General features: G+C 71.1%; 53 protein-coding genes (1 of these 53 running past the window's edge). 27 read left to right on the top strand and 26 right to left on the bottom strand.

Translation table 11 applies throughout. From position 1 onward, the window contains the following. The 3 genes from lnt to IEY95_RS04765 form a co-directional block, all read right to left on the bottom strand. On the bottom strand, positions 1 to 1345 hold the 5' portion of the coding sequence (gene lnt / locus IEY95_RS04775) for an apolipoprotein N-acyltransferase (protein WP_189184523.1). It extends 230 nt beyond the left edge of the window; 1345 of the gene's 1575 nt are visible here — the first part of the coding sequence; its start codon is at positions 1343 to 1345; the stop codon falls past the left edge of the window. Between the two features lie 275 nt (positions 1346 to 1620). Then, on the bottom strand, positions 1621 to 2106 hold the full coding sequence (locus IEY95_RS04770) for a nuclear transport factor 2 family protein (RefSeq protein WP_189184522.1): 486 nt from the start codon (positions 2104 to 2106) through the stop codon (positions 1621 to 1623). Positions 2107 to 2319: 213 nt separating this feature from the next. After that, positions 2320 to 3216: a YhjD/YihY/BrkB family envelope integrity protein gene (locus IEY95_RS04765; RefSeq protein WP_505992874.1), complete on the bottom strand. Its 897-nt coding sequence runs from the start codon at positions 3214 to 3216 to the stop codon at positions 2320 to 2322. Between the two features lie 243 nt (positions 3217 to 3459). On the opposite strand from IEY95_RS04765, the gene IEY95_RS04760 reads away from it, so the two are divergent. Together IEY95_RS04760 and IEY95_RS04755 are read left to right on the top strand one after the other, a co-directional pair. Next, entirely contained in the window at positions 3460 to 4452 is a 993-nt protein-coding gene (locus tag IEY95_RS04760; RefSeq protein ID WP_189184520.1) for an LLM class flavin-dependent oxidoreductase, read from the top strand. A 193-nt stretch (positions 4453 to 4645) separates the two neighbouring features. Next, entirely contained in the window at positions 4646 to 5386 is a 741-nt protein-coding gene (locus IEY95_RS04755; protein ID WP_189184519.1) for an SDR family NAD(P)-dependent oxidoreductase, read from the top strand. Between the two features lie 274 nt (positions 5387 to 5660). On the opposite strand, the gene IEY95_RS48740 is transcribed toward IEY95_RS04755, so the two are convergent. Both IEY95_RS48740 and IEY95_RS04750 read right to left on the bottom strand, forming a co-directional pair. Beyond that, positions 5661 to 5840, bottom strand: a complete 180-nt coding sequence (locus IEY95_RS48740) for a hypothetical protein (protein ID WP_229702554.1) — start codon at positions 5838 to 5840, stop codon at positions 5661 to 5663. 269 nt (positions 5841 to 6109) lie between these two features. Beyond that, positions 6110 to 6985: an undecaprenyl-diphosphate phosphatase gene (locus tag IEY95_RS04750; RefSeq protein WP_189184518.1), complete on the bottom strand. Its 876-nt coding sequence runs from the start codon at positions 6983 to 6985 to the stop codon at positions 6110 to 6112. Positions 6986 to 7307: 322 nt separating this feature from the next. Between IEY95_RS04750 and IEY95_RS04745 the strand changes: the two genes are divergently transcribed. Genes IEY95_RS04745 through IEY95_RS04735 form a run of 3 tightly spaced genes read left to right on the top strand, consistent with a single transcriptional unit; the run spans position 7308 to position 10170 of the window. Next, positions 7308 to 8510, top strand: coding sequence for a Gfo/Idh/MocA family protein (locus tag IEY95_RS04745; RefSeq protein ID WP_189184517.1), 1203 nt, complete (start codon positions 7308 to 7310; stop codon positions 8508 to 8510). Further along, a complete protein-coding gene (locus tag IEY95_RS04740; RefSeq protein WP_189184516.1) occupies positions 8507 to 9448 on the top strand; it encodes a DUF6807 domain-containing protein in 942 nt (313 codons plus the stop codon). The genes IEY95_RS04745 and IEY95_RS04740 overlap by 4 nt, the downstream gene beginning before the upstream one ends. Further along, entirely contained in the window at positions 9442 to 10170 is a 729-nt protein-coding gene (locus tag IEY95_RS04735; RefSeq protein WP_373294432.1) for a cupin domain-containing protein, read from the top strand. Before IEY95_RS04740 ends, IEY95_RS04735 begins: the two co-directional genes overlap by 7 nt. 150 nt (positions 10171 to 10320) lie before the next feature. On the opposite strand, the gene IEY95_RS04730 is transcribed toward IEY95_RS04735, so the two are convergent. Then, the gene (locus tag IEY95_RS04730; RefSeq protein ID WP_189184515.1) at positions 10321 to 10782 is read right to left on the bottom strand and encodes a winged helix-turn-helix transcriptional regulator; all 462 of its coding nucleotides are present in this window, start codon (positions 10780 to 10782) and stop codon (positions 10321 to 10323) included. Positions 10783 to 10931: 149 nt separating this feature from the next. On the opposite strand from IEY95_RS04730, the gene IEY95_RS04725 reads away from it, so the two are divergent. Then, positions 10932 to 12101, top strand: coding sequence for a thiolase family protein (locus IEY95_RS04725; RefSeq protein ID WP_189184514.1), 1170 nt, complete (start codon positions 10932 to 10934; stop codon positions 12099 to 12101). 69 nt (positions 12102 to 12170) lie between these two features. Here the strand turns inward: IEY95_RS04725 and IEY95_RS04720 are convergent, their stop codons facing one another. Then, entirely contained in the window at positions 12171 to 12989 is an 819-nt protein-coding gene (locus tag IEY95_RS04720; protein WP_189184513.1) for a TVP38/TMEM64 family protein, read from the bottom strand. 49 nt (positions 12990 to 13038) lie between these two features. On the opposite strand from IEY95_RS04720, the gene IEY95_RS04715 reads away from it, so the two are divergent. From IEY95_RS04715 to IEY95_RS04700, 4 genes are all read left to right on the top strand, one after another. Then, positions 13039 to 13773, top strand: coding sequence for a DNA alkylation repair protein (locus tag IEY95_RS04715; protein WP_189184512.1), 735 nt, complete (start codon positions 13039 to 13041; stop codon positions 13771 to 13773). A gap of 382 nt (positions 13774 to 14155) precedes the next feature. Continuing rightward, positions 14156 to 15325 (top strand): elongation factor Tu, encoded by a 1170-nt coding sequence (gene tuf, locus IEY95_RS04710; RefSeq protein ID WP_189184511.1) that lies wholly within the window; start codon positions 14156 to 14158, stop codon positions 15323 to 15325. A gap of 125 nt (positions 15326 to 15450) precedes the next feature. Further along, the gene (locus tag IEY95_RS04705; RefSeq protein WP_189184510.1) at positions 15451 to 16293 is read left to right on the top strand and encodes a patatin-like phospholipase family protein; all 843 of its coding nucleotides are present in this window, start codon (positions 15451 to 15453) and stop codon (positions 16291 to 16293) included. An 88-nt stretch (positions 16294 to 16381) separates the two neighbouring features. After that, a complete protein-coding gene (locus tag IEY95_RS04700) occupies positions 16382 to 17227 on the top strand; it encodes a spermidine synthase (protein ID WP_189184509.1) in 846 nt (281 codons plus the stop codon). Here the strand turns inward: IEY95_RS04700 and IEY95_RS04695 are convergent. The 4 genes from IEY95_RS04695 to IEY95_RS04680 all read right to left on the bottom strand — a co-directional run bounded on the left by IEY95_RS04695 (position 17189) and on the right by IEY95_RS04680 (position 21831). Continuing rightward, entirely contained in the window at positions 17189 to 18547 is a 1359-nt protein-coding gene (locus tag IEY95_RS04695) for an MFS transporter (RefSeq protein WP_373294427.1), read from the bottom strand. The genes IEY95_RS04700 and IEY95_RS04695 overlap by 39 nt on opposite strands. Before the next feature lie 48 nt (positions 18548 to 18595). After that, positions 18596 to 19633 carry a DUF8017 domain-containing protein gene (locus IEY95_RS04690; RefSeq protein WP_189184507.1) on the bottom strand — a complete coding sequence of 346 codons (1038 nt, stop codon included), beginning with the start codon at positions 19631 to 19633 and terminating at the stop codon, positions 18596 to 18598. 90 nt (positions 19634 to 19723) lie between these two features. After that, entirely contained in the window at positions 19724 to 20755 is a 1032-nt protein-coding gene (locus IEY95_RS04685) for a DUF8017 domain-containing protein (RefSeq protein ID WP_189184506.1), read from the bottom strand. 65 nt (positions 20756 to 20820) lie between these two features. After that, on the bottom strand, positions 20821 to 21831 hold the full coding sequence (locus tag IEY95_RS04680; protein WP_189184505.1) for a DUF8017 domain-containing protein: 1011 nt from the start codon (positions 21829 to 21831) through the stop codon (positions 20821 to 20823). A gap of 85 nt (positions 21832 to 21916) precedes the next feature. Between IEY95_RS04680 and IEY95_RS04675 the strand changes: the two genes are divergently transcribed. The 5 genes from IEY95_RS04675 (at position 21917) to IEY95_RS04660 (ending at position 27235) form a co-directional block, all read left to right on the top strand. Then, entirely contained in the window at positions 21917 to 22354 is a 438-nt protein-coding gene (locus IEY95_RS04675) for a DUF4442 domain-containing protein (RefSeq protein ID WP_189184650.1), read from the top strand. Between the two features lie 684 nt (positions 22355 to 23038). After that, entirely contained in the window at positions 23039 to 25519 is a 2481-nt protein-coding gene (locus IEY95_RS04670; RefSeq protein ID WP_189184504.1) for a beta-glucosidase family protein, read from the top strand. Beyond that, the gene (locus IEY95_RS48735; protein WP_229702553.1) at positions 25516 to 26064 is read left to right on the top strand and encodes a carboxylesterase family protein; all 549 of its coding nucleotides are present in this window, start codon (positions 25516 to 25518) and stop codon (positions 26062 to 26064) included. The genes IEY95_RS04670 and IEY95_RS48735 overlap by 4 nt, the downstream gene beginning before the upstream one ends. After that, positions 26064 to 26465 (top strand): carboxylesterase family protein, encoded by a 402-nt coding sequence (locus IEY95_RS48730; RefSeq protein ID WP_229702552.1) that lies wholly within the window; start codon positions 26064 to 26066, stop codon positions 26463 to 26465. The genes IEY95_RS48735 and IEY95_RS48730 overlap by 1 nt, the downstream gene beginning before the upstream one ends. 119 nt (positions 26466 to 26584) lie before the next feature. Then, the gene (locus tag IEY95_RS04660) at positions 26585 to 27235 is read left to right on the top strand and encodes a DedA family protein (protein ID WP_189184503.1); all 651 of its coding nucleotides are present in this window, start codon (positions 26585 to 26587) and stop codon (positions 27233 to 27235) included. Positions 27236 to 27313: 78 nt separating this feature from the next. On the opposite strand, the gene IEY95_RS04655 is transcribed toward IEY95_RS04660, so the two are convergent. Beyond that, positions 27314 to 27847: a gamma carbonic anhydrase family protein gene (locus IEY95_RS04655; RefSeq protein WP_189184502.1), complete on the bottom strand. Its 534-nt coding sequence runs from the start codon at positions 27845 to 27847 to the stop codon at positions 27314 to 27316. A gap of 119 nt (positions 27848 to 27966) precedes the next feature. On the opposite strand from IEY95_RS04655, the gene IEY95_RS04650 reads away from it, so the two are divergent. Then, complete coding sequence (locus IEY95_RS04650; protein WP_189184501.1) at positions 27967 to 28764, top strand: acyltransferase; 798 nt, start codon at positions 27967 to 27969, stop codon at positions 28762 to 28764. A 13-nt stretch (positions 28765 to 28777) separates the two neighbouring features. On the opposite strand, the gene IEY95_RS04645 is transcribed toward IEY95_RS04650, so the two are convergent. Beyond that, positions 28778 to 29635: an EamA family transporter gene (locus IEY95_RS04645; protein WP_189184500.1), complete on the bottom strand. Its 858-nt coding sequence runs from the start codon at positions 29633 to 29635 to the stop codon at positions 28778 to 28780. Positions 29636 to 29728: 93 nt separating this feature from the next. On the opposite strand from IEY95_RS04645, the gene IEY95_RS04640 reads away from it, so the two are divergent. Together IEY95_RS04640 and IEY95_RS04635 are read left to right on the top strand one after the other, a co-directional pair. Further along, positions 29729 to 30301: a helix-turn-helix domain-containing protein gene (locus IEY95_RS04640; RefSeq protein ID WP_189184499.1), complete on the top strand. Its 573-nt coding sequence runs from the start codon at positions 29729 to 29731 to the stop codon at positions 30299 to 30301. Positions 30302 to 30344: 43 nt separating this feature from the next. After that, positions 30345 to 30914: a YbaK/EbsC family protein gene (locus IEY95_RS04635; RefSeq protein WP_189184498.1), complete on the top strand. Its 570-nt coding sequence runs from the start codon at positions 30345 to 30347 to the stop codon at positions 30912 to 30914. Positions 30915 to 31090: 176 nt separating this feature from the next. Here the strand turns inward: IEY95_RS04635 and IEY95_RS04630 are convergent, their stop codons facing one another. Further along, positions 31091 to 32362 carry a cation diffusion facilitator family transporter gene (locus IEY95_RS04630; RefSeq protein ID WP_189184497.1) on the bottom strand — a complete coding sequence of 424 codons (1272 nt, stop codon included), beginning with the start codon at positions 32360 to 32362 and terminating at the stop codon, positions 31091 to 31093. 62 nt (positions 32363 to 32424) lie between these two features. Here IEY95_RS04630 and IEY95_RS04625 point away from each other — a divergent pair, with 62 nt between their 5' ends. Further along, positions 32425 to 32784, top strand: a complete 360-nt coding sequence (locus IEY95_RS04625) for an ArsR/SmtB family transcription factor (RefSeq protein ID WP_189184496.1) — start codon at positions 32425 to 32427, stop codon at positions 32782 to 32784. Positions 32785 to 32826: 42 nt separating this feature from the next. Here IEY95_RS04625 and IEY95_RS04620 read toward each other — a convergent pair whose 3' ends face one another. Then, positions 32827 to 33033, bottom strand: a complete 207-nt coding sequence (locus IEY95_RS04620; protein WP_189184495.1) for a hypothetical protein — start codon at positions 33031 to 33033, stop codon at positions 32827 to 32829. Between the two features lie 145 nt (positions 33034 to 33178). Here IEY95_RS04620 and IEY95_RS04615 point away from each other — a divergent pair, with 145 nt between their 5' ends. Continuing rightward, the gene (locus tag IEY95_RS04615) at positions 33179 to 34027 is read left to right on the top strand and encodes an alpha/beta fold hydrolase (protein WP_189184494.1); all 849 of its coding nucleotides are present in this window, start codon (positions 33179 to 33181) and stop codon (positions 34025 to 34027) included. Positions 34028 to 34032: 5 nt separating this feature from the next. Here IEY95_RS04615 and IEY95_RS04610 read toward each other — a convergent pair whose 3' ends face one another. Both IEY95_RS04610 and IEY95_RS04605 read right to left on the bottom strand, forming a co-directional pair. Then, the gene (locus IEY95_RS04610) at positions 34033 to 34473 is read right to left on the bottom strand and encodes a GNAT family N-acetyltransferase (protein WP_189184649.1); all 441 of its coding nucleotides are present in this window, start codon (positions 34471 to 34473) and stop codon (positions 34033 to 34035) included. 65 nt (positions 34474 to 34538) lie between these two features. After that, on the bottom strand, positions 34539 to 34946 hold the full coding sequence (locus IEY95_RS04605; RefSeq protein WP_189184493.1) for a CoA-binding protein: 408 nt from the start codon (positions 34944 to 34946) through the stop codon (positions 34539 to 34541). A gap of 780 nt (positions 34947 to 35726) precedes the next feature. On the opposite strand from IEY95_RS04605, the gene IEY95_RS04600 reads away from it, so the two are divergent. Beyond that, positions 35727 to 35942, top strand: a complete 216-nt coding sequence (locus IEY95_RS04600; protein WP_189184492.1) for a hypothetical protein — start codon at positions 35727 to 35729, stop codon at positions 35940 to 35942. 1 nt (position 35943) lies between these two features. Here IEY95_RS04600 and IEY95_RS04595 read toward each other — a convergent pair whose 3' ends face one another. The 7 genes from IEY95_RS04595 to IEY95_RS04565 all read right to left on the bottom strand — a co-directional run bounded on the left by IEY95_RS04595 (position 35944) and on the right by IEY95_RS04565 (position 45773). Then, the gene (locus tag IEY95_RS04595) at positions 35944 to 37134 is read right to left on the bottom strand and encodes a thiolase family protein (protein WP_189184491.1); all 1191 of its coding nucleotides are present in this window, start codon (positions 37132 to 37134) and stop codon (positions 35944 to 35946) included. A 115-nt stretch (positions 37135 to 37249) separates the two neighbouring features. Next, complete coding sequence (locus IEY95_RS04590) at positions 37250 to 37894, bottom strand: CoA transferase subunit B (RefSeq protein ID WP_189184490.1); 645 nt, start codon at positions 37892 to 37894, stop codon at positions 37250 to 37252. Beyond that, positions 37894 to 38676 carry a CoA transferase subunit A gene (locus tag IEY95_RS04585; RefSeq protein ID WP_189184489.1) on the bottom strand — a complete coding sequence of 261 codons (783 nt, stop codon included), beginning with the start codon at positions 38674 to 38676 and terminating at the stop codon, positions 37894 to 37896. Before IEY95_RS04585 ends, IEY95_RS04590 begins: the two co-directional genes overlap by 1 nt. A 92-nt stretch (positions 38677 to 38768) precedes the next feature. Beyond that, complete coding sequence (locus IEY95_RS04580) at positions 38769 to 40532, bottom strand: FAD-dependent oxidoreductase (RefSeq protein WP_189184488.1); 1764 nt, start codon at positions 40530 to 40532, stop codon at positions 38769 to 38771. Positions 40533 to 40546: 14 nt separating this feature from the next. After that, positions 40547 to 42508, bottom strand: coding sequence for a maleylacetate reductase and hydroxyquinol 1,2-dioxygenase domain-containing protein (locus IEY95_RS04575; RefSeq protein WP_189184487.1), 1962 nt, complete (start codon positions 42506 to 42508; stop codon positions 40547 to 40549). A 275-nt stretch (positions 42509 to 42783) separates the two neighbouring features. Beyond that, the gene (locus IEY95_RS04570) at positions 42784 to 43689 is read right to left on the bottom strand and encodes an AraC family transcriptional regulator (protein ID WP_229702551.1); all 906 of its coding nucleotides are present in this window, start codon (positions 43687 to 43689) and stop codon (positions 42784 to 42786) included. A 251-nt stretch (positions 43690 to 43940) separates the two neighbouring features. After that, a complete protein-coding gene (locus IEY95_RS04565; protein WP_189184486.1) occupies positions 43941 to 45773 on the bottom strand; it encodes a TIGR03767 family metallophosphoesterase in 1833 nt (610 codons plus the stop codon). Positions 45774 to 46129: 356 nt separating this feature from the next. Here IEY95_RS04565 and IEY95_RS04560 point away from each other — a divergent pair, with 356 nt between their 5' ends. Both IEY95_RS04560 and IEY95_RS04555 read left to right on the top strand, forming a co-directional pair. Then, complete coding sequence (locus IEY95_RS04560; protein WP_189184485.1) at positions 46130 to 46870, top strand: hypothetical protein; 741 nt, start codon at positions 46130 to 46132, stop codon at positions 46868 to 46870. After that, a complete protein-coding gene (locus IEY95_RS04555; RefSeq protein ID WP_189184484.1) occupies positions 46867 to 47415 on the top strand; it encodes a SixA phosphatase family protein in 549 nt (182 codons plus the stop codon). The genes IEY95_RS04560 and IEY95_RS04555 overlap by 4 nt, the downstream gene beginning before the upstream one ends. A gap of 360 nt (positions 47416 to 47775) precedes the next feature. On the opposite strand, the gene IEY95_RS04550 is transcribed toward IEY95_RS04555, so the two are convergent. Then, positions 47776 to 49767, bottom strand: a complete 1992-nt coding sequence (locus IEY95_RS04550; protein WP_189184483.1) for an APC family permease — start codon at positions 49765 to 49767, stop codon at positions 47776 to 47778. Positions 49768 to 49937: 170 nt separating this feature from the next. Between IEY95_RS04550 and IEY95_RS04545 the strand changes: the two genes are divergently transcribed. The 3 genes from IEY95_RS04545 (at position 49938) to IEY95_RS04535 (ending at position 55002) form a co-directional block, all read left to right on the top strand. Next, positions 49938 to 50564, top strand: coding sequence for a YigZ family protein (locus tag IEY95_RS04545; RefSeq protein ID WP_189184482.1), 627 nt, complete (start codon positions 49938 to 49940; stop codon positions 50562 to 50564). 70 nt (positions 50565 to 50634) lie between these two features. Further along, a complete protein-coding gene (locus IEY95_RS04540) occupies positions 50635 to 51798 on the top strand; it encodes an exonuclease SbcCD subunit D (RefSeq protein ID WP_189184481.1) in 1164 nt (387 codons plus the stop codon). A gap of 201 nt (positions 51799 to 51999) precedes the next feature. After that, complete coding sequence (locus tag IEY95_RS04535; protein WP_189184480.1) at positions 52000 to 55002, top strand: AAA family ATPase; 3003 nt, start codon at positions 52000 to 52002, stop codon at positions 55000 to 55002. Between the two features lies 1 nt (position 55003). On the opposite strand, the gene IEY95_RS04530 is transcribed toward IEY95_RS04535, so the two are convergent. After that, positions 55004 to 55450, bottom strand: a complete 447-nt coding sequence (locus IEY95_RS04530) for an Lrp/AsnC family transcriptional regulator (protein ID WP_189184479.1) — start codon at positions 55448 to 55450, stop codon at positions 55004 to 55006. Positions 55451 to 55655: 205 nt separating this feature from the next. Here IEY95_RS04530 and IEY95_RS04525 point away from each other — a divergent pair, with 205 nt between their 5' ends. After that, the gene (locus tag IEY95_RS04525; RefSeq protein WP_189184478.1) at positions 55656 to 56174 is read left to right on the top strand and encodes a rhodanese-like domain-containing protein; all 519 of its coding nucleotides are present in this window, start codon (positions 55656 to 55658) and stop codon (positions 56172 to 56174) included. Positions 56175 to 56234: the final 60 nt, after the last annotated feature.

Raw genomic sequence — 56234 nt, 5'->3', positions numbered from 1 at the left:
ACGAGCCGATGCGCTCACCGCTCGGGCCGTAGACCGCGGAGACGCCGGTCAGCGTCGCGTGCACCATGGGGCGGCCGGTCTCGGCGGCCCGCAGCGCGGCGAGTGAGGCATGCTGCTCGGGTGCCCAGCTCTTCTGGAAGGTCGACGTCGACGACTGCGCGAGGAGCACCCCGGCGCCGTCCTGGGCGAGATGGCGGCTCATGTCGGGGAAGGCCGTCTCGAAGCAGACCATGGGGCCGATGCGCAGACCGTGCCCGACGTTCATCACCACCTGTTCGGTGCCGCGCCTGCGGTCCTCGCCCGCCGCCTTGCCCACCGAGGTCGCCCAGCCGAGCAGGGATCGCGCGGGTACGTACTCGCCGAAGGGCACGAGCCGCATCTTGTCGTAGCGGTCGCCGGTCGGGCCCTGCGGTCCCACCAGGACCGAGCTCTTGTAGATGCCGGGCCGGTCGGAGCGGCGCGCGTCGACGTTCACCAGGATGTCGGCGCCGGTGAGGCGGGAGAGCGCGGCGATCCGGTTCGCCAGGTCGGGGCGGTGGGCCAGGTCGAATCCGACGCTGCTCTCGCCCCAGACGACCAGGGCGACGTTCTGCCCGGCGAGCGTACGGGTGAGCGCCTCCTCGCGCGCGAACCGCTTGACGGGGCTGCCCATGCCATCGACGATCCCGGTCTGTACGACGGCGATCCGGGCCCGGCCGTCCACATCGGGGCGCGGCGACCACACCCACGCCGCGGAGGTCGCGGCGGCCGTCGCCAGCAGTCCTGCCACGGCAGGCCTACGGGACTCACGTACCGCGATCAGTACGGCGACGGCGACGTTGACCGCCACCACCAGGAAGCTGAGCAGCCACACCCCGCCGACGGAGGCCAGCCGCAGCGCGGGCGCCACTTCCCACTGGCTCGATCCGAGCAGGCCCCACGGGCCGCCCAAGCCCTGCCAGGACCGGGCCAGTTCGACCACCAGCCACCCCGACGGCAGTACGACGAGCGCGGCGCCGACCCGTCCAGCCGAGGGCACGCCGGCGAGGAACCGCCGGACGAGCCAGCCCCAGGGGGCCCACAGCGCACCGAGCAGGGCCGCGATGACCACCGTGAACACATGCAGGCTCGGGAGCAGCCAGTGGTGCATCGCGAGCATGAAGCCCAGCCCGCCGAGCCAGCCGTCGAACGCGGCCCTCCTGCCGGTCGGGGCCGAGCGGGCCAGCAGGATCCAGGGCACGAGCGCGATGTACGCGAACCACCACCAGGACGGGGCGGGAAAGGCGAGCACGGGCAGCGCGCCCGCCAGCGCGGCGATGATCCCGCGCCACCAAGGAGAGGCGAGCCATTGGTCGGGCCTCTTCATGCAGCGCCTCCCTCCCCAGGTGCGTGCCTCCAGTGTGCGCGTCGGGGACGATCTCCGACAGGGGGCATCGGCGGGGGCGCCTCTGGTGGTGAGTGCGGTCGGCAGGGGGCCGCTCCGGCGGCAGGTGCCGTGGCAGGAGCCGCCGGGGTGGCGGGTGTCATCGGTGGGGCGCCTGCTGGGGTGGCGGGTGTCATTGGTGGGGCGCCTGCTGGGGTGGCGGGTGTCATCGGTGGGCGCCCGGTTCGGTGGCGGGTGCCATGGGGGAGCGGGCGCGCTCAGGTGGCCGCCGGTTGCTGAAGCGTCCGCGGGGTGCGGCGCCACTTTTCCTGGACGATCACGTGGCGCAGCCGCCAGCCGTCGTCGGTGCGCACCAACCCGAAGGCGTAGCGGCCGCCGCACACGAAGTCGGGCGCGGTGGATCCTCCGTCGTGTCCCGCGAACCTCATCGGATTGATGTAATCCGCCTGGACCCGGGCCGTGTCGCCCGTGTCCTGCTCCAGGATCCCGAACCGGACGCGCCGGTTGACGATCAAATGCTGGCGCATCGGGAACAGCTCCATGCTCTCGGCGAGCCATCCCACCACCTGGTCGACGTCGCCCTCGATGCCGCCGGCCGAGCGGTAGTCCGCGCGCCCGTCCGGCGCGAACAGCCCCCGGTACGCCTCCCAGTCGCCGTCGTCCACCGCCACCGCGTAGTCGGTGACGAGTCCATCCACGGCGAACCGGTCCAACACGGTCGCGAGCTCCACACGCTGCGTCATCGGCTCAGTGTTGGCCACGGAGCGTGCCACGCCAAGGGCCGTGCGGTGATATTCGGCGGGTGATATTCCGTGGCTCCGGAAGGTTCACCCGGTGGACGCTTTTGCCGGTGGGTCATCAATCCCTTCCGCCCGCGTGGAAGCTGGACTGGATCACGTGGGTCCAAACGGTCGGCCTCCCACGTGTCGGCGCGGGCCGGCGGTGGTCGCCCAGGCCTATGAGTTGTCCGAGTCCTTTGAGCTGTCCGAGTCCTTTGACCGACGGTGGGGAACCTGCTCCCGAGCGGTGCGCCAACGCGATCGGCTCTGTTCGACCACGCTGTCCCACTGCCGGCGGATCTCGTTGTCGGAAGGGCGCTGGCCCGCACGGATCCGGGTGAGCTCATCGCGTACCTCGCGTCCCACTGCCGCCGACGCGACGACGACGAGCATGGCGCCGAAGAGTGCCGAGAGCATCGCGAAGACGGCGCCGACCGCTCCGTAGCGTGAGGCGGAGGAATTGAAGAGATGGGGAAGGTAGATGGCCGCGCCCACCGAGTAGAGCCCCGCCAGAACGGCCGCGATGATGCCGAAGGGGAGCAGGTCCGGCCCATCGATCCGCTTCGCCGACAGGAGCCGGCCGCTCCAGACGAGGAAGACGACGGTCACCGGTACCCCGCACACCGCGGCCGCCAGACCCAGCCGGCCCCCGTCGAGGACCGCATGGAGCCACGCGGTGGCCGTCGTATAGCCACCGAGAGCGAGGATCCACCACAGGCCGTTCCGGGTGTTGCGTACGCTGAGCGGCTTCAGTTGCCAGGTCTGTTCGAACAGCCGTTGCGCGGCTCGCGCGAAGCTCAGCAGGGAGATCAGCAGAAACACGACCCCGAAGAGGCCCACGCTCGTACTGGTCTTCCCGGCAGGGGAGAAGAGGGATCTGACCGCATCGGCGCCTCCGTCGGTGAGGCCGTAGCGCGTGATGACCCGCTCCGCGGCGTTGTAGTCCGTGAATGTGCCCAGGACGACGCCGCTGAGGATCGCGAGCGGGATCATCGCGGTGAGCGCGCTGGACGACAGAGCCATCGAGCGGTCGAAGCCCACGATTCTCTGGAACCGGTTGATGACCCGCAACACGAAGGCGGGACGGAGCCAGAACGTCAGCGTTCTGACGAGGCGCTCGCGATTGATCCCCGCCGTTCTGTCCTCCGTGAAGATCGGGACCTGTGTGGCGACGCGAGCCTAACGGATGGTCGTGGGGCCAACGAGGGACGACACGGGAGGCCGGACGGCGACCGCATGGCCTCGTGCCACAGGGCGGTCCAACCAGCCCTGTGCGCAGGGGACTTGGGCGCTGATGGCGCTTCCTATACTGACGGAATGATCTCCGTTCCGCTCAGCGCGCTCGAAGTGGCCATGGTCCAAACGGGTGCCCCAGCCGCAGACACGTTACGAGACACCACCGAGTTCGCCCGACGTCTTGAAGACCTCGGCTACCTGCGACTCTGGTACGCCGAGCATCATCATTCTCCGGCCATCGGAGCGTTCCCGCCTGTCGTCCTGACCGCACACGCGGCCGCGTTGACGTCGTCCATCCGACTCGGATCCGGGGGCGTTCTCGCTCCGAACCACGCCCCGATCATGCTGGCGGAGCAATTCGGCACGCTGGCCGCACTGCACGCGGGCCGGATCGACCTGGGCATCGGCCGTGGCCCGGGCACCTTCGACGATTCCACGGCGCGGGCGCTGCGCCGTGGGGCCGGTCCGACAACGGACGACGAGTACCGCGACGATGTGTCGTCGACTCTGCGTTTCTTGGTGGACGAGGTCGCGCTCGGCCCGCTCCCGGAGCCATGGCTGCTGTCCTCGAGCACGGCCGGTGCCGCGCTCGCCGCGGCACTCGGGCTACCGATCGCCCTCGCCCATCACATTCGCCCTGACAACACCCTGGCCGCGCTGAGCCACTACCGCGAGCATTTCTCCCCCTCCCGCTGGTGCCGGCGCCCGCGCGTGCTGATCTGCGTGGAAACGGTGTGCGCCGAGACGGAGCAGGAGGCGGCCCGGCTCGCCGGCCCGATGGATGTCGTCAAGGCCGGACTCCTCAAGGGACGAGGCGACATTCCCTTCCCCACGCCCGAAGAGGCATCGGCCCACTCGTTCACCGCAGAAGAAGTTCAGGCGCTGACGAGCTTCCGCGCCCAACAGGCACACGGCTCACCCGAGACGGTTGCGAAGCGCCTGATGGACCTGGTGGACGCGACCCGTGCGGACGAACTCATGCTGGTGACGCCCATCTACGCTCTGGCCGACCGCCTGAGGTCGTACGAACTTGTCATGCAGCACCTGATGATGCCGACGGCCTCACAGCAGTGATCACCACGTAGTCCGGGGTGTACGTACGGTGACCGCGAACGCCGACACCCTTGTACACGCGCGGGACCCAGACGGCGCGGCGGCGCTGTTGCCCGAGGAGCGGCCGTACCCGCTTAGCGAGGACGTGTCGGCACATGCGCAGTCGTAGGATGATCCGATCACGGGTGACTCATTGCGGCATGAGGAGGCGTGTATGTCACGTCCTGTCACCGTCGTCACGGGCGGCAGCCGGGGGATCGGCGCCGCGACATGCACGCGCCTCGCGGCGGACGGGCACGACGTGGTGGTGGGGTACGTCAGTGACGGAGCGGCCGCCGAGTGGACCGCGACCGCCGTCCGCGCCGCCGGAGCGCGCTGTGTCACCGTCCGCGTGGACACCTCGGACGAGGACGACGTCGAGCGGCTCTTCGACACGGCGGCGGACCGGCTGGGGCCCGTGACGGGGCTCGTGAACAACGCCGGGGTGACTGGCCCCCTCGGCAGGCTCGCGGACACCGACCCCGCCGATCTGCGACGTGTGCTGGAGGTCAACCTCCTGGGCACGCTGCTGTGTTCGCGCCGGGCAGCCCGGTCCATGGCGGCCTGGGGGAGCGGCGTCATCGTCAATGTGTCCTCGGCGGCCGCCACGCTCGGCAGTCCCGGCGAGTTCGTGCACTACGCGGCCACCAAGGCGGCTGTCGACGCGCTGACGACGGGTCTGGCCAAAGAACTCGGCCCCGATGGCATCCGCGTCAACGCGGTCGCACCCGGCATGATCGACACCGAGATGCACGCGACGATGGGCGACCCGGGCCGCGCCGAGCGCGCCGCCGCCTCGATTCCGCTCCGCCGCGTCGGTCAGGCCGAGGAAATCGCCGCCGCCATCGCGTGGTTGATGTCGCCCGAGTCGTCGTACACGACGGGGGCCGTGCTTCGGGTGTCCGGAGGGCGGTGACGGAGCGCCGCTCGGCGTCGGGCGCCGAAGCGCGGGTGCGCCGGCCTCAAGTGGCGGGCTGCCGTGGGGATGTACCGGCTTCGGCCGGTGGGCTGCCGACCGGATGTGGATGTGCCGACTTCGGCCGGTGGGCTGCCGCCCGGATGTGGAGGTGCCGGCTTCGGCCGGCCGGCTGTCCTGGAGGCGTGTCGGCATCCACGGGGCCGCTGCCGTGGAGATGCGTCGGCGTCGACCGGTGGGCAGTCAGGCCCGGTCGGCGCTCACTCCGCGGCTCTCATGCCGCCTCGACGACCTCTCCCCGTATTGCTTCCGCCCACTTCACGACCAGCAGTTCGTACTCCGCCCGCTCCTGGGCGGACAGGGAACCGCCCGCACGCGTCCACAGAGCGCGGATCTGCTCGTTTAACGCGGCAGCGGACCGCACGGAACCAGAGGGAGTGAAATCGGGGGACATGCGCACAAGCCTAGGGGCAAGGACTGACAGTGCGCTACCGGGCGGCTACTCATGCCCTATGTGCTTCGTCACGGCCGGCGGGGAATCCGACGCGCTGTCCGCTGCGCACCGCCTCGGACGGGCTCAGTCGATCCGGACGACGACGCACTGACCGCGCAGTTGCGCGCCGCGAAAGAAGGCACGCAGTGCGAGGAAGTACTCGACCAGGTAGTCCCTTACGTTGCCGCGGAACCCCTCGAAGCCGACGGCGGAGGCGGCGGCTTCCGGCGTCAGCCCGACGACTCCGCCGCGTGCGGGCTCAGACCGCCCGTCGCCACCAGGGCGATGATGACGATGCCGAGCGCGATCCGGTACCAGACGAACGGCATGAAGCTCTTGTGCGAGATGAACTTCATGAACCAGGCGATGACGGCGTAGCCGACCGCGAACGCGATCACGGTCGCGAAGATCGTCGGGCCCCAGGAGATGTGCCCCTCCTCGGCGGCGTCCTTGAGTTCGAAGGTGCCGGAGGCGAGGACGGCCGGCATGGCGAGGAGGAAGGAGTAACGGGCGGCCGCCTCGCGGGTGTAGCCCATGAACAGGCCGCCGCTGATGGTCGCGCCGGATCGGGAGACTCCGGGGACCAGTGCCATCGCCTGGCAGAGGCCGTAGAGCAGGCCGTCCTTGGCGTTCAGATCCTCAAGTGTCTTGCGCTGCTTGGCCGCCCGGTGCTTCCCACCCGTCTCGTCGCGTGCCGCGAGCCGGTCGGCGACGCCGATGACCACGCCCATCACGATCAGCATCGTGGCGGTGACCCGAAGATCGCGGAAGGGCCCCTCGATCTGGTCCTTGAGCGTCACCCCGAGCACACCGATCGGAATGGAGCCGACGATCACCAGCCAGCCCATCTGTGCGTCGTGGTCCCGCCGCATCGCCTTGTTCGTGAGCGAGCGGAACCACGCCGTGAGAATCCGTCCGACGTCCTTGCGGAAGTAGATCAGGACCGCGGCCTCCGTGCCGAGCTGGGTGATCGCGGTGAAGGCCGCGCCCGGGTCGTCCCAGCTCGCGAACGCCGCGGTCAGACGCAGATGGGCGCTGGAGGAGACGGGAAGGAACTCGGTCAGCCCCTGGACGAGTCCGAGGACGAGGGATTCAAACCAAGACATGAAGTTACGTGGTCCAAGTGCCGATGGTGGGAGGGGGTGACGGGCACGTCGTGCCGCCGTTCGGGTGATCACGGGTGTCGGGGGCAGCGTAGCGTCCGTCCGTGACAGGCCGGCCACAGGGGCTTCGCGGTCGTACGGGGCGGCCCCGCCCGGGGTGCGCGGCAACGTTGTCCATGGTGTGACCGGGGTGTTGACCGCCCGCTGGATCGCCGCATACGTTGCAGCAACCGAGAAAGCGCTTGCTGCCACCGGGGTTCCGCTCGGGGTCATCATGCGTTGGCCAACGTCTGACGTCACGTCCGATGGAGCGCTGATCACGTACATGAGTACATCCCGCACCGCCGGTATCCCGGAGACCTCCGCGAACCGCCCCGCGACCGCGTTCGACGGCCGCCGCATCCGGGCCGCCCTGGTCGGCGCCGGCGCCATCGCGCGCGGCAGCCACTACCCGGCGCTGGCGCGGCTCGCCGAGGAGGGCGAGACGGAGATCGTCGCCGCGGTCGACATCGCCGAGGGCGCGGTCCGGGAGTTCTGCGCCGAGGCGGGCATCCCGCACGCCTACACCGATCTGGACCGGATGCTCGAAGGGCAGCGGCCCGACCTGGTCGCCATCTGCACCCCGCCGACCCTGCACCGCGAGCAGACCGTCGCCGCGTTGCGCGCCGGCGCCTGGGTGTGGTGCGAGAAGCCGCCCGTCCCGACGCTGGCCGACTTCGACGCCGTCGAGGCGGAGGAAGGGACGGACGGGGGTCCGTACGCGTCGATCGTCTTCCAGCACCGCTTCGGCTCCGGCGCGCGGCACGTACGGCGTCTGATCGCCGAGGAGGCCATGGGCCGTCCCCTGGTCGCGCACTGTCAGACCACGTGGTACCGCAACGCCGACTACTACGCCGTGCCCTGGCGCGGACGCTGGGCGACCGAGGGCGGCGGGCCCGCGATGGGACACGGCATCCACCAGATGGACCTGCTGCTCGACCTGCTGGGGCCGTGGAGCGAGGTGCGGGCGATGGCCGGGCGCCTGGTGCACGACGTGGAGACGGAGGACGTCTCGACTGCCCTCGTCCGCTTCGCGAGCGGCGCGATGGCCACCATCGTCAACAGCGTTCTGAGCCCCGACGAGGTGAGCCGCATCCGCATCGACTGCGAACGCGGCACCGTCGAGCTCACGCACCTGTACGGGCACAGCAACGACAACTGGCGCATCACTCCGGCACCGGATGTGCCGGACGCCGATGTCGCGGCCTGGCGGGACTTCGGCGCGGACGTACCGAGTTCGCACCTCGCGCAGTTGCGGGAGCTGGTCGCGAGCATGCGTGCCGGCGAACGGCCGCGCAGCAGCGGCGCCGACGGACGGACCAGCCTGGAACTCATCACCGCGCTCTACAAGTCGGCGTTCACGGACGCGACCGTCCGTGCGGGGGAGATCGGCCCGGGGGATCCGTACTACGCGGCCCTGCACGGCGGCGCGCCCGGCTGGGCTCCTGTGGATCCCGAGGTGCCCCTGGACCAGGAGGTGCCGGCGTGACCACGTCCTCGCAGGGGGGCCTGCGCCTCGTCCACACACACGGGGAGCGCGTCACGGTCAGTGAAGTCACCAGCGGCGTGGACCTGTTGAACTATGTCTACCGGCCCGAGGCCGCCTGGGAGTCCCCGAAGCCGTATCTGCATCCGCTCAGGACGCTGGCGAACAACGTCGTCACGGACTACCGGCCCAACGACCACCGCTGGCACAAGGGCCTCCAGATGACGGCCTCGCACCTCTCCGGCCAGAACCTGTGGGGCGGCAACACATACGTCCACGGAAAGGGATATCTCGAACTCCCGGAGCGTGTGGGGTCGATGGCGCACGTCACGTTCGACGAGGTCGCCTCGGACGGTGGTCGCGCGGTCATCGCCGAGCGCCTCACCTGGCATCCGTACGACGGCGATCCGTGGGCCGACGAGCAGCGCCGCATCGAGGTGCATGACATCGATCCCGGGGCGGGCTCCTGGGCGCTGACCTGGACCACCGCGGTCACCAACCGCCGCGAGGAGCCACTGCGCTTCGGCAGTCCCACCACCGCGGGGCGGGAGATGGCAGGCTATACGGGCCTGTTCTGGCGTGGCCCGCGCGCCTTCCGGGGCGGCCGGGTCATCGGGCCCGACTCCGAAGGGCCCCAGCTGATGGGGCGGCAGGCGCCTTGGCTCGCGTACTCGGGGGAGCACGACGGCTCCGACGGCCATGCGACCCTCGTCTTCGCGCATGCCCCCGAGAACGACCACTCCGGATCCCGAGGTGCTCACCCGGCCCACTGGTTCGTCCGCAACGACCCCTTCGCCGCCGTAGCCCCCTCGCTCGCCTTCTTCGACGAACTGGAGCTCGCGCCCGGGGACACGCTCACCCGCCGCTACCGGGTGGTCGTCGCCGAGGGGGCCTGGGAGCGCGAGGAGGTAGCCAAGTACCTGGAGGAGCATCCCTGGTGAGCGCCGTGATTCCCGGCTTCACCGGACTCCCGGGAGCCGTCGCCGTCTCGCACCTCTGCGTCTACGACTGGCCCGCGGTCGACGGGGTGCGCGGCGGCACTCCCCATCTGCACCTGACCTGTTCAGAGGCGTATGTCGTCACCGGCGGGCGCGGATCGGTCCAGACGCTGACGACGTCGGGGTACGAGGTCACACCGCTCGTCCCGGGCACGGTCGCGTGGTTCACGCCCGGCACGATCCACCGGCTCGTCAACGAGGACGACCTGCGCATCACCGTCCTCATGCAGAACAACGGTCTCCCGGAGGCGGGCGACGCGGTCCTCACGCTGCCCCCGGAGTATCTGGCCGACCCCGAGACCTATGCGGTCGCGACCGTCATCCCGGCGGACGCGACCGAGGAGGAGCAGGCGCGGGTCGCCCGGGCCCGGCGCGATCTCGCCCTGGAGGGCTACCGGGCGCTGCGCGACGCGGACGGGCCCGAGCCGCTCACCGCGTTCCACCGGGCCGCTGCCGCGCTGGTGCGGCCCCGCCTCGCGGAGTGGCGCGAGCGGTGGCGCCGCGGAGCGGAGGCGGCCGCCGCGGCCACGGGGGACCAGCTCGACCGCCTGGAACGGGGCGACACGTCCCACCTCGCTGACGCCGTCGTGCGGGCCGAGCAGCCGTCCGCGTACGGCCGGTTCGGGATGTGCGGACGGCTCGACGTCTACAAGGGGACCGTCTAGGCCTGTCCTCAGGACTGTCCAGGCCTGTCCTCAGGACTGTCCAGGCCTGTCCTCAGGACTGTCCAGGCCTGTCCTCAGGACTGTCCAGGCCGGGAATGCGGGACCGTCCAGCCCTGTAAGGGGACCGTTCAGACCTGCCCGGACCGCGTGCTAAGCCGCCGCGGGGCCCGTGACCGTCCAGCCCGGAGCCTGTGGGTGCGCCGACAGATCGCCGTGCTGCACCTCATTGCCGCACTCGGCGCAGACGACCTGCGGGACGAGTTCGTGGCCGCAGATGTGCTCGATCACCATGGGGCGGTCGCCGTCGGCGTGGAGATGGCGGTCGCCCCACGCCATGAGCGTCCACAGGACCGGCACCAGCTCCAGGCCGGCCTCGGTGGGCCGGTACTCATAGCGCTTGGGGCGGTCGCTGTACTCGACCTTCTTCAGGACGCCGGCGTCGACGAGCCGCTTGAGTCGGGCCGTCAGCACATCGCGCGGGGCGCCGATGTTACGGACCAGCTGGTCGAACCGTGTGGCGCCCAAGGACACCTCACGCAGTACGAGCAGGGAGTACTTCTCGCCGACGAGAGCGAGGGTGTCGGCGATCGAGCAGGGGCGTGCGTCCTTCATGGCACCAGTCTAAGGGGTGGGTTGGTTTGTCCAACCCACTGAGCTACTCTTGAGTCACTTAGCAGGTTTGAAAAGCAAACTCAGTGAGTTCGAAGAACGAACTCGCTCAGTAGCCGGTTCCCTGACCTCGAAGACCTGAGAGGCATCCCATGCGTGACGCCGTGATCGTCGAAGCCGTACGCACCCCCATCGGCAAGGGCAAGCCGAACGGCTCCCTCGCCCATGTCCATCCCGTGGAGCTGCTCGCCCACACGCTGCGCACCCTCGTCGAGCGCACCGGGGTCGACCCGGCGCTGATCGACGACGTCATCGGGGGCACCGTCGACCAGGTCGGCGAGCAGGCCATGAACACCACCCGGTACGCCGTACTCTCCGCGGGATTCCCCGAGACGGTGCCCGCGACCACGGTGGACCGGCAGTGCGGCTCCTCGCAGCAGGCCGTGCACTTCGCCGCGCAGGGCGTCATGTCGGGCGCGTACGACATGGTCGTCGCCTGCGGTGTGGAGTCGATGAGCCGCGTCCCGATGTGGTCGAACGTGCCGGCGGGCAAGGACCCCTTCGGGCCCGGCGTCGCCGAGCGCTACCCGGAGGGCCTGGTGCCGCAGGGCATCAGCGCCGAACTCATCGCCGCCAAGTGGGGCATTTCGCGCGAGCAGATGGACACCTTCGCGGTGAGCTCGCACCAGAAGGCGGCCGCGGCGTGGAACAACGGCCTCTTCGACGCCGAAGTCGCGCCCCTGGAGGGAGTGACCCGCGACGAGTGCGTCCGGCCGGCCAGCACCACGGAGATACTCGCCGGACTCAAGCCCGCCTACTACGACCCCGCCTTCGGCGAGCGCTTCCCGCAGATCGACTGGTCCGTCACGGCGGGCAACGCGAGCCCCATCAACGACGGCGCGTCGGCCGTGCTCATCACGTCGAGCGAGACCGCGGCCCGCCTCGGGCTGCGCCCGATCGCCCGTCTGCACAGCTTCGCCGTCACCGGTTCAGACCCGCTGCTGATGCTCACGGGCGTCATCCCGGCCACCGAGAAGGTGCTGCGCAAGGCGGGGCTGGCCCTCGGAGACATCGACCTCTTCGAGGTCAACGAGGCCTTCGCGGCCGTCGTCCTCGCCTGGCAGCAGGAGACGGGCGCCGACCTTTCCAAGGTCAATGTGCACGGCGGAGCGATCGCGATCGGCCACCCGCTCGGCGCGAGCGGCACCCGTCTGACGACCACCCTCGTGCACGCCATGCGGAGCCGCGGAGCCCGCTACGCGCTGCAGACGATGTGCGAGGCGGGCGGACTCGCCAACGCGATGGTGCTGGAAGCCGTCTAGTGCCGGTGGCCGTGCAGCGCGGCCGCGGTGGTGCCCAGGCCGTCAGCGCCTCCGTGACCGCGCGGTGCTTCAGCGGCCGCGCAGGTGGTGGCGCTTGCGCCAGGCCACCACCGCTCCGACCAGGGCCGGCACGGCGATGAAGCCCATCGCGATGAGGAAGGCCGGCGACGTCGGCGCCGAGGCCCGGGCGCCGGCGACGGCGTACGCGGCGGTGTTCGGGATCGAGCCGAGCGTCGTCGCGAGGAGGAAGGGCAGCCACCCCATGCGGGAGACGGCCGCGCAGTAGTTGGCGGCCCAGAACGGCACTCCGGGGAACAGCCGGGCCACCATCATCGAGCGGAAGCCGTGCCGGCTGAGCTGTCCGTCCGCCGCCTTCAGCCAGCGGGCGCGCAGCAGTGGGCGCAGCGCGTCCTGCCCGAGGAGCCGGCCGAGCCCGAAGGCGATGCCGGCGCCGAGCACCGTGCCCACGAGCGCGGTGCCCAGGCCCAGTTGGGAGCCGAAGAGGGCGCCCGCCGCCAGATTGAGCAGTGGCCGGGGCACGAACGCGACCGTGCACAGCCCGTACGCCACAGCGAACGCGACGGCCGCCGCGGCACCGCCGAGCTGTGGCGGCCAGCCGTCGGCGAGCAGCCGCTGCGGTTCGAAGAGCAGCACGCTCGACGCGGCGGCCGCGAGCAGCACCACGAGCAGGGTGAGCCTCGACCAGGGCGAGAGCAGTGCTCTCGCGCAGCGGGCGGTCAGGCCGGTACGGGCGGCGGTCAGGACTGTGGGTGCGGCGACGGCGAGCTCCGCGGCGACGGCCAGGTCCGTGGCGACGGCGAGCTCCGTGGCGGCGGCCTGGGGAGTGGCCGTGGCGGTGCCCCCAGAGCGGGTGGTGGCATCGAGCATCCGGCGACACTAACCGACCAATGTGTGTGATCGCCGTATGGTACGTCTCATGGGCGTCACAGCTTCCGGAACGTCAGGTGCGCGGTTCGAGGTGCCGGACAGCGTCGTCGCGGGCACCGTGCTGCGACGGCTCACCGCCACCTACGCCGCGGCCGCCGACGCGGAACGGGCCGGGGCGATGCGCGCCTACATGAAGGATGTGGCGCCCTTCCTCGGGCTGACCACGCCCGAGCGCCGCGCCCTGTCGCGGACCGTCCTCCAGGACATCGCCCGCCCCGACGAGGCCGACTGCGCGGCGCTCGCGCTGCGCTGCTGGGAGCTGCCCGAGCGCGAGTACCACTACTTCGCCGTCGACTACCTGCGCCGTCATGTGAAGCGGCTGTCGTCGGGCTTCCTGCCGGTGGCACGTCACCTGGTCCGCACGGTCCCCTGGTGGGACACCGTCGACGCACTCGCCTCCCACGTGGTGGGAGGCCTGGTGGCCGCCGATCCGAAGCTGAAGACCGACATGGACGCGTGGATCGAGGACGACGACCTGTGGGTCGCGCGTACGGCCCTGCTCCACCAGCTCCGCTACAAGGACACCACCGACACCGAGCGCCTCTTCGGGTACTGCGTCCGCCAGTCCGGGCACCCCGATTTCTTCATCCGCAAGGCGATCGGCTGGTGTCTGCGCGAGTACGCGAAGACGGACCCGCAGGCGGTACGGGACTTCGTCGCCCGGGAGCGGGGGAGGCTCGCGCCGCTGTCCGTGCGTGAGGCGCTCAAGAACATCGGCACCTGAAGCACCTGAAGCACCTGAAGCACCTGAAGCACCTGAAGCACCTGAAGCACCTGAAGCACCTTCAGTACCCGGACGCACCGCCCGAAGCCCCCGACTCCCGGGCGCGGAAAACCATTCGACGTGGGCGGACGCGTCGGCGATGATCTCCTCATGTTCCGGTACGCCTTCCTCCTCGCAGCATCCGCAGTCGCGGATGCCCCGAAGGCTGCCGTCCCGATCATCGTGGCCGCCGTCGACGGCGCCCGAAGCTGACCCTTCCCGGATCGTCCGGCGGACCCCGCAGGGGGAGGGTCGGCAAGTCCTTGGGGTTCCCGTCCCGGCCCGTGTGCGCCGGGGCCATCACTCAGTTCCGCTGACACTGAAGAGGCTTCGAGGTACAGCCATGTCCAAGACCGCTTACGTGCGCACCAAACCGCACCTGAACATCGGCACGATGGGTCACGTCGACCACGGCAAGACCACCCTGACCGCCGCCATCACCAAGGTCCTCGCCGAGCGCGGCTCCGGCACCTTCGTTCCGTTCGACCGGATCGACCGTGCGCCGGAGGAGGCCGCGCGCGGCATCACCATCAACATCGCGCATGTCGAGTACGAGACCGACACCCGGCACTACGCGCACGTGGACATGCCGGGCCATGCCGACTACGTCAAGAACATGGTCACGGGCGCGGCCCAGCTCGACGGGGCGATCCTCGTCGTCTCGGCGCTCGACGGGATCATGCCGCAGACCGCCGAGCACGTGCTGCTCGCCCGCCAGGTGGGCGTCGACCACATCGTCGTCGCCCTCAACAAGGCCGACGCGGGCGACGAGGAGCTCACCGACCTCGTGGAGCTGGAGGTCAGGGAACTGCTCTCCGCGCACGGCTACGGGGGCGATGCCGTACCCGTCGTACGGGTGTCCGGCCTCAAGGCCCTTGAGGGCGACCCCCGTTGGACGGCGGCGATCGACGCGCTGCTCGACGCGGTCGACACCTATGTGCCGATGCCCGAGCGGTATCTCGACGCGCCGTTCCTGTTGCCGGTCGAGAACGTGCTCACGATCACGGGCCGCGGGACGGTCGTCACCGGTGCCGTGGAGCGCGGCACGATCCGGGTCGGCGACCGTGTCGAAGTGCTCGGCGCCGCCGTCGACACGGTGGTCACCGGTCTGGAGACCTTCGGCAAGCCCATGGAGGAGGCGCAGGCCGGGGACAACGTGGCGCTGCTGCTGCGCGGCGTACCGCGCGACGCGGTGCGACGCGGGCACATCGTGGCCGCGCCCGGCAGTGTCGTACCCAGTCGCCGTTTCGCGGCGCAGGTGTACGTCCTGTCGACGCGCGAGGGCGGACGCACGACACCCGTCTCCACCGGGTACCGCCCGCAGTTCTACATCCGCACCGCGGACGTGGTCGGCGATGTCGACCTCGGCGAGACGGCGGTCGCCCGGCCCGGCGACACCGTCACGATGACCGTGGAGCTCGGGCGCGAGGTCCCGCTGGAGCCCGGCCTGGGCTTCGCGATCCGCGAGGGCGGCCGGACGGTCGGCGCCGGGACGGTGACGTCGGTCGGCTGAGCGGCGGTCGAGGGACACGGGTGCCCGCCCCGAGAGGGGTGGGCACCCGCTCGTACCGATGTCAGTGCCGTGCGCGAGACTGGTCGCAGACGGGGGCGTCAGGGGCGCTGAAGGGTGGGAAAGCCATGGGGGACAAGGCACTTGTGCTCGGCGGCGGGGGCAGCGGGGGGATCGGCTGGCTCGCCGGAATGCTGTACGGGCTCCTGGAGTCGGGCGTCGACCTGAGCGACGCCGATGTGGTGATCGGTACGTCGGCGGGCTCGTCCGTGGGCGCTCAGCTCGCCTCGGGCCGGCTGACCCTCCTGGAGCTGTACCAGCGCCAACTCGGCCCGCAGAGCGGCGAGCTGAGCGGGCGCCTGGGCGTGGGCGCCTACGCTCGCTATGCCTGGGCGACGCTGACCTCACGCACCCCCGAGGACTACGGCCGGAAGATCGGCCGGATGGCACTGGCGGCGCGCACTCCGGACGAGGCGTCGCGTCGCTACGCGATCGAGAGCAGACTCGCCTCGCCCGAGTGGCCGGCGCGGTCGCTGCGCATGCCCGCCGTCGACACGGCCACCGGCGAGCTGCGCGTCTTCGACAAGGACAGCGCGGTGCCGCTCGTGGACGCCATGGCCGCGAGCTGCGCGGTGCCGGGAGCGTGGCCGCCGGTCACGATCGACGGCCGCCGCTGGATGGACGGCGGCACCCATTCACCGGCCAACGCCCACCTCGCCGCCGGGTACGCGCGCGTGGTCGTCCTGGCTCCCGTCGCGGCGGGCGGCGGCCCTTTGGCCTCGGCCGCCGAGCAGGGCCGCAGGCTCACTGAGCACGGCGCCAAGGTCACGGTCATCACACCGGATCGCACCGCAAAGCAGTCCTTCGGCCGCAACCCGCTGGACCTCTCGGTCAGGGCCGCCGCGGCACGCGCCGGACGGAAACAGGCCGCGATACACGCGGCGGAAGCCGCCGAGGTGTGGCAGGGGTGAGACGGGAGTCGCCACGGGGACGGGGACTGGGACGGGCACGGAGACGAGGGCCAGGCCGCCTCGGCAGGTATGACGGCACAATGGACCCGTGGACGAACCGATACCCGTGACACGGGCCGTGGATCACGGGACCGCCAAGCTGATGCCGGACGTCGACCGGAAGCGGGCATGGCTGCTGACGGTGGACGGGGCGCCCCAGTCGTATGTCGATCTGGACGCGCCGACGCATCTGGAGTTCGAGTACGCGCGACGGCTCGGGCATGTGCTGGACACGGTGGTGGAACCGGGGGCGGCCCTGGACGTGCTGCACCTCGGCGGAGGGGCGCTCACCCTGCCTCGCTATGTCGCCGCGACCCGGCCCGGTTCGCGGCAGGACGTGGTGGAGGCCGACCGCGGTCTGCTGTCCCTGGTCGAAGAGCATCTGCCGGTACCCGACGACTCGGGCATCACCGTGCACGCCGCGGACGCCCGTGCCTGGCTCGAAGCCGTCGCGCCCGACTCCGCCGACATCGTGATCGCGGATGTCTTCGGCGGCTCACGGGTGCCGGCGCACCTGACCTCCACCGCGTACGCGCGCGCCGCCGAGCGGGTGCTGCGCGCCGACGGCGTCTACCTCGCCAACCTCGCCGACGCCGCACCCTTCGTCTTCCTCCGCTCCCAACTCGCCACGTTCTCCACGGTGTTCGAGGAGCTGGCCGTCATCGCGGAACCGGGCGTCCTGCGTGGCCGCCGCTTCGGCAACGCGGTGCTCGTGGCGTCCCACCGCCCCCTCGACACGGCCACGCTCGCCCGCCGCACCGCCTCCGACGCCTTCCCCGCGCGCGTTGAACACGGCCCCGCACTGCGGGAGTTCATCGGCGCCGCCGAACCCGTACGCGACGAGAACGCGGTGCCTTCACCCGAGCCGCCCGACGGAGCCTTCAGCATCGGCTGACCCCTTCACGAGGTCCGGCACCGGCGTCCCCTGAGCCACCGGCCTGGTCCGCCGCGTCAGGTTCCGCACGTCCGGCATGCACAGCACCGCCGCCGTGACCACCACGACCAGCGTCGAGCAGCCCCACAGCGCGGTCGTACGACCGAGGGCCTGCTCCGCCGGGCCGGCGAGGGCCGTGGCCAGCGGCACCATCGCGATCGAGCCGAACCAGTCGTAGGCCGAGACACGCGAGAGCTTGTCCTCGGGGATTTCCTGGTGGAGCGCGGTCATCCACGAAACGCCGAACACCTCGATCGCCAGACCGCTGACGAACATCACGGCGCACAGCGGACCCACCGGTACCGGTACCGCGAGTGCTGCGGCCGGGGCGGCGAGCGGGAAGACGCAGAGGGTGCCCGCGAGCAGGAGGCGGCGCGGTTTCCAGCGGGTCATCAGGAGTGCTCCGCCGACGGTTCCGGCGCCGAACGCGCCGAGGGCCAGCCCCCACGGCCCCGGGCCGCCGAGGCTGTCCCGGGCGACCAGCGGGCCGTAGACGGCGTCGGCGGCACCGACGACGGCGACCACCACGGAGAACTGCGCGACGATCGTCCACAGCCAGGGCCGCCCGATGAACTCGCGCCAGCCGTCTCGGAGATCGGCGAGCAGGCCGCCACCGGGCTCGCGCGGCGGAATGTGGCCCACGTCGAGGAACGAACGCAGCGCCCCGGCGACCGCGAAGGCCAGGGCGTCCACGGCGAGCACCCAGCCCGGCCCCATCACGGCCACCAGCGCCCCGCCGAGGGCCGCGCCGCCCAGGCCCGCCCCTTGCATCGCCATCCGGAACATCGCGAAGGCGCGACTCGCCTGTTCGCCGCCGACCGAGGACATCAGCATGCCCTCGGCCGCCGGGTTGAAGAACGCCTGCCCCGTGCCGCCGAGCGCGGACAGCAGCATCATCTGCCACAGGTGCGCCTGGCCGGCGACGACCAGGGCCGCGAACACCGCCTGCGACACACAGTTGAGGGCGTTGGCCGCGACCATCACGCGGTGCCGCGGCAGCCGGTCCGCGACAGCGCCGCCGATCAGCAGGAAGAGCACCAACGGCAGCGTCCGCGCCGCCGCGACCAGGCCGACGTCGCCCCCGTCGCCGCCCGCGTCGAGCACCGCGAACGCCGCGGCGATCAGCGCGCCCTGGCTGCCCAGGTTGGTGACGACCGCGGCGGCGGTCAGCAGAGTGTAGTTCCGGCCCGCCCAGGAAGGGCGGCGCGGGCGTCGGGGAGAGTCGGCGGCAGAGGTCACCGGGCGACTATCGCCGCCCGAGCCTCGACTTGCCAAACCCATTGCATGTGTCCACACAGCCCAGGACGCGCCTGAGCGTCCGTCCGCGGCTCAGGACTCCGTCGGTTCACCGTGCAGGCGTACCGTGCTGAGAATCTTCTGCACGGTCGTGTCCGACACCTCGTCGGACACGCCCTTGGCACCGTAGAACGTCCAGGACACGAAGTCGCCCGCCGAGTTCTTGAAGGCGAACGTGGTCGCCTTGCCGTCGGAGTCGCACTTGCCCTTCTTCGGCACACCGGTCGAATACGTCGTCGCGACGCTGCCCTTGACGCCCGACTTCGTCGTGTACGGCTTGGGCTTGCCGATGGTGAGGAGCTTCTTGGAGGCGTCCTTCTGGTCGGTGTAGCCGCCGAACACCCACCACGCCGAGTCGTTGCGCGCCGGGTCGTCGGTGTTCTTGGCACCGCTCTGTCCCTTGGTGCCCGCGGCGGCCAGCGCCGTGTCGTTCTCGTACCCGTCCTTGTTGTCGTCGGACGTGCACCACTTTTCCTGGAGGAAGGCGGGCGCGGACATCCCGATCAGTGAGGAGCCGTCGCCCTTCTTCTCGTCCTCGAAGCCGATGAAGGTGCCGGGCGTCTTGACCTCCCAGTCCGCGGGCACGTCGAAGGCGGTGCCCCACTTCGGGTTCACCACGACCTTCCAGCCAGCGATCGTCGCCTTCTCCTCCTCGCCGCCGCGCGGGTTGTCGTTGCCACCGCTCTCACTCGGCGAAGAGGAGACGGACGGCTTGGGGGACTTCGACGGATCGCTGCCCGCCTTGTCGTCCTTGTCGCCGCCGCCCAGGACCAGGAAGCCGGTCACCCCGGCCGCGATCACGACGGCCGTGGCCGCGACGATCGCGGTGATCTTGGTCTTGTTCCCTCCACCGCCGTTGCCCCCCGGGGCTTGCGGCGCGCCGGGGGGCTCCGGCGGAGCCCCCCACTGCTGCTGCCCGTACGGGTTGGGCTGCTGGTATCCCGGCTGCCCGCCGGTCTGTTGGTATCCGGGCTGCTGGTAGGGATTCGGCTGCTGGTATCCCGGCTGCTGATACGGATTCTGGTCCTGCGGGTTCTGCTCGCCCCCGGGCGGCTGCTGTCCTGGCCACATGGGCGGTAACGATAGAGGGGCCCGGGACCCGAGTGCCACGGCGGTCCGCAAATGGGCCGGGCACCCGGCCGGTTGGCTCAGGACGCAGGCTCAGGACTCCGTCGGATCGCCGTGCAGCCGCACGGTGCTGAGGATCTTCAGGATGGTCGCGTCGGGGATCTCGTGGTCCACGCCGGTGGCCCCGTAGAGGTTCCACGCCACGTAGTCGCCCGCGGCGTTCTTGAACCCGAACGTGATGGCCTTGCCGTCGCTCGCGCACTTGCCCTTCTGGGGCGTGTTCTTGGACCTGGCCCAGGCGACGCTGCCCTCGACGCCCGACTTGGTCGTGTACGGCTTGGCCTTGTTGTCGAAGGTGATGCTCTTCTTGTCCGGCTGCGTGTATCCGCCGTAGACCCACCAGGGCACCTGGTTCACGGCGACCTCGTCGGTGTTCTTGGCTCCGCTCGCGCCCTTGGTGCCCGCGGCGCCGAGAGCGGTGTCCTCCGTACGGCCGTCCTTGTCGTCGTCGGACGAGCACCACTTGGACTTGAAGTACGCGGGTGCCGACATCATGATGATGGGCTTGTCGCCGGCCTTGGCGTTGTGCTTCTCGAAGCCGATCGACGTACCCGGCGACTCGACCTCCCAGTCCGCCGGAACGTCGAACGCGGTGCCCCACTTGGGATTGACGACGACCTTCCAGCCGGCGATGGTCGGCTTCTCCCCGTCGCCGCCCCGGGGGTTGTTGTCCGAGGCCGACGCGCTCGGGTCCTGCGAGGGGCTGACCGACGGCTTCGAGTCCTTGCCGCCGTCCGCCTTGTCGTCCTTGCCGCCGCCGAGGACGAGGAAGCCGGTCACACCGGCGGCCACGACCACGGCCGTGGCCGCCACGATGGCAATGACCTTCGTCCGGTTCCCGCCACCGCCGGGGGGTTCGGGCGCCCCCGCGGGAGAGGGGGCGCCCCACTGCGCCTGACCGGGCTGCTGCATGTACGGGTTGGGCTGCTGGTATCCCGGCTGCCCGCCGGTCTGTTGGTATCCCGGCTGCTGGTAGGGATTCGGCTGCTGGTACCCCGGCTGCTGATACGGATTCTGGTCCTGCGGGTTCTGCTCGCCCCCGGGCGGCTGCTGTCCTGGCCACATGGGCGGTAACCCTAGTGCCGCCTGTGACACGTTTCGGTCACCGCGATTCGTCAGGCATGTACCGGTCAGGAGTCTGACGGGACCTTGTAGAGGCGTACGGTGGCGACGATTTTCCGCACCGTCGCGTCCGATACCTCCTCGGAAACCCCCTTGGCGCCGAAGAACTCCCACGACACGATGTCGCCCGAGGGGTCCTTGAAGGAGAAGACTGTGGCCTTCCCGTCGGAGGCGCATTTTTTCGTTTTCTGCACACCCGACGACGAGGCGGTGGCCAGGCTGCCCTTGATCCCGGACTTCGTCGTGTACGACTCCATCGCGCCGGACGTGACGAGTTTCTTGTCGGGCTGGGTGTAGGCGCCGTAGACCCACGTCGCCGCGTCGTCACGGGCGGCCTCTTCGGGGCTCTTCGCACCGTTGTTGAGCTTGGTCCCTGCGCCGGCGAGGACCGTGTACTCCTCGGTGCCGTCCTTGTCCTCGTCGGAGCCGCACCACTTCTCCTTGAGGAGCGCGGGGGCTGCGACACCGATGAGCGGCTTGTCCTCGGGGTCGTCGTTCTCCGCGACGTAGGTGACCCAGCCGGTCGACTTGAGCCCCCAGTCCGCGGGCACGTCGAAGGCGATGCCGCGCTTGGGGTTCACCACGGTCTTCCAGCCGGCGACGGTCGGCTTGTCGGCGCCGTCGGTGCCTCGCGGGTCGCTCGCCGGACTCGACTGCTGGGACGGGGACTTGGTCGGCTCGGGGTCGGTCCTGTCGTCCTTGCCGCCGCCGAGCAGGACGAATCCGGTCACTCCGGCGGCGATCACGACAGCTGACGCCGCGACGATCGCGATGACCTTCGTCCTGTTGCCGTCGCCGCCGGTCGGTGGCGGTGCCCCAGGACCTGCCGTGACTGTCGGGGCGTTCCATGGTGCCGGTTGCTGCTGGTACGGATTGGGCTGCTGATATCCCGGTTGCTGGTACGGATTCGGCTGCCCTCCTCCCGCGTGCGGTTGCCCCCCTCCCGCGTGCGGTTGCCCGCCGCCGATGTTCCGCTGCGAATTCTGCGCGCCCCCTGGCGGCTGCTCTCCTGGCCACATGCGGCGTAACGATACGGCGATCACCAGCGGGTGCTGGTCAAGGATTGCTACTCACGGGTAACATGGCGCTATGAGCGCAGACCAGATGACGATCGGCGAGATGCTCGCCGCCACCGTGCCGATGGCCCGGACCCTGAACCTGGAGTTCGTGGAGACCAGTCCGGAGAAGGCGGTAGTGGCGCTGCCGGACCAGAGCGACTACCACAACCATGTCGGCGGGCCACACGCCGGAGCGATGTTCACGCTGGGGGAGTCGGCGAGCGGGGCGATCGTCCTCGCCGCGTTCGGGGAGCAGCTCTCGCGCGCCGTGCCGCTCGCGGTCAGCGCCGAAATCTCGTACAAGAAGCTTGCGATGGGACCCGTCACGGCCACCGCGACGCTCGGTCGGCCCGCCGCCGATGTCGTCGCCGAACTCGACGCAGGGCAGCGCCCTGAGTTCCCCGTCGCCATCGCCATCCAGCGCGGTGACGGTGCCGTGACCGGCGAGATGACGGTCGTCTGGACGCTCCGCCCGAACGGCTGAGCCGCGCGCCGTACGCAGGACCTCGACCGGGTCGCGCGACCCGGTCGAGGCCCTTGGTCGTTCATGCGGGGCTCGCCGACCCTGCTGCTCGCGACGCAGCTCCTCAGGCGGCCGTCGCGGGCAGGGCGACGCGGGTGAGGCGTTCCGCCTCGGTCCACAGCCGGGCGTTGACCGCCGGGTCCAGAGCCCTGCGGGTGATACGGGCCGTGGTCTCGTCGGGCCCACCAGACCGAAGCGGCAGCCCGGACCGTAGTAGCCGCCCGCCACGGCGTCGGGGCTGGTCGCCGCGTACAGGAGCGGTTCGGTGCCCTGCTCGACCTGCTGTTTGGGCAGGAAGCCGAGCGCGTTGAGCAGAGACCGCTTCGGCTTGTCGCGCCCGCGGCTCGCGCCCGCGGTCTGCGGGTTGGTGACGGTGTATCCGGGGTGGGTGCCGGTGCTCAGCAGGTTCCAGCCGCGCTCCGCGGCGAGGGCCCCTTCGGTTCTTGTCGGTGTGTCAGCTGTTTCTGTTCACTTCATTGACACGAGTCACCTCCGGTCATAGTTTTCGCGCCGTACCCGTGATGCCTGACGGCATGTCAAGCCGACCCTGAGGGACAGTGCGTTCAAAGGCCGAACGTGACGTCCGTTGGCACGTGTACACGCGGTCCACAACGATGTGCCCGCGCACCGAAGGAGTGACGGCTCATGTCCCACGCTGCTTCCGATGGGTTTTCCCGGCGATCGACCCTGCGACTGCTGGGCGGCGCCATCGCGGTCGCCACGGCGGCCGCCGGCACCGGTTCCGCCCCGTTCGCCTACGCCGAGTCCAGATCCGGCGCCGGCCCTCGCGTGGAGGGCCTGATCGGGAAGCTCACCCTCGACGAGAAGATCTCCCTGCTGCACGGTGCCACCGACCCCGACTCGCTCGGCCAAGCCGGATACGTGCCCGGAGTCCCGCGCCTCGGCATCCCTCCGCTCCGACTCGCCGACGGGCCCGCAGGCGTCCGCGTCACCCAGCACGCCACGGCCCTGCCCGCCCCCGTCCTGCTGGCCTCCGCCTTCGACCCGGGTCTCGCCCGCCGCTACGGCCAGGTCATCGGGCGCGAGGGCCGCGCCCTGGGCCAGGACGTGCTGCTCTCCCCGATGGTCAACCTCATCCGCACCCCGTACGCGGGCCGCAACTTCGAGACCTTCAGCGAGGACCCGCTGCTGGCCGGCGACCTGGTCGCGGCCGAGATCCGCGGCATCCAGGGCGAGGGCCTCATCGCCACCGTCAAGCACTTCGCGCTGAACAACCAGGAGAAGGACCGCATGTCGATCGACGTGCGGGTCGACGAGCAGACCATGCACGAGGTCGAACTGCGCGGCTTCGAGGCGGCGATCGCCGCCCGTTCCGGCGCTGTCATGGGCGCGTACAACAAGGTCAACGGCACCTTCGCCTGTGAGAACAAGACCCTGCTCACCGACGTCCTACGGGACCGATGGGGCTTCGACGGCTGGGTGATGACCGACTGGTTCGCCGCCCACAGCACCGCCGCCGCGCTCACCGCGGGCCTCGACATGGAGATGCCCGACGGCACCTACTTCGGTTCCGCCCTGAAGTCGGCCGTCCAGAACGGCAGCGTCTCCGGAACCTACGTCGACCGCGCCGTGCGCCGCGTCCTCACGGTGATGGACCGCTTCGGGCTGCTCGACGGAAGCGCCCCGCCCCGCCCGGGCCGCGCCCCGAAGGCGGGCGCCGCCGTGGCCTTGGAGGTCGCCAAGGCCGGGGCGACCCTGCTGCGCAACGATGGCCACGCGCTGCCCCTGACCGGAGCCGCGGCCCGCAGCATCGCCGTCGTCGGACCCACCGGCTCGCTTCCCTTCGTCAGCGGCGGCGGCAGCGCGCATGTCGTCCCCGACCGGGCCGACAGCCCCTTGGACGCCATCAAGTCCCGCGCGGGACGAGGCGCCCGTGTCTCGTACTCGCTCGGCGAGGACCTCTTCGGAAAGCCCATCCCGGCGGGCGCCCCGAGCCCGGCCTTCAACACCGAGGCCCAGGCCGTCGCCGCCGGCCGGACCTGGACGTACGACGGGACGCTGACGGTCGCGGACGCCGACGAGTGGACCTTCGTCATCCACTACTCGGGCGAGCGCCCCAAGGTGGTCCTCGACGGCGAGGACCTCTTCCCGGTGGCACCCGGATTGGGCGAGTACTTCTCGGGCGGCCTCGTCTCGGCCGCCCCCGACGGCCTGTCCGTGCGCCGCAAGACCCTCGACCTGGCCAAGGGCGCGCACCAGCTTCGGATCACCGCGAAGGGCGGGAGCGGCGGGCAGCTCTTCCGGCTGCGACGCATCACCGGCGCGACCCGCGCGCAGGACGTCGCCGAGGCCGTGAAGGCCGCGCGGGCCGCGCACAGTGCCGTCCTGTTCGCCTACGAGGACGCGACCGAGGGCCTGGACCGCACGACCATCGCGCTCCCGGGTCACCAGGCGCGGCTGATCGAGGCGGTGACGGCGGCGAACCCTCGTACCACCGTCGTCCTCAACACCTCGTCCTCGACCTCCATGCCCTGGCTGGACCGCACGGCCGCCGTGCTCCAGATGTACTACCCGGGCCAGGAGGGCGCGGCCGCCACCGCCGCCGTCCTGTTCGGTGACTGCGACCCCGGCGGACGGCTCACCCAGTCCTTCGCGGTCGACGACGAACACCATCCGGTCGCCGGGAATCCACGCCGCTATCCGGGCGTCGACGGCACCGAGGAGTACTCGGAGGGCATCCACGCCGGCTACCGCTGGTACGACGCCGAGGGCATGCGCCCGCTGTTCCCCTTCGGGCACGGGCTCTCGTACACGTCCTTCGCGTACGACGATCTGCGCGTACGCCGAGCCCACCACGGTCTCGATGTGACCTTCACGGTGCGCAACACCGGGCGACGCGACGGCATCGAGGTCGCCCAGGTCTACGTCGGCCGTTCGCCGCATCTCCAACTGGACCAGGCTGTCAGGGTGTTGGGCGGCTACCGACGGCTCGCGCTGCGGGCGGGGGAGCGGCGCCAGGTCACCGTGCGGGTGTCGGCGCGCACACTCTCGTCCTGGGACGCGAAGCGGCACGACTGGGTGCTCGGCACCGGGCACCGCACTCTATGGGTGGGTGCGTCCTCGCGCGATCTTCGGTTGAAGACGACCGCGGAGGTGAGCGCGTGATACGACGCCTGGGCATCGGGCTCACCGCCCTCGCCACCGTCCTCGTCGGCGCGGCACCGGCCCAGTCCGCCTCCGCTTCTTCCGCGCGGCACACCCTCGTGCGCACGGACGCGGGTTGGGTCCGCGGCGAGACCACCTCCGAGGGACGGCAGTTCCTCGGCATCCCGTACGCAGAGCCGCCCGTCGGCGATCTCCGTTGGAAGAGCCCTCGGCCCGTCGAGCCCTGGCACGGTGTGCGCACCACGAAGGACTTCGTCAACCGCTGTATGCAGACGGCGAGTTGGGACCCCGGATACGAACAGCCCAGCCACACCGAGGACTGTCTCGACCTCAATGTGTACGTCCCCGAGGGCGCCGGAGGGCGTCCGGTGATGGTCTGGCTGCACGGCGGCGGGCTCACCGCGGGCGCGGGCGAGGACGTCGTGCCCGACGCCTTCGCCCGGCAGACGGGCGCGGTCGTCGTGACCGTCAACTACCGGCTCGGCGGGGGCCGCCGGCCGACTCGCCCACGATCGCGTACGGCACCGCCTTCGGCGACTATCTGATGGCCTGCCCGGCGCTCCGGCTCGACGGGGCGCTCGCGGCTCGCGGTCCGGTCTACGCGTACGAGTTCGCCGACCGCACCTCGCCGCCCTTCGCCTCGCTGCGCAATCTGCACACGGACTTCGACTTCGGTGCGACCCACGTCAACGAGGTGCAGTACCTCTTCAAGCACTTCGGGCTCGCAACACCGCTGAACGCGGAGCAGCGGGTGCTGTCGAGGCAGATGGTGCAGTACTGGGGATCCTTCGTCCGGGGTGGCGTGCCCCGGGCGGACGGACAGCCCGCGATGCCCGACCGTACCGGTGCGGTGCTCTCACTGCGGACCGCCTCCGCGGGCGGAAACACCCTGAGCACCACCGTCGCTCACGAGCACCGGTGCGACCTCTGGGACTCCGTCTCGTAAGGCGAACCAGGTAGGCTGCCCGGCGTGCGCCAAAGGGGGGAGCGCACGCCGGGTGATCACGTACGGCACACGCACGGTGCACGCCCGGGGCACGCACAGTGAAACGGGAGGAACCGGCCTTGCACGTCCAGGAGTGGCTCGAGACGGTGCCCGCGGTCAGCATCTATGCGCTGGTGGGCCTGGTCATCGGCCTGGAGAGCCTGGGCATCCCGCTGCCCGGCGAGATCATCCTGGTCTCGGCGGCCCTGCTCTCCTCGCAGCACGCGGGCATCAACCCCGTCATCCTCGGGGCGTGCGCCAGCCTCGGCGCGATCGTCGGCGACTCCATCGGCTACGCCATCGGCCGAAAGGGCGGACGCCCCCTGCTCGCCTGGCTCGGCGCCAAGTTCCCCAAGCACTTCAGCGAAGGCCATGTCGCCACCGCCGAGCGGTCCTTCCAGAAGTGGGGCATGTGGGCCGTCTTCTTCGGCCGTTTCATCGCCCTGCTGCGGATCTTCGCGGGTCCGCTCGCGGGTGTGCTGCGGATGCCGTACTGGAAGTTCCTGATCGCCAACGTGCTCGGCGGCATCATCTGGGCCGGCGGTACGACCGCGGTCATCTACTACGTGGGTGTGGTCGCCGAGTCCTGGCTCAAGCGGTTCTCGTGGCTCGGGCTGGTGGCGGCGGTGCTCATCGGACTCACTTCGATGCTGATCGTTCGCCGCAAGGCCAGGAAAGCCGCGGCGGAGCGCGAGGCGGCGGAGCCCGAGCCGGTGCCCGCCGCCGAGTAGGTTCTGTCGGTTCGGAACGGCGGGCCGCTTGAGGCCGGCCGCGCCGCCCCCGCACCCCTTACAAGGTGCCGTGCGCCTCTACAAGGTGCCGTGCGCCTCGCGGTGTGCCTTTGCCAGCTCCACGTACAGCGTGCCGTTCAGCGAGATGCCCTCGCGCTCCTCGTCGGTCAGTTGGCGCCTGACCTTGGCGGGGATGCCCGCGACGAGCGAACCCGGGGGCACCTGCATCCCCTGCGGCACCAGGGCCTGCGCGGCCACCAGCGAACCGGCGCCGATCACCGCGCCGTTCAGCACGGTGGCGCCCATGCCGATCAGGCAGTCGTCCTCGACGGTCGCGCCGTGCACCACGGCGTTGTGCCCGATGGAGACGCGCTCGCCGATGGAGATGGGGAAACCCGGGTCCACGTGGAGGCTGCAGTTGTCCTGGACATTACTGCTGGCGCCGATGACGATCGGCCCGCAGTCGGCGCGCAGCACCGCGCCGTACCAGACGCTCGCTCCCTCGTGCAGCGTGACGTCCCCGATGACCACGGACGTGGGCGCCGCGAACGCCTCCTGGCCCACCTGCGGATCCTTGCCGCCGATCCCCATGATCAGCGCCTGCTGCGTCATCACCGTCTCCTCGCAGTTCGGTACACCGGCACCGTATGCCATCGGTTGCGGCCCCGGTGGGGTGAAGATCACAGCCGTACGACGTCATCGGCGCACCGTGCGCTGAGTACCGTGAGCGGGTGCCCAGGAGCAAGAACACGTTCTCATCATGGCGGCGCCGCCTCGCGCAGCGCGCCGTCCACGCGGGCTGGGCCTGGGTGCAGCGCACGGGTGCGGTCACGGCCGAGCACCCGGGGCGATTCCGCTTCGGTGCCATGGGAACAGGTACCAGACTGGCCTTCCCGCTCGGCACGGTCTTCGGTGAGGCGTGGATCCACCTCGGCGCCCACTGCATCGTCGCCGAGCAGGTCACACTGACCGCCGGTCTGATGCCCGACCTCGACCTCGGCCCCGACCCGATCCTGCGCATAGGCGACGGCGTGGTGCTCGGCCGCGGCAGTCACGTCATCGCCGACACGACGGTCACGATCGGCAGCGACTGCTACTTCGGGCCGTATGTGTACGTCACGTCCACCAACCATTCGTACGACGATCCGCACGAGCCCATCGGCAAGCAGTGGCCGCGGATGGAGCCGGTGGAGATCGGGCCCGGCTGCTGGATCGGGACCGGGGCGGTGATCCTGCCCGGCGCGCGGATCGGGCGGAACGTCGTGGTGGCGGCCGGTGCGGTGGTCCGCGGGGCGGTGCCCGACCACTCGGTCGTGGCGGGCGCCCCCGCGCGCGTCGTCCGGCGCTGGGACCCGGTGCAGGGGTGGCAGCCGCCGTTGCGGACGCCGGCGCCGGTGCCGATTCCCGACGGGGTGACGCCGGAACAGTTGCTGGCGCTGTCGGGGATGGACGAGGAGACCGCGGCGCGTCTGGCGGAGCTGGACCTCGATGCCGAGGGCGCCTCCGGGGACGTACGCGCCGAGTCCTGAGCCCTCAGGGCCCTCAACCGGTGGCGAGCAGTACCGTGCCGACCAGCGCGAGGCCCGCGCCCGCCGCCTGCATGCCGCGCAGCCGTTCGCTGAGGATGCCGCGTGCGGCCAGGGCCGTGACCACCGGATAGAGCGAGGCGAGGACGGCGGCGACGGTGACCGGACCGTGCTGGGCGGCGACCGAGTACGTGCCGTTGGCCGCGACGTCGGCGAGGCCGACGAAGGCGAGTGCGGGGAGGGAGCCCCAGGGGAAACCTCCTTCGGGGAGGGCCCGGGCGCCACGCCGCACGGAGACGAAGAGGGCCGTGCCGCCCACCGCCACATTGGTCACGCGCTGGACGAACAGCGCGAGGAACAGCCCGGTGACCGACGAGGACGCCTCCGCGATCAGCGCGAACACCGTGCCGAAACCGAGCGCCGCCAGCAGCGTGAGGAGGATCGCCTGCCGCTGCACGGGGGCGCCGCGCAGCTGTGGTCCGCCCGCGAGCACGACACCCACGACAGCGACCGCGATGCCCGCGAACTGGGTGAGCCCGGGACGCTCGCCGAGGACGAGTCCCACGGTGATGGGGACGGCCACGCCCAGCGAGCCGAGCGGGGAGACGACCCCCATCGGGCCCAGGGCGAGCGCCTTGTAGAACGAGAGCAGCGCGACCGGCCCCACCAGTCCCGCGGCGAACGCGAACCACAGCTGTGGCCCCGCCGCGCTCCAGCCACCGGTGGCGACCACGATCGCGCCGAGCACCACCGCTGCGATGGTCTGCGAGACGACGACCACGGTGAGAGCGGGCGTACGCCGGGTCAGCAGGCCTCCGCCGAAGTCGGCCAGGCCCCACAGGAGGCTGGTGGCCAGGGCGAAGAGTGCTGTCACGGGGTACCTCGCAGTACAGTTCGGTGAACGATCAGGTGCACCACACGATAGTTCACCAGATTGAACTCTGTCATCCAGAATATTGGACGGAACGTGTCGGACCTCGACCTGCTGACTCAGTCCCTGGCGCGCAACGTGAAGCGCTGGCGCACCGAGCGTGGCTTCACCCTGGAAGCGCTCGCCGCTCGCGCCGGAGTCAGCCGCGGCATGCTCATCCAGATCGAGCAGGCCAGGACCAATCCCAGCCTGGGTACCGTCGTCAAGATCGGCGACGCCCTCGGTGTCAGCATCACGACCCTCCTCGACTACGAGCAGGGCCCCAAGGTCCGGGTCGTCCCGGCCGAACAGGCCGTGCGCCTGTGGCACACGGACGCGGGGAGCTACAACCGGCTCCTCGCGGGCACCGAGGCGCCCGGCCCGCTGGAGATGTGGGACTGGCGGCTCATGCCCGGCGAGGCCAGCCCCTCGGACCCGCATCCCACCGGCACCGTCGAGCTCGTCCATGTCATGGCGGGCGAACTGACCCTCACGGTCGACGGAGTCGAGCACCGCGTCCCCGCGGGCGCCAGCGCCTCCTTCGAGGCCAACACTCCGCACACGTACGGAAATGACGGCGATGTGCCGGTCGAGATGATCATGGCGGTGTCCGTTCCGCTCGTGCAATGAGACGCCCGGCGGGTGGCGCCGACTCGGCTGTTAGCGTGCGGTCATGCGCGCACCCATCGGACACTTCGACCACGCCACGCCCGCCCCCGAGTGCCTCGACGAACTGATTCGCCCGGTCGCCGACGCCGTACGCGAGTGGCGGGGCAGCATCCCCGCCGAACAGATCGTCTATGTCGACACGGATCCGCAGTGGGCCGATACCGCCACGTTCGTCGAGCACTACGGCCAGGAGCTGCTCGAGCAGTCCGCCAACTGCGTGGTCGTCGCGGGCAGGCGCGGCGGCGAGACCACGCTCGCCGCGTGCGTCGTCCTCTCCACCACCCGCGCCGATGTCAACGGCGCGGTTCGCCGCCTGCTCGGCGCCCGCAAGGCCTCGTTCGCGCCGATGGACACGGCGACCGGCGAGACCGGCATGGAGTACGGCGGCATCACGCCGATCGGACTCCCGGGCGACTGGCCCGTGTTGGTGGATTCGGCCGTCGTCGAGCTGCCGTACGTCCTGGTGGGCAGCGGCCGACGGCGCGGGAAGCTGCTGGTGCCGGGGAAGGTGTTCGCGGAGCTGCCGAACGCGGTGGTGTTGGACGGGCTCGGTGTGAGTGCGGGGGAGTCCTGACGTCGCCTTCGGTGCCGTCGAAGTCGTACCCGCGTCCGCAGCGTCCGGCGACACCTTCTTCGACGAGCGATGCGGTCACTCACGGCTCACCGGGTCTTCGGCGTGCCGCCTCGTGTTCTTCGACGAGCGATGCGGTCACCCACGGCTCACCGGGTCTTCGGCGTGCCGCCTCGTGATCACGACGGTGCGTGGTGGGCGAGCGCCAGATGCGGATCCGTCTCGCCGGGGGCCGGTGCCGGATCGGCGTGGACCAGAGCGGCGGTGAGTTTCGGGACGGCGTGCAGCAGGGCGTGTTCGGCGTCCACGGCGATGCGATGGGCCCGGCGGACGGTCGCCTCGCCGTCCACGACGACCGCCACCTCGGCCCGCAGCCGGTGCCCGATCCAGCGCAGCCGCAGCTCACCCACGTCGCGTACCCCCTCGACCTGCCGCAGCGCCCGCTCGGCGCGGTCCACCAACTCCGGTTCGACGGCGTCCATCACGCGCCGGAACACCTCGCGGGCGGCATCGCGCAGCACCAGCAGAATCGCGGCCGCGATCGCCAACCCGACCAGCGGGTCGGCCAGTTGCAGGCCAAGGGCGGCACCGCCCGCGCCCACCAGTACGGCGAGCGAGGTGAATCCGTCCGTTCGGGCGTGCAGTCCGTCCGCGACGAGTGCGGCGGAGCCGATCTCGCGGCCGACGCGGATGCGGTGCCGGGCCACCCACTCGTTGCCCAGGAAGCCGATGAGTGCGGCCGCCGCGACGACCGGGATGTGCCGCATGGGCCGCGGGTCGAGCAGCCGGTCGACCGCCGTCCAGGCCGCGAACGTCCCGGACGCGGCGATCGTCAGCACGATCACGATGCCGGCGAGGTCCTCCGCCCGCCCGTAGCCGTAGGTGAAGCGGCGCGTCGCCGCGCGGCGGCCCAGTACGAAGGCGATCCCGAGCGGCAGCGCCGTCAGCGCGTCGGCGGCGTTGTGCACGGTGTCGCCGAGCAGTGCGACCGACCCCGAGACGACCACGACGACCGCCTGCGCCAGGGCCGTTGTGCCGAGGACGGCCAGGGAGAGCCAGAGCGCCCGCATACCTCGGGCCGACGACTCCAGCGCGGAGTCGAGTTTGTCGGCGGTTTCGTGGGAGTGAGGGGTGAGAAGGTGGCGCAGGCGGCTCGCGAGGGTGGCGTGCGCGTGCGGGTGGGGGTGAGCGTGGGGGTGCCCGTGCGGGTGCCGGTGAGTGCGGTCGTGTTCGTGCGGGCGATCCGGGCCGTGCGCGTCATCGGGGCCGTGCTCGTGTCCGTGCGGGCCATCCGGGCCGTGCGCGTCATCGGGGCCGTGCTCGTGTCCGTGCCGACGATCCGGGCCGTGCTCATGGCGGTGCGGGTGCCCGTGGCGGTGCCCGTGCTCGTACGGCTTTTCGTGTGCGTGCGGCTGTTCGTTGCCGTGCTCGTGGTGGTGCCGGTCGTTCACGTGGGACCCCTTCCGCCGTGCGGGAGTGGACGTGTCGGTGCCCACAAGGCCATTATGTGCGTATGAGCGCACGCATGCACCTATCACCTGCGCATGATGCGCACCCGCGCACCCCCGGCGAGGAGCAGTTCGCGCTTGCCGCCGAACTCCTCGCTCTTCTCGGCGATCGCACGCGTCTCGCGCTGCTCCATGCCCTGACCGGCGGCGAGGCCGACGTCACCACGCTCACAGAGGCATGCGGTGCCGCGCGTCCCGCTGTCAGTCAGCATCTGGCCCGGCTCCGGCTCGCCGGGCTCGTGAACACCCGGAAGGAGGGCCGCCGGGTGATCTACTCGCTCGGCGACGGCCATCTGCGCCGGGTGGTCGACGAGGCACTGAGCCTCGCCGACCACCGGATCAACGACCGGCCCACCCACGACTGAGGGCGACCAGGAGGCCGTACGCCCCCATGGTCGTCGCCCCGCTCAGTCGTCGGTGTCGTCCTCACCCGCCTCCAGCAGGTTCGCCGCCGCGCCCACGATGCTCGGGTCCGGGCAGAGCCCGGCCCGGGTGAACCCCAGCGCGTCGCTGCCGCCGTCGCCGTCGGGCGTGGCCTCAACCCGGGCCGGGCCCAGGACACCGAGGGCGAAGACGGCGTGGCGTACACACGGCGAACCGGAAACAAGGCCCACGCATGCCGGAGTAAAGGTGAACATGTGTGTGCGGGCGTATCGGACGGAGTCCCCACAGGGCGCAGTGGGGCACGTGTGCGGCTGCCCCGTCGCCCGCCGCGCAAACCGCTTGCCGTGATCGTCACACGGTCATCAGGATGGCCCCATGCGCACCTTCTCCGCCCCCGACGGGACCCAACTCGCCTACCACGTCACGGGGGTGGGCGAGCCGCTGCTCTGCCTGCCCGGTGGGCCGATGCGCGCCTCCGCCTACCTCGGTGACCTCGGTGGACTGTCACGGCACCGCCGGCTGATCAGGCTCGACCTGCGGGGCACCGGCGACTCCGGCGTCCCGGCCGATCCGGTGACATACCGCTGCGACCGGCAGGTCGGCGACGTCGAGGCACTCCGCGCGCACCTAGGGCTGGAACGCGTCGATCTGCTCGCCCACTCGGCGGGCGGCGACCTGGCCCTCCTGTACGCGGCCGGGTACCCGCGGCGCGTCCGCTCCCTCACCCTGGTCACCGCCCGTGCGCGCGCCCTCGGTGTCGACTTCACCGAGGAGCACCGCAGGGAGGCGGCCGCCCTGCGCAAGGCGGAGCCGTGGTTCGAGGCAGCCCACGAGGCCTACGAACGCATCTGGGCCGGTTCGGTGAGCGACGCCGACTGGGACGCCATCGTCCCCTTCTTCTATGGCCGTTGGGACGCGGTCGCCCAGGCGCATGCCGCGACCGACACCGCGCAGACCAATGAGGAGGCCGCCGAACTGTACGCGTCCTCCGGTGCCTTCCGTCCCGCCGAGGCCCGCGCGGTCGTCGCCGCCTGGGGCGCGCGGGTGTTGCTCCTCGCGGGCGCGCTGGACAGCGGCCCGCTGCCGCGCGTAGCCGCGGCCATCGCGGAACTCTTCCCCCAGGTCGAACTGACCGTCCAGCCCGACGCCGGTCACTTCCCGTGGCTCGACGATCCGGACGGCTTCAGCGAGACCGTCGCCGACTTCCTCGACCGGGGGAAGTGACAGCCTCAGGCCAGCCGCAGGTCGATCCACTCGGCGGTCTCGCCCGGCAGCACATACCGCTCGATCTCGACGAACCCGCGCTTCTGCGCGAACCGCAGACCGTCCTCGTTGGCCGCCAGGACGACCGTCTCGATCACCTCGGCGCCCAGCTCGCGCGCCTGCTCCAGCCCGCGTGCGTACAGCTCCTCGCCGAAGCCCTGCCCGCGGTGCTCGGCGAGCACGCGCGCGATCACCGTGGCCGTGGCGGTCTCGTTCGTGGGCGGGCGCACCGTCGTGCAGCCCACCAGGACGTCGCCGAGATACGCGACCTCCAGGTGGTTGCGGCGGACGCGCTCCCGCACGTCGTCGAGCGACATGGCGGCGGGCGGGACGATCACATTGTGGACGTGCTGCCAGTCCCTGAGACGGGCTTCGTCGTCCGGCTGCTCGATGCGAAGGATGGGCACGAGGTGCAGAAAACCGGTGTCGCCCACGGGACGTCAACCGTATTTACCTCGGAGGCGGCAGCCGGTCAGCCGAGCCGCGGGATCTCGATGGCCGGGCAGAGGTCCATCACCATGTCGAGCCCGGATGCCCGGGTCCGGTCGTACGCGGCCTCGTCGATGACGTCGAGTTGGAACCAAACGGCCTTGGCGCCGATGGCGGCGGCTTCGTCGGCGACCGGGCCGGCGAGGTCGCTGTTCACGAATACATCGACGACGTCCACGTCGAAGGGGATCGCGGAGAGGGTCGGGTATCCCTTCTCACCGTGGACCGTCTCGGCCTTGGGGTGGACGGGAACGACGCGTTTGCCGAAACGCTGGAGGACGTCCGCAACGCCGTATGCCACGCGCCGCTGGTTCGTCGAGAGGCCGACGATTGCCCAGGTGTCGCCGAGCTCGGTGAGGATCTTGCGGATCGTTGCCGGGTCGCTGTACACGGTCGGCCTCCTTGGAGTCTCTGCGGGTGCTGTCGAGCGGAGCAACATCGTGCTGCGGGTGGCCATTCCCTGGAGGCTGAGCGACCCGGCGCACCGGGATGTCCGCCTTCCGGGCTTCCGGGCTGCCGAGGGTACTGATCGGCGATCGGAGGTGTGGCGTCCTCGCGTCGGCCGATCCAGGTTCGGGTCGATCGGGTGGCGTCTCCCACTTCCGGCCGACGGACACATCCCCGCCCGGGCCGCCTACACCGATGTGCACCGGAGTGCGCATGATCACATCGACCCCTGGGTCGCAGGCCAGCTGGCGATGTTCGATCCCTGGATCAAGGATCAGCTGGTGGCATTCGTGCACCCCGGCGACTCCGGTCAGCGGCACGTCTCGAACGATGTGCACCACAGCATCCGCGAGCACTCGGATCGCCAGGACGAGGGCCACCGTCGCTGAGGGTGAATCCCCGTATTCGCGAAGCCGGGCTCGTGGAATTTCGGTTCGTCGTTCCCGCAACGTGGATCCGTCCGACCACTTGGCCCTGGGCAGTAATCCGACCACTTCTCCACGCGCTGGAATGAGAGGCCGATTTCTCTGTCGGCGCCCTTGTGGAACGGCCGTGGCCGAAGGCCGAGGACCATGCGGGGATCAGCGAAAGATCACGTCTCACTCATCCTGATCCGTTTTCCGGGAGACCCGCCCGCTATGAGGGTGTGACTCCCTGCGGATTTCGGGTGCAACTCCCTGCGGATGCAGACGCGTTCGGTGGGGGGATCGCAGGGATGTCCCGCGTGTCCTGCGACATTCTCTCGTTGGCGTTGGCGTTGGCGTTGGCGTTGGCGTTGGCGTTGGCGTTGGCGTTGGCGTTGGCGTTGGCGTTGGCGTTGGCGTTGGCGTTGGCGTTGGCGTTGGCGTTGGCGTTGGCGTCGGCGTCGGCGTCGGCGTTCCTCGGTGACGAGGGTCACCGAGGAACGGAGGTCGCTCAGCGTTCCGGGATCCGGGCGTGACTCAGCGTTCCAGGATCAGGGCCATGCCCTGCCCGACACCGATGCACAGCGCGGCCAGACCCGTGCCCGACCCCGCCGCCGAGAGCTGGTGGGCGACTGCTCCGGTGATGCGGGCGCCCGAGGCACCGAGGGGATGCCCGAGGGCGACCGCGCCGCCCCTCGGGTTGAGAAGGCCGGGGTCGAGGTCGGGCAGGGCCGCGAGGCAGCCCAACGCCTGTGCGGCGTAGGCCTCGTTGAGCTCGACGGTGTGCAGGTCGTGGAAGTCGCGCCCGGCCTTCGTCAGCGCCTTGCGGATGGCGTCCACCGGACCGAGACCGAAGTACTGCGGGTCGATACCGGTCACAGCGCTCGCCCGGATCCTGGCCAGCGGCTCACGGCCGATCTCGGCCAGCCCGGCCTCGTCGGCCAGCAGCAGGGCTGCCGCGCCGTCGTTGAGGGGCGAGGCGTTGCCGGCCGTGACCGTGCCGCCCTTGCGGAAGACGGGCTTGAGGCGGGCCAGCGCCTCGAGGGACGTGTCGTCCCGGATTCCCTCGTCACGGGGCAGGTCAACGCCGTCGACGGGGACGACCTCTGCGTCGTACGCACCGTCCTTCCACGCCCGCGAGGCCTTCTCGTGGCTGGCGAGCGCGAAGGCGTCCTGCGTCTCGCGGGTGATTCGGTACTTGTCGGCGATCAGCTCGGCGCTCTCGCCGAGCGGGATGGTCCATTCCTCGGGCATGCGCGGGTTGACCATCCTCCAGCCCAGGGTGGTGGAGTACAGCTGCTGATTGCCGACGGGGAAGGCCCGGTCCGGTTTGGGCAGGACCCAGGGGGCGCGGCTCATGGACTCCACTCCGCCTGCGACGGCGATGGAGGCATCGCCGAGCGCCACCGCGCGGGCGGCCTGGATGACGGCCTCCATACCCGAGCCGCACAGTCGGTTGACGGTGGCTCCGGGGACTGCGACGGGCAGGCCGGCCAGGAGAACGGCCATGCGGGCCACATCGCGGTTCTCCTCCCCGGCACCGTTGGCGTTTCCGAAGAGCACGTCGCCGACGAGGGCGGGGTCGAGGGCGGGGCTGCGGTCGAGCAGGCCGCGCAGCACGCCGGCGGCGAGGTCGTCGGGGCGCACTGACGACAGCGCGCCGCCGTAGCGGCCGATCGGTGTACGGACGGCGTCGACGACGTAGACGTCCCGCAGGCGCTCGTTCATCGGGACTCCTTGGGGTGGCGAGGGAGAAGCGGAAGGTGAGGGATGTCGGCCCGCCGGTCCGGGGTGCTGTCCGGGAAACCCGGCCGGCGGGCGATCGGGGGGAGCCGACCCGCGGTCATCCGACGGGGTCGGGCACGCGTACGCCCGCGGCGGTACGGCTGACGATGTCGTCGGCGCTGACGCCGGGAGCCGTCTCGACGAGGACGAGACCGTCCTCGGTGACGTCCAGGACACCGAGGTCGGTGATGATGCGATCGACGCATGCCTTGCCGGTCAGGGGCAGGGTGCATGCCTCTACGACCTTCGGGCTGCCGTCCTTGGCGCAGTGGTCCATGACGACGATCACCCGCCGGGCGCCGTGGATGAGATCCATCGCGCCGCCCATGCCCTTGACCATCTTGCCCGGGATCATCCAGTTGGCGAGGTCGCCGGCGGCGGAGACCTGCATGGCTCCCAGGATCGCGGCATCGATGTGACCGCCTCGGATCATCCCGAAGGACAACGACGAGTCGAAGAAGCTCGCGCCCGGCAGCACCGTGACCGTCTCCTTGCCCGCGTTGACGAGGTCCGGGTCCACGTCCTCGTCGGCCGGGTACGGGCCGACACCGAGGATACCGTTCTCCGACTGGAGCACCACATGCACCTCTTCGGGGATGTGCTGGGGGACCAGCGTGGGCAGTCCGATGCCGAGGTTCACGTAGTCGCCGTCCCGGATTTCGGCCGCCGCTCGTGCGGCCATCTCGTCCCTGGTCCAAGTCATCAGCGGTGCACCGTCCCTCGTGTCGGAGGCGCGGAAATCGTGCGCCGTTCGATCTGCTTGTCCGCGGCCTGCTCCGGCGTCAGTTCGACCACCCGCTGGACGAAGACGCCGGGGAGATGGATCTCGTCCGGGTCCAGCTCGCCGGGCTCGACCAGGTGCTCCACTTCGGCGACCGTGACGCGGCCGGCCATGGCGGCCAGCGGATTGAAGTTCCGGGCCGAGCGGTGGAAGACGAGATTTCCGTGGCGGTCGCCCTTGGCGGCCCGGACCAGTGCGAAGTCGGTGGTGATGCCGCGTTCGAGCACGTAACGCCGGCCGTCGAACTCGCGTGTTTCCTTGGGCGGTGAGGCGACTGCCACGGTGCCGTCGGGTGCGTAGCGCCAGGGTAGACCGCCCTCGGCGACCTGGGTGCCGACACCGGCGGGGGTGAAGAAGGCGGGGACTCCGCAGCCGCCGGCACGCAGGCGCTCGGCGAGCGTGCCCTGCGGCGTCAGCTCGAGCAGCAGTTCCCCGGAGAGGTACTGGCGGGCGAACTCCTTGTTGTCGCCGACATATGAGCCGGTGACACGGGCGATACGACCCGCGGCGAGGAGGATGCCGAGGCCGCCGCCGTCCACACCGCAGTTGTTCGACACCACGCTCAGCCCGCTCGCGCCGGTCGCGTACAGCGCCTGGATCAGCACGTTGGGGACACCGCTGAGGCCGAAGCCGCCGACGGCCAGCGACGCTCCGTCCTCGACACCGGCCAGCGCCTCCTCGGCGGTGGCAACCACCTTGTCCATGGGCACTGCACTCCGTTCGGCTCGGGCAGCTCGCCGGACCGGCGTCTGCCTCGGTTTTTCGTGTGGTTCTGTGGGGGGCCCGGGCCCCGCCGTCAACGCTGGAGCACAGTCCTCAGCGCGCCGAGCAGTTCGGCCTCGGCCGCGGATTCGTCCTCCGGCGTCGTGGAGGACCGCCAGGCGATGTATCCGTCCGGGCGGACGAGCAGGCAGGCGTCCTCGGCGACCTCTGATACCCGGCGCCACTCGCCGTAGGCGTCGCGGCTGTTCTCGCCGCCGATGCGCGCGTACTTGAGAGGAACACCCAGGGCGGACTCGCAGGCGGCCGCGGCGGCCCCCCACACGCCGCCGGACGGCCCGGTCACCAGCGTGAAGGTTCCCTTGCCGACGACGTCCAGCGTGGACAGGCGGTGGCCGTCGTTGTCGACGAGCCAGGCGTGCGGCAGTTTGGCACCGGGGCGGGTCGTGGGCTGGTGGTTCAGCTCCGGGTCCCCTGTCCACACCTCGGCGGGGCCGGCGTCCTGGACGACCGCGGAGGACACATAGCGCTGGTTCATCTCGACACCGTGGGCGTTGAACTCGTAGTTCTTCAGCTGGATGGCTTCCTCCAGCGCCTGCCGCCGCTTGCTGCCGTCGGCCGTCTCGCTGCGGCACGCGGCGAGGCCGTTCGCGATGTCGTCGTCCGCGCTGTATCCGTCGAGGCCCAGGGCCTGGAAGATCGGGCCGAACTGATCGCGGCTCAGGTTGGCGCGATCGACGATCTGCTTGCCGACCGGTGCCCGCTCCGCGGTGTAGGTGTCCAGGAGGCCCGGCCCGGCCTGACCACGGATGACCATGGCGAGCTTCCATGCCAGGTTGTACGAGTCCTGGATCGAGGTGTTGGAACCGAGACCGTTGGACGGCGGGTGCCGGTGCACCGCGTCTCCGGCGCAGAAGACACGCCCGGCCGAGTACGTCGTGGCGTAGCTGTGGTTGACCGTCCACAGCGAGCTCGATGTGATCTCGACGGGAATGTCCCGGGCGCCGATGAGGTCGTGAACGATGTCCCGGGCCGTCGCCTCGTCCATCTGGGGCGGGGGCTGGTCGATGTCGTACCCCCACACCAGCAGCCACTCGTTCCACGGCCGCACCATGCGCACCAGGCCCATGCCGATGCCGCCCATGTGGGCGCCCGGACGCAGCACCCAGTACAGAACGCTCGGGCGGTGGGCCACATACCGGGACAGGTCGGCCTTGAACGTGATGTTCATGCTGCCGGCCTTGCCGCTCTGCCCGGCGATCGGCAGTCCGATCTGCTCCGCCACCCGGCTGCGACTGCCGTCCGCACCGATCACATAGCGGGCCCGCACGGTGAACTCGTCCCCGCGCACCCGGTCCCGGAGCCGAGCGGTGACACCGTCGGCGTCCTGCTCCAGGTCGAGGAACTCGGTGTCGAAGCGGACCTTGGCTCCGCGCGCGGCGGCGCTCTTGACCAGGATCGGTTCGAGGTACGTCTGCGGCAGGTCGATCATCTGCGTGGGGCTGGCCGCACCGTACTCGGTGGCCGTGTGCGGGCCGGTGCCCCAGCTGCGGATCCGGCCGATCTCCTCACCGGTCAGGGCGGTGCACAGGACGGTGTCGCCCATGAGGTCGGCGGGGCTGCCGGCCGCGGCGGCTTCGGCGTCCACACCGAGGTCGCGCAGCACCTCCATGGTGCGCTGGTTGGTGATGTGCGCGCGGGGGGTGTTGGCCAGCCAGCCGTACTTGGTGACGAGCAGCGTGCGAATTCCGTAGGTGGCCAGGAGCAGGGCGGCGGATCCGCCGGCGGGGCCGCTGCCGACCACAAGGACGTCGGTGTCGTAGGCGTGGGTCGATTCCATGGGACTGCTCCTGATCAGCGGGCGGGTTCGTCGGCGAGGCGGGCGATACGGAAGGTGAATTGCAGGCTGCGCCACTCCCCGTCGATCGCACGGCCGCCCGGGGGCGTTCCGACGCGGGGCGCGAAGTCGACGACCAGGCCCTCTTTGACTCCGAACACGGTGTCGGAGTCCATGTAGCGGCCGCCCTTCACGAACAACTGGGTGACCAGGCGCTGGTGGCCCGGTGCGGAGATCATGAAGTGGAGGTGGGGGGCACGGTAGGGATGACGGCCCACCGCCTTGAGCATCTGTCCCACCGGCCCGTCGTCCGGGATCGGATACTCGGCCGGCAGGATGCTCCAGAAGCGCAGCCGTCCCTGCTCGTCGGTGCGCAGGCGGCCCCGGAGCACCGGCCCTTCGCACTCGGGCAGTTGGACGTCGTAGAACCCGTCCTTGTTCGCCTGCCAGACATCCACGACGGCGTCCGGTACGGGCCGGTCGTCCGTGTCGGTGATTCGGATGTCGGCCCACAGCGGAGTGCCCGCGACCCCCAGAGATATGTCGTCGCCCTGTGCGGTCTCCGGGGGACCGTCCGTGTAGAACGGTCCGAGGACGGCCGACGGTGTGGTTTCGGGGGTGCGTGAATTGGTGAGCAGATCGACGACGCTGGAGACCCCGAGCGTGTCGGACAGCAACACGAACTCCTGGCGGGTGCTGGTGCAGATCTGCCCGGTACGGGTCAGGAAGTCGACGGCGTACTGCCACTCGGATTCGGTGACGTCATTGCTCGTCACGAAGTGATGCAGGTGCCGTACGAGGTCATCGAGCAGCTGCCCGACCCGCGGATCGGGTGTGTCCGCGAAGCTCGCCACCACCTGATCGGTCAGGCGCTCCAGGTCCGTGGGCGTCTCGAGTGCCGAGGGGGCCTGGACCGGGGGAACCGCCGGACGGCGGCCCCGCCAGGCATCACGCAGCAGGTCCTCGATGCCCTGGGACGTCAGTTCCCGGGGGTTCGGGTACGGCGTGGCCGTGGCCAGCTGCGCGGCCTGCGGCAGATCCGCTTCCGCCATGCCCACTGCGGCCAGCGAGGTGGGGCCGCCGAGGGAGGCGATCAGGTCGAACACTCCGCTCGGGGCGTCCTGCACGCCGAGTGCTTCGGCGATGCGGCTCATGACGTCCGGGGCGGCAGGGGCGTTGTAGGCCATGGCATGCGGCAGGATCACCGTGTGTGTCTCGGCGTGTGGCAGGCCGTACGCACCGCCCAGCGTGTGGCACAGCTTGTGGTGCAGGCCCATTCCGACAGAGGCGAGGCAGGTGCCTGCCAGCCAGGCGGCATGCAGGAGGTCGGCGCGTGCCTCGGTGTCGGACGGCTCGGCGACGAGAGCGGGCAGGGCACGGGCGATCCGGGCGACCGCGTCGAGCGCGAGGGCGTCGATCACCGGGTTCGCCTGCGGCGAGTACAGCGCCTCGACGGCGTGGGCCAGGGCGTTGACGGCACTGGTGAGCGACATGTCCACCGGCAGGTCCCGGGTGAACTCGACGTCGTAGACGACGGTCTCGGGCAGAATCGCGGCCGAGGACTGTGTGGTCTTGCGTCCGCCCTGCGTCTCGCCCAGCACGGGGGTGACCTCGGAACCCGCGTACGTGGTGGGAAGGATCAGCTGCGGCAGATCCGTGCGCAGCGCCAGTGCTTTGGCCAGCCCTGTCGTGGAACCGCCGCCGACAGCGACCAGACAGTCGGCGGAGTGCTCCCGGAGCACGGCGAGCGCTCGCTCGGTGACCTCCACCGGGGTGTGCATCACGGCACCGTCGAACTCCGCCACGGTGAGGTCCCCGAGGATGTCACGGACTCGGGCGGCGGCCTTGGCCACCGGCGGGCTGGACAGGAGGAGGACGCGGGAGCAGCCGAGCCGCTCGACTTCGTCGCGGACCTGGCCGACCGTTCCGGTGCCGAAGATGACCCGTGAGGGGTGGGAGGTGTAGACGAAGTTCCTCATCGTTGTCCGCCTTCGCGTGAGCCGTGGGTCCTTGGACGTCTGCCACCGAGTGTCGGGGCCGTTGACGTTCCGTTTCCTGCACGTTCGACGCGTGTTTCTGCAGGATCGGCGCAGTGCTCGCCAGGCCCGGCGGACCGGTTCGGGGCACGTCGGACCGTGCTGGGCCGCGGCGGACCGCGGCGGGGCGGGGCAAGGGAGCAGTACGGCGGCAGAGCGCGAGTGAGGGGCGGTCCGGGCTGCGGAACCGAAGGTCAGTCCGCCGGAGGAACCGGAGGTCAGGCCGCTCGGCGGAAGACAGCCGGGGTGGTGCCCAGCTTGTCGCGCATCACGCGGGTGAGGTGTTCCTGGTGGGAGAAGCCGCAGCGGACGGCCACGTCGGCGATGGGCACCGTTGTGGTGCGCAGCAGGCGGCGTGCGTGGTCCAGTCGCAGTTGGAGCAGGAACTGGTGGGGTGACTTCCCGGTGCTGGCGCGGAAGCGTCTGGTGAACTGGCTCGTGCTCAGACCGGTGACCGAGGCCACTTCGGCCACCGGCAGCGGCTCGGAGAGGCGTGACTCCATCAACTCGCGTGCGGACGTGAGCTGCTGACCGGTCAGTCCTGGCGACGCACTGTCGCGGTCCACGGGCCGGCCGGCCGCGTGCGCGTGGGCGAGGTGAGCGGCGAGCGTGCCGACAAGGTGGTCCGCGTAGGTGCGGGCGGAGGGCTCCCAGCGCCGCACTACGCCGTCCAGAGCCAGGACGAGTTGTTCGATCAGCGGGTCGGAGCTGCCCAGCTCCTCGGCGATTTCCACCGCCTGGCCCTCACCGTGCGCGTCCTGCAGGACCGAGTCGGCGAGGTAGAGGTGGACGGTGTCGAGTCTCCCTTGGAGCTCCACGTCCAGCGCGCGGCCCGCCGGGTGGAGGAAGAACCCCCCGGCCGGAATCCGCTCGGTCTGCATCGAACGGCCGGTTCGGCGTCGCACGGTCACCGGGCCGCCCAGGTGCAGGATCAGCAGATGGGTGGGGGCAGCCTCGAATGTCGCGTGATACGGGCGTTCTCGCTGGGTGGAGACATACGCGTGCTCCCAGCCCAGGCCTGAGCTGGTCCGCTCAGGGCTCACCCAGGACTGGCGCAGGATGCCGCTGGTGTCGAGGAGCCCCAGCTCGGACATCGATGCGCTCGAAGTCGAAGGTGTACCCATGCCAGCCTCCCGTGGGGCCGCCGCCAGATGCACTTTATTGAATGTTTAATCGCTACGCCAGTATTCCATTGCCGGACCGCGCGCCCTGCTGCCGGACCGCGCGCCCTGCCCACTGCTCCGGTGCCCCTTCGTGACTCCTTCCCGGCCTGGCCTGCTGTACCGGCGGCCGGAGGGGCCCTGCGCCTGGTCGCGTACGGCCGTCACGCCCACGCGGCCGTCGTGGACGCTTGCCGAGACATGTACGCGGAGCTTCACTGTGCGTGTGGGGCGCCGGGCCGCGCAGTGCTCAGCAGCTCCGTGTTGCGATCGCCGGCGCCGCCCGCCCAGCCCTCCTGGACCCCGGCGCTCATGCCGTCGGCCAGGCCGGGAGCGTTGTACGCCAGCTCCCGGTACAGGGAGGCAAGGCCGACCGCCGACAGATCGTCGAAGTCCGGGGCGGTGCGGTGCGGGGCGGCCGACTCGATGAGGGTGGTGAACAGGGACAGCGTCCCGTCCTCGTTGTCGACCAGTTCGAACAGCCGGGCGTGGTGCGGATAGTCCACGTGGGAGGCGGTGTTGACCTCCCAGAAGGAGCGGGCGGGCGTCGCGTGCCCGTGCGGTGTGATCCGGTTGACGTGGCTGTGCCCGTTGATCCAGGCGACCACGTTCGGGAACCGGCTGAGCAGGGCGATGACCTCGGCGCCGTCGTGGCGCGGCTCGTCGGTGCGGGCGGCGTCGGGGCGGCGGGTCATGCTCGGGCTGTGGTGGTGGCTGAACACCAGGATGTGGGCGTCGTCGGCACCGGGATTGCGGATGAGACGGCCGTCCGCGTCGTAGGACCGGGAACTGTGCGCGGCCAGTGTCCTTTCCAGCCAGCGGAGCTGGTCGGTGCCGAGCGAACCCTCGTAGTGCCCGCTCCGGTACGTCGTGTCGATGCTGATCCCGATGACGTTCTCGGCGACCTGGAAGGAGTAGTACATCCGATCGCCGTCGAGATGGTCCTCCGTATAGCCGTGGCCGACCGGACCGGCACCGGCGTGGGCGGGGTCGAGGTGCGCGGCCAGATAGTCGTGCGGGGTGCACAGCCGGCGCCGCTCGTCGGCCGTCACGGTCCGTGCCGATGCCTTGTTCCTGCTCAGGATCGCCGTGAGCACCTCGCTCTTGGGATCGTCGCCCGACCCCAGCGCCTTCGCGTAGGCGGCGGCGTCCGCCGGCGGTACCGACAGCAGTTTGCGGGAGCCGACCGCGTAGTCGCTCAGGGCGGGCGAGAGGCAACCGCCGGGCAGATCGTCGTGGTTGCCGACCGTCGAGTACCAGGGGATGCGCAGTCCCGGGCTGGTCACCGGCCGGGTCGCGGCGTCGAGGAAGCCGGGGATCAGGGGCAGCCCGCGCCGCTTGTCGAGGTCGCGCAGCGCTGCGTCGCCCGGATGCCAGTACAGGGGAAGCCCGGAGTTCTGGACGCCTTCGTACGCCCCCGGGTCACCGGTGTCGGGGGTGATCCGGCCGCCGCTCATCAGCGTGAGGAACCACTCCAGCTCGATCGCGGAGTTGTTGTCGACGTTGTCGCCCGTGGTCATCACGAACGCGGGCGGCAGGCCGGTGTGCGGGCCGCCGTCGAGCGCGTTCACCCGCTCCACGAGCGAGACGGCACCCGCCACCGTCAGTGCCTCCTGTGCCCGCCACGCGGTGGGCGTGCGGGACCGCAGGAACTCCGTGCGCAGCGGGTTCTGCACGTCGGCGAGATGCAGGTCGGTGAACTGGACGAAGCACGCGAGCGCCGTGCGCCGGTCCTCGCGCCCGGCACGGGGAGGCGCCAGGTCACCCCGTACGACCACGGGCCAGCCGGGGCCCGAGACCAGCCGCCGGTAGGTGCCCGGGTGCGCGGCACCCCCGAGGCGCGCCGTCGTCTCCAGGGTGGTCGTCGCGTGCGGCGCGGACCGCTGGGCGGCAGCGCGTACGGCGGGTTCGGGCTTCGCGGAATGGGGCCGGCGTGGCCGGGGCAGGAACGCCGCCGTCGTGCCGGCCGTCCCCACTGCGGCGGCGGCGCCCGAGGCGAGCAGAAATCGACGGCGGTTGATCGCGGACACGGGTTCGGTCCCGGCCATGGGGCAGCCCTCCGGTGCCTCCGAGTGACTCACTGAGCGGAACCACTCATTCAGGTCCCGGGGGCACACGTGTGGCGAGGCGATGAACGCCGCCGGAACACCGGCCCGGGCTGCCGGGCGATCTCGGCGGCCTCGGCCGCAGGGCCCTCCGCGGCAGGCCGGGTGAAGCGTGCGGAAGCCGGTCGAACCCTGCGGCCCGGGTCCGGGACCGGGACCCGCCCGGGCTGCCCCAGAGCCAGAATCCCTGTCGTCGGTCCTCCCGGTCGCACGCCGACGGGCAACTTGAAACGCCATCGCATGTCCGGAATGGGTCCCACCTCCCTGCGCACGGCCCCCGGCCCGCCTACGCTCACCTCGTGCTCCGTATCATCGACGCCCGGACGGGCGAGCTCACCGACGCCGCCCGTGCCCGCCGCAGCCTGGTCCGTGTCCATGCGCGGGCGGGCGGGTACGACACCACGGGTCTCCGGGTGCTCCTCGTCGCCGATGTCCTCGTACGGGCCCTGGAACTCGGTGGAACTCCCGTCTGGGCGACCCTGAGCTGCTCGGCGGACCGGGCGGAACTCCGATCCGGCGCCGCGACGCTCGGTATCCGGCCGTTCGAGGAGCACCATGAGGCCGGGACCGGGCCGGGCGAGGCGCAGACCATCCACGTACTCGGCCCGGACTGCACAACGGTGGGCGACGGGACGACCGAGGGTGCGGCGCCGGGCGACGTGCGCGTCGAGGTCGCGCCGGTCGAGCCCGGCGACAGTCCCGTGGACCCCTCCGTCCTGCGGCTGGCCCTGCTCGCGCACCGCAGGGACGAGCCCGTGCGGCTCGACGCGGCAACCCTGGCGGACGCCGGCGACACGCTCGCGCGCTGGCGCGGTGCGGTCGCCGGCTGGGCGACCCGGCCGTCCCGGCCCGTCCCCGAGGACGTACGCCAACGGCTGCGCGCCGCCTGGGAGGACGACCTGGACGTACCCGCCGTCCTCCGCGTCCTGCGCTGGGTGGAGACGTCCGACGTGCCGGACGGGGCGCGCTTCGAGACCTACGCCTACGCGGACCGTCTTCTCGGGCTCGAACTCACCCGGGAGATCGGGGCGTCGCTGTGATGGCGCGCGCCGGAGCCGGCCCGCTGCGCAGACTCGTCGTCCTGCGGCACGCCAAGTCCGCCTGGCCCGCGGGCGTGGCCGACCATCAGCGGCCCCTCGCACCGCGCGGCCGGCGCGACGCCCCGGCGGCCGGGCGCGCCCTCGCCGAGGCCGACTGCCTGCCGGACCTCGCGCTGTGCTCCACCGCGGTACGCGCCCGCCAGACCTGGGAGCTGGCCGCGGAACAGTGGGGCACCCCGCCGCCCGTACGGCTGGACGCGCGGCTGTACGGGGCGGACGTACCGGAGTTGCTGGTCGCCGTGCACGAAGTCCCGGACCAGGTGCGGACGTTGCTGCTGATCGGGCACAACCCCGGCCTTGAGGAGCTGGTCCTCGAACTCGCCGGGGACGGGCTCGACGACGCGCTGGACCGCGTACGCACGAAGTTCCCGACCTCCGCCGTCGCGGTCCTCGCCTGGCACGGCAACAGCTGGGGGGAACTCGCCCCCGGCACGGCCCTGTTGACGGACCTGATCGTGCCGAGGGGCAAGAAGCACCGTTCCTGAGGACTGAGCAGAAGTGAGTCCGCTCAGCCGCACGCCCCGAACGGTCTTGGGCGTACTGGTCCCCGGCGTACTCGACCCTGGGGCGGCGACACGGATCCTGTCCGTGGTCCGATCCCAGGAGGCCGGCTCCCTCACGACCTGGCCAGATGGGTACGGCCAGAGGCGACGGGGAGGCCCCGAACCATCACTCCGGTGGAGCGGGGGCCCCGCACGCTGACGCCGTACCCGGTGTCCCAGATCGCACGATCACGCTAACCCCGTCGGCCCAGGGCGCCGCAAGCCTGCGAGCAGACCATCACACGATCGAGCTAAATCACCCTCATGCATGCTCCCCGGCGAGCAGTTCCCCACCCCTGAGGTTCAGCCGACATGGACCCGGGGCCTGCGCTGCGGGTCGGGCTCCGCGCGCCGGAGCACCTCTCGGGTGACCGGGGCGACCTCGCCCTCGCCGAAGACGAGGAAGCGCACGAGGTGGCTCAGCGGATTGCCCTCGGTCCAGTTGAAGTAGGCGTTCGGGACCTGACCGGTGCGCTCGCGCAGCTGCATGAGGACGGCGGCGATGGTGTTGGGCACGGTCGCGCCCTCCACCCGCAGCCTGCGCACGCCGTGCTTCTCGTCGCCGTGCACCGCCAGGTCGGCCGAGAAGTCCGAGGAGTCCGTGACGAAGACCTCCAGGAACAGCACCGGGCGGCCGTCGGGGATGTGGGTGTGCTCGCGCTGGCTGTACTCCTTGGCGCGGTACTCCCGTGTGCTGTGCTCCTGCGGCTCGTTCGCGATCAACTGCAAGGGGCCACTCATGGCGGCCTCGTCGATGAACCGTGCCGCAGCCTCGTCGAAGGTGACGTCGGCGGCGCGCAGTTCGAAGGCGCGCCGCACGCGGGACGCGAAGGAGGTGATCAGGATCGCGAGGATGAAGATCAGCGCGATCTTGATGCCGTCCGGACGCTCGATCACATTGGTGACCAGGGTGTACGCGAAGACCGCGGTGATCGCGCCGAATCCGGTCGCGGCGGCCCGACGGCCCCGCTTGTGCACGGCGACCGCCGAGGCGAAGGACGCGGAGAGCATCAGGACCAGCACACCGGTCGCGTACGCGCCGCTCTGGTCGTCGACGTCCGCGTTGAACCACAGTGTGATGAAGACCGCGGCCGCCATGAAGACCAGGACCAGCGGGCGCACCGCACGGGTCCACTCCGGTGCCATGCCGTAGCGCGGCAGATAGCGCGGCACGAGGTTGAGGAGCCCCGCGAGCGCGGAGGCACCCGCGAACCAGAGGATCGCGATGGTCGAGAGGTCGTAGACCGTGCCGAAGGCCTCGCCCAGGTGTTCGTGCGCGAGATACGCGAGGGCGCGCCCGTTCGCCGAGCCGCCGCTGTTGAACTCGTCCTGCGGGATCAGGATCGTCGTCGCCAGACTGGACAGGAGGAGGAAGCCGCTCATGATCACGGCGGCCGTGGTGAGCAGCTTGCGGGTGTCACGGATCCGGCCCGTCGGCTTCGCGTAGCTGTCCGTCGGGTCGCCCGTGACCTGGGGCATCACCGCGACACCCGTCTCGAAGCCGGACATGCCGAGCGCCAGCTTGGGGAAGACGAGGAGCGCCACGGCGATCATGGCGAGCGGCGAGGAGTGCTCGGCCGTCATCGCGTCGGTCCAGTCGCCGATCCTGACCGGGTGGCTCAGCACCTCCCAGGCGGCGACGGCCAGAACGACGACATTGAGTGTGAGATACGTCGCCACGAGCGCCACGGCGATGCCGATGGCCTCCTTGAAGCCCTTCAGGAAGACCGCACCCAGGGCGGCGACCAGGACGAGGGTGATCCAGACGTTGGCGTGGTGCATCCAGTGCGGAGCGAAAGGATTCTCCACGACGTGCGCGGCGGCATCGGCGCCCGACAGCGTGATGGTGATCATGAAGTCGGTGGCGGCGAACCCGAGCAGCACAAGAACGAAGATCTTCCCCGCCCACCAGGGCAGCAGCCGCTCCAGCATCGCGATCGAGCCCTCGCCGTGCGGGCTCTCGCGCGCGACCCGGCGGTAGACCGGCAGCGCGCCGAGCAGGGTCAGCGCGATCAGCACGAGCGTCGCGAGCGGGGAGAGAAGCCCGGCCGCGAGTGCGGCGATACCCGGCTGATAGCCGAGCGTGGAGAAGTAGTCCACGCCGGTGAGGCACATGACCCGCCACCACTTGTGGCCCTGGTGCTCGGCGTCCGGGGTGGCGTGCGGGCCCGGGTGCCGTGCCGACTGTTCGCTCAGGCCCTCCAGGAGCCAGGCCCGCCAGCGGGGCGTGGCAGCGGAGGGCCCCGGTTCGTCGGGTTCGGCGGCGTCCTTACTCTCCACCTGGGTGCCGGTCATGGTGCGATCTCCCTGCGATCGGTCAGGCCCCGCGGGGCCGATGGTCTGGCCGGGGGCCTTGGACAACGACGAGCGAGTATCCACCACATCGCTGCCCGCGCCGCTGCCGGGGGCAGCCCGCTGAGGATCCGCCGTCCGTGACGCGCGCGTGGAGCACATACGCTGGCGTGATGCAGGACGAGTACCGCACCGTGGCCCGCACCGGCGTGCACGAGACCGAGGTCAACCGCTCCCGCTTCCTGTGCGCCCTCGCCCCGGCCGCCACCGAGCAGGAGGCGCAGGAGTTCATCGCCGGCGTCCGCAAGGAGCACGCGGACGCCACGCACAACTGCTACGCGTACGTCATCGGCGCCGATGCCGGCGTCCAGAAGGCGAGCGACGACGGCGAACCGGGGGGCACCGCGGGCGTCCCCATGCTCCAGATGCTGCTGCGCCGCGACATGCGGTACGTCGTCGCCGTCGTCACCCGCTACTACGGCGGGGTCAAGCTGGGCGCGGGCGGACTGATCAGGGCGTACGGCGGCTCGGTGGGCGAGGCGCTCGACGCACTCGGCACCCTCACGCGCAAACGCTTTCGGCTGGCCACGGTGACGGTGGACCACCAGCGCGCCGGCAAGGTGCAGAACGATCTGCGCTCCACCGGGCGCGAGGTGCGTGACGTGCGCTACGGCGAGGCGGTCACCATCGAGATCGGGCTGCCGGACTCCGATGTGGAGGCCTTCCGGGCCTGGCTGGCCGACGTCACCGCCGGGACGGCCGGGTTCGAACTGGGTGGAGAGGCATACGGGGACGCGTAGGCGGGGCAGCACGGGCCGATACGGGAGTAGCCGCCCGTGATGTCCGACCCGCCCGTTAGTCTCGGGGATCATGAGGCTTCTGCACACTTCCGACTGGCATCTCGGCCGGGCGTTCCACCGGGTGAACATGCTCGGCGCCCAGGCCGAGTTCATCGGCCACCTCGTCACGACCGCGCGCGAGCGTGAGGTCGACGCGGTGGTCGTGTCGGGGGACGTGTACGACCGGGCGGTGCCGCCGCTCGCCGCCGTCGAGCTCTTCGACGACGCCCTGCACCGGCTGGCCGACCTCGGTGTGCCCACGGTGATGATCTCCGGGAATCACGACTCGGCGCGCCGGCTCGGTGTCGGCGCGGGCCTCATCGGGCGCGCCGGCATCCATCTGCGCACCGAGGCCTCGGCCTGCGGCACACCGGTGGTGCTCACCGACGCGCACGGCGACGTGGCCTTCTACGGGCTGCCCTATCTCGAACCGGCCCTGGTGAAGGACGAGTTCGGGGTCGAGAAGGCCGGGCACGAGACCGTGCTCGCCGCCGCCATGGACCGGGTCCGCGCCGACCTCGCCACGCGCGCGCCGGGCACCCGTTCCGTCGTGCTCGCCCACGCCTTCGTCACCGGCGGCGAGGCCAGCGACAGTGAGCGGGACATCACCGTCGGCGGGGTCGCCTCCGTGCCCGCCGGGGTCTTCGCCGGCGTCGACTACGCCGCGCTCGGGCATCTGCACGGCAGCCAGACCATCACCGAGCGCGTGCGCTACTCGGGCTCCCCGCTGCCGTACTCGTTCTCGGAGACCGACCACCGCAAGAGCATGTGGCTTGTGGACCTGGACCCCGAAGGCTCCCTGAGCGCGGAGCGGATCGACTGCCCCGTCCCCCGGGAGCTCGCCCGCATCCGCGGCCACCTGGACGACCTGCTCGCCGACCCGGCCCTGGAGCGTCACGAGGAAGCGTGGATCGAGGCGACCCTCACCGACCCGGTGCGCCCGGCCGACCCCATGGCGCGGCTGACGGAGCGCTTCCCGCACACGCTCAGCCTCGTCTTCGACCCGGAGCGGGCTCACGAGGACCCGGACATCTCCTACGCCCGGCGTCTGGCGGGCCGCAGCGAGCAGCAGATCGCGGAGGACTTCGTGGCCCATGTGCGCGGCGCGGGCCCCGACGCGGCCGAACAGGCCGTGCTGCGCGACGCGTTCGATGCCGTCCGCGCCGACGAGGCCGTCCGGGAGGTCGCCCGGTGAAGCGACGGCTGGGGAACACGGAGGGTGCCCGGTGAGATCACGCGCACTGGACTCCCACAAGGCGCGATGCCTTGTGGACTCCACGAAGGTCCGATGCCTTGGGGGCCCGGAGAAGGCCCGATGCCTCACGGGTTCCGCGAAGGCCCGATGCCTCACGGGTTCCGCGAAGGCCCGATTCTCGCTGGATTTCGAGGGGGACCGATGAGGCTGCACCGCCTGGACATCACCGCCTTCGGGCCCTTCGGCGGCGCCCAGAAGGTCGACTTCGACGAACTGTCCGCCGCCGGTCTCTTCCTGCTCCACGGGCCGACGGGCGCGGGCAAGACCTCCGTCCTGGACGCCGTCTGCTACGCGCTGTACGGAGCGGTGCCCGGCGCCCGCCAGAGCGGCCAGGGTCTCGGCCTGCGCAGCGACCACGCGGCTCCCGCCACCCGCACCGAGATCCGCCTCGAACTCACCGTCGCCGGACGCCGGTTGGAGATCACCCGGCAGCCGCCCTGGGAGCGCCTCAAGAAGCGCGGCGTCGGCACGACGACCGAGAAGGCGCAGAGCTGGCTGCGGGAGTTCGACGCGACGGCGGGCTCCTGGAAGGACCTCAGCCGCTCCCACCAGGAGATCGGCGAGGAGGTCACCCAGCTGCTCGGCATGAGCCGCGAGCAGTTCTGCCAGGTCGTGCTGTTGCCCCAGGGCGACTTCGCGCGCTTCCTGCGGGCCGACGCCGAGGCCCGCGGGAAGCTGCTCGGCCGCCTCTTCGACACCCACCGCTTCGCCGAGGTCGAGAAGCGCCTCGCCGAGCGGCGGCGAGCGGCCGAGGCCGAAGTGCGCGCCGGGGACGCCGCCTTGCTGGCCGACGCGCACCGGATGCAGCAGGAGGCCGGGAACACCGTCGAGATTTCGCTGCCCGACCTGGCGCCCGGTGATCCGGGCCTCGCCGGCGCCGTTCTGGCCTGGGCCGCCGTGGCCCGCAGCACCGCCCGTGAACGGCTCACGATCGCCCACTGGGCCCGTATGGCCGCCGAATCCGCGCAGGCCGCGGCGGACCGAGTACTCGACGACGTACGCGAAGTGGCCCGGCTGCAGCACCGGTTCGCTCAGGCACGGGAGCGTGCCGCGAGCCTGGAGGAGCGGGCCGACGCCCATCGGGAGGCCCAGGCGCGGATGGAGCGCGCCCGCAAGGCCGAGACGGTGGCCCCCGCGCTCGACCTGCGCGAGGCCGCCGAGGCCGAGCACCGGCACGCGGCGGCCGAGGAGGCACAGACGCGTGCTGCCCTGCCGGGGACCTTCGCCGACGCCGGTGCGCCCGGACTCGCGGCGGCGGCGCGCAAGGCGGCCGAGGAGCTGGGCGGCCTGGAATCGGCACGCCGAGCCGAGCGCAAAGTGGCGGAACTCGTCGAGGAGCGCGCCCACTTGGACCGGCAGGAGCGCGCCGACGAGGACGCCCTCCAAGAGGCCGAGAGCTGGCTGGCCACGTGGGAGGCGACCCGCGCGGGCATCGAGGCCCGGATCGAGTCCGCGCAGGAAGCCGCGACACTCGCCGAGCAGCTCGCCGTCCAGCGCGAACCGGCGCTGAAGCGGCTCAACGCCGCCCGACAGCGCGACCAGTTCGCCCAGGACACGGACGCCGCCGCCGCGCGGACCCTCGCCTCCCGCGAACGCGCCACGGAGGCGCGCGCCCACTGGCTGGACCTGAAGGAACAGCGCCTGAACGGCATCGCCGCGGAACTCGCCGCCCAACTGGTCGACGGCGAGCCCTGCGCCGTCTGCGGCGCCACCGAACACCCCGCGCCCGCGCGGAGGATCGCGGGACATGTCGACCGGGAGGCGGAGGAGCGCGCCCTCGCCGCGTATCAGCGCGCCGACGAGGAGGCCGCCGAGGACGAGCGGCGGCTCGGTGTCGTACGCGAGGCGCTGGCCGCGGCGAGTGCTGAGGCGGGCGACGCCCCCTTGGCGCAACTCGCCAGCCAAAGCGAGGAGTTGGAGCGCCAGTACGCCGAGGCCCGCGCCGCCGCCTCCGGGCTGCACGCCGCGCGTGAGGCACGGGAGCGGGCCGAGGCCGAGCACGAGCGGCGGCTGTCCGCCCAACAGGCGGCCGCCCGCCGCGTCGCGTCACGCGCCTCTCTCAGGGACGCCCTGGACCGCGAGAGGGCCGGTCTGGAAGGGGAGCTGGCGCAGGCGCGCGGTGCCGCCGGCAGCGTATCCGTGCGCGCCGCGCAGCTGGAGCGGCAGGTCGCCTTGCTCACCGAGGCCGCGGACGCCGTCCGCGGGGCCGAGAACACCGCGCAGCGCCTCAAGGAGGCCGACGCGCGACTCGCCGACGCGGCCTTCCGCGCCCGGTTCGACACGCCGCAGGCGGCGGCCGATGCGCTGCTCGACGACGCGGCCCACCGGGAGCTTCAACGGCGGCTCGACGCCTGGCAGTCGGAGGAGTCCGCGGTGCGTGCCGTACTCGCCGAGGCCGACACGGCGGCCGCCGCCCAGCAGCCGCTCGCCGACCTACGGGCCGCGGAGCAGGCCGCCGAGACCGCCGCCCGGCGCCTGCGGGACGCCGCCTCCGCGCAGGACGCGGCCGCGCGGCGCTGTGCGGAGCTCGACGGGCTGTCCGCACGCGCGGCCAGAGGAGTGCGCCGCCTGGCGCCGCTGCGCGAGGAGTACGACCGGGTGGCCCGCCTGGCCGGACTCGCGGCAGGCACGTCGGCGGACAACGAGCGCAAGATGCGCCTCGAGTCGTACGTCCTCGCCGCGCGCCTGGAGCAGGTCGCCGCCGCCGCGACCGCGCGGCTGCAGCGGATGTCCTCCGGGCGCTACACCCTCGTGCACTCCGACGACCGTGCGGGCCGTGGGCGCAGCGGGCTCGGGCTGCACGTCGTCGACGCCTGGACCGGCCGGGAGCGCGACACGGCGACCCTCTCCGGGGGCGAGACGTTCTTCGCCTCCCTCGCGCTGGCCCTCGGCCTCGCGGACGTCGTCACGGACGAGGCTGGGGGAGTGCGGCTCGACACGCTTTTCATCGACGAGGGCTTCGGCAGCCTCGACGACCAGACCCTCGACGAGGTCCTCGACGTCCTCGACTCGCTGCGGGAGCGCGACCGCAGCGTCGGCATCGTCAGCCATGTCGCGGACCTGCGCCGGCGCATCCACGCCCAGCTGGAGGTGGTGAAGGGCAGAACGGGGTCGGTTGTGCGACAGCGGGGCGTCCAGGACTGAGTCAGCGGCCCAGGGGACGCCGGGGAAGGGGCGAGGAGTAGACGACACTCGTGGTCACCGAACCCAGCGCACCGATCCTGCCCGAGACCTCCTCCAGGTGCCTCATCGAGCGCGCCGCGACCTTGATGACGAAGCAGTCGTCGCCCGTGACGTGGTGCGCCTCCAGGATCTCGGGCGTCGCCTCGACGAGGTCGTGGAACGGCTTGTAGTTGCCGTTGGGGTATCTGAGGCGGACGAAGGCGAGGATGGGCAGGCCCAGGCTCTCCGGGTCGACGACGGCCGCGTACCCCTGGATGACGCCCGCCTCCTCCAGGCGCCGTACCCGCTCGGTGACCGCGCTCGCGGACATGGAGACGGCCCGGGCCAGCTCGGCGAAACTGGACCGGCCCTCGCGCTGGAGGACATCGAGGATGCGCCAGTCGGTGGCGTCCGGGGAATACGCGGTCATGTGCGATGGATAGCAGGGAAATCCCCGGCCGTTCAAGAGTGATGCCGTGGATCGCCACTTCAGGAAGTGGATCACCGACCGTAGATTTTTGGCCAGGAAGTCCCGCGTGGCCGGTGCCGAAGAAGCACCGGGGGCGCCGGAAGCGGCAGCCGGCGATCGCGCGGCGCCACCGGATCCGTGGGACCCGAGAGGGAAGGGCCAGACCATGACTGTGACCGCTGACACCACCGCGACCAGCACCGCGACCACCTCCGCGACGGTGACGAACCCCGTGCTGCGCGTCGCACCGGCGTCCCCGGCCGCGGCCGCCGCCTACTTCGGCGCGAGCCTCGCCTTCCACGCCGACGTGTCCGACGTCGCCGCCGCCCTCGCCGCCGACGTCGACCCCGGCTTCGTCGTCCTCGACTCCCGCTCCACCGAGTCGTGGGACCAGGGACACGTCCCCGGCGCGATCCACCTGCCCACCGCGCTCATCGCCGAGCAGGCCGAGCAGCTCCTCGACAAGTCGGTGCCCGTCGTCACGTACTGCTGGGGCCCCGGCTGCAATGGCGCGACCCGTGCCGCCCTCGCCCTCGCCGAACTCGGATTCCAGGTCAAGGAGATGCTCGGCGGCTTCGAGTACTGGGTGCGCGAGGGCTTCGAGTTCGAGACCTGGGAGGGTCGCGAGCGGCGCGCCGCGGACCCCCTGACGGCGCCGGTCGACGCGGAGGACTGCGGCTGCTGACCCGTCTCGGACCTCACCGCGAGATCCGCACGACCTCGGGCGTCGGCTTCTGTCTTGTGC

Origin of the sequence: Streptomyces albiflavescens, from assembly GCF_014645835.1 — a bacterium.
GTDB classification, from domain to species: domain Bacteria; phylum Actinomycetota; class Actinomycetes; order Streptomycetales; family Streptomycetaceae; genus Streptomyces; species Streptomyces albiflavescens.
Note: the sequence above shows the minus strand (reverse complement) of the source record. Positions and strands in the feature narration are given on the sequence as shown.

Excerpts from the sequence above, each read along its gene's own strand:
- IEY95_RS04705 (WP_189184510.1), top strand. The coding sequence starts at position 15,451 with ATGGGGGACAAGGCACTTGTGCTCGGCGGCGGGGGCAGCGGGGGGATC.
- IEY95_RS04685 (WP_189184506.1), bottom strand. The coding sequence starts at position 20,755 with ATGTGGCCAGGACAGCAGCCGCCCGGGGGCGAGCAGAACCCGCAGGAC.
- IEY95_RS04590 (WP_189184490.1), bottom strand. The coding sequence starts at position 37,894 with ATGACTTGGACCAGGGACGAGATGGCCGCACGAGCGGCGGCCGAAATC.
- IEY95_RS04675 (WP_189184650.1), top strand. The coding sequence starts at position 21,917 with ATGACGATCGGCGAGATGCTCGCCGCCACCGTGCCGATGGCCCGGACC.
- IEY95_RS04690 (WP_189184507.1), bottom strand. The coding sequence starts at position 19,633 with ATGTGGCCAGGACAGCAGCCGCCCGGGGGCGAGCAGAACCCGCAGGAC.
- IEY95_RS04580 (WP_189184488.1), bottom strand. The coding sequence starts at position 40,532 with ATGGAATCGACCCACGCCTACGACACCGACGTCCTTGTGGTCGGCAGC.
- IEY95_RS04715 (WP_189184512.1), top strand. The coding sequence starts at position 13,039 with ATGGGCGTCACAGCTTCCGGAACGTCAGGTGCGCGGTTCGAGGTGCCG.
- IEY95_RS04575 (WP_189184487.1), bottom strand. The coding sequence starts at position 42,508 with ATGAGGAACTTCGTCTACACCTCCCACCCCTCACGGGTCATCTTCGGC.
- IEY95_RS04745 (WP_189184517.1), top strand. The coding sequence starts at position 7,308 with ATGAGTACATCCCGCACCGCCGGTATCCCGGAGACCTCCGCGAACCGC.
- IEY95_RS04770 (WP_189184522.1), bottom strand. The coding sequence starts at position 2,106 with ATGACGCAGCGTGTGGAGCTCGCGACCGTGTTGGACCGGTTCGCCGTG.
- IEY95_RS04635 (WP_189184498.1), top strand. The coding sequence starts at position 30,345 with ATGCGCGCACCCATCGGACACTTCGACCACGCCACGCCCGCCCCCGAG.
- IEY95_RS04680 (WP_189184505.1), bottom strand. The coding sequence starts at position 21,831 with ATGTGGCCAGGAGAGCAGCCGCCAGGGGGCGCGCAGAATTCGCAGCGG.
- IEY95_RS04550 (WP_189184483.1), bottom strand. The coding sequence starts at position 49,767 with ATGACCGGCACCCAGGTGGAGAGTAAGGACGCCGCCGAACCCGACGAA.
- tuf (WP_189184511.1), top strand. The coding sequence starts at position 14,156 with ATGTCCAAGACCGCTTACGTGCGCACCAAACCGCACCTGAACATCGGC.
- IEY95_RS04570 (WP_229702551.1), bottom strand. The coding sequence starts at position 43,689 with ATGGGTACACCTTCGACTTCGAGCGCATCGATGTCCGAGCTGGGGCTC.
- IEY95_RS04625 (WP_189184496.1), top strand. The coding sequence starts at position 32,425 with ATGAGCGCACGCATGCACCTATCACCTGCGCATGATGCGCACCCGCGC.
- IEY95_RS04615 (WP_189184494.1), top strand. The coding sequence starts at position 33,179 with ATGCGCACCTTCTCCGCCCCCGACGGGACCCAACTCGCCTACCACGTC.
- IEY95_RS48730 (WP_229702552.1), top strand. The coding sequence starts at position 26,064 with ATGGCCTGCCCGGCGCTCCGGCTCGACGGGGCGCTCGCGGCTCGCGGT.
- IEY95_RS04655 (WP_189184502.1), bottom strand. The coding sequence starts at position 27,847 with ATGACGCAGCAGGCGCTGATCATGGGGATCGGCGGCAAGGATCCGCAG.
- IEY95_RS04725 (WP_189184514.1), top strand. The coding sequence starts at position 10,932 with ATGCGTGACGCCGTGATCGTCGAAGCCGTACGCACCCCCATCGGCAAG.
- IEY95_RS04595 (WP_189184491.1), bottom strand. The coding sequence starts at position 37,134 with ATGAACGAGCGCCTGCGGGACGTCTACGTCGTCGACGCCGTCCGTACA.
- IEY95_RS04530 (WP_189184479.1), bottom strand. The coding sequence starts at position 55,450 with ATGACCGCGTATTCCCCGGACGCCACCGACTGGCGCATCCTCGATGTC.
- IEY95_RS04750 (WP_189184518.1), bottom strand. The coding sequence starts at position 6,985 with ATGTCTTGGTTTGAATCCCTCGTCCTCGGACTCGTCCAGGGGCTGACC.
- IEY95_RS04565 (WP_189184486.1), bottom strand. The coding sequence starts at position 45,773 with ATGGCCGGGACCGAACCCGTGTCCGCGATCAACCGCCGTCGATTTCTG.
- IEY95_RS04540 (WP_189184481.1), top strand. The coding sequence starts at position 50,635 with ATGAGGCTTCTGCACACTTCCGACTGGCATCTCGGCCGGGCGTTCCAC.
- IEY95_RS04720 (WP_189184513.1), bottom strand. The coding sequence starts at position 12,989 with ATGCTCGATGCCACCACCCGCTCTGGGGGCACCGCCACGGCCACTCCC.
- IEY95_RS04545 (WP_189184482.1), top strand. The coding sequence starts at position 49,938 with ATGCAGGACGAGTACCGCACCGTGGCCCGCACCGGCGTGCACGAGACC.
- IEY95_RS04535 (WP_189184480.1), top strand. The coding sequence starts at position 52,000 with ATGAGGCTGCACCGCCTGGACATCACCGCCTTCGGGCCCTTCGGCGGC.
- IEY95_RS04760 (WP_189184520.1), top strand. The coding sequence starts at position 3,460 with ATGATCTCCGTTCCGCTCAGCGCGCTCGAAGTGGCCATGGTCCAAACG.
- IEY95_RS04585 (WP_189184489.1), bottom strand. The coding sequence starts at position 38,676 with ATGGACAAGGTGGTTGCCACCGCCGAGGAGGCGCTGGCCGGTGTCGAG.
- IEY95_RS48740 (WP_229702554.1), bottom strand. The coding sequence starts at position 5,840 with ATGTCCCCCGATTTCACTCCCTCTGGTTCCGTGCGGTCCGCTGCCGCG.
- IEY95_RS04755 (WP_189184519.1), top strand. The coding sequence starts at position 4,646 with ATGTCACGTCCTGTCACCGTCGTCACGGGCGGCAGCCGGGGGATCGGC.
- IEY95_RS04695 (WP_373294427.1), bottom strand. The coding sequence starts at position 18,547 with ATGGGTTTGGCAAGTCGAGGCTCGGGCGGCGATAGTCGCCCGGTGACC.
- IEY95_RS04730 (WP_189184515.1), bottom strand. The coding sequence starts at position 10,782 with ATGAAGGACGCACGCCCCTGCTCGATCGCCGACACCCTCGCTCTCGTC.
- IEY95_RS04670 (WP_189184504.1), top strand. The coding sequence starts at position 23,039 with ATGTCCCACGCTGCTTCCGATGGGTTTTCCCGGCGATCGACCCTGCGA.
- IEY95_RS04525 (WP_189184478.1), top strand. The coding sequence starts at position 55,656 with ATGACTGTGACCGCTGACACCACCGCGACCAGCACCGCGACCACCTCC.